The sequence below is a fragment of the Streptomyces sp. NBC_00009 genome (assembly GCF_045040855.1).
Classification (GTDB): domain Bacteria; phylum Actinomycetota; class Actinomycetes; order Streptomycetales; family Streptomycetaceae; genus Streptomyces; species Streptomyces aureus.
Genome location: NZ_CP108312.1, coordinates 3,549,808 through 3,604,723, shown reverse-complemented (window position 1 = coordinate 3,604,723; position 54,916 = coordinate 3,549,808). Strand labels below are relative to the sequence as shown.

The 54,916-nt window shown below is 69.8% G+C and carries 55 protein-coding genes and 1 tRNA gene (1 of these 56 cut by a window edge); 30 read left to right on the top strand and 26 right to left on the bottom strand.

The window, feature by feature from the left end; all coding sequences use genetic code 11:
* From OHA58_RS16170 to OHA58_RS16160, 3 genes are all read right to left on the bottom strand, one after another.
* Positions 1 to 807, bottom strand: a complete 807-nt coding sequence (locus tag OHA58_RS16170) for a chaplin (RefSeq protein WP_405479393.1) — start codon at positions 805 to 807, stop codon at positions 1 to 3.
* A gap of 102 nt (positions 808 to 909) precedes the next feature.
* Positions 910 to 1,098, bottom strand: coding sequence for a chaplin (locus OHA58_RS16165; RefSeq protein WP_405485000.1), 189 nt, complete (start codon positions 1,096 to 1,098; stop codon positions 910 to 912).
* Positions 1,099 to 1,325: 227 nt separating this feature from the next.
* Positions 1,326 to 1,736: a rodlin gene (locus tag OHA58_RS16160; RefSeq protein ID WP_405479391.1), complete on the bottom strand. Its 411-nt coding sequence runs from the start codon at positions 1,734 to 1,736 to the stop codon at positions 1,326 to 1,328.
* Between the two features lie 235 nt (positions 1,737 to 1,971).
* Here OHA58_RS16160 and OHA58_RS16155 point away from each other — a divergent pair, with 235 nt between their 5' ends.
* Positions 1,972 to 2,382, top strand: a complete 411-nt coding sequence (locus OHA58_RS16155) for a rodlin (RefSeq protein ID WP_405479390.1) — start codon at positions 1,972 to 1,974, stop codon at positions 2,380 to 2,382.
* Positions 2,383 to 2,391: 9 nt separating this feature from the next.
* Here OHA58_RS16155 and OHA58_RS16150 read toward each other — a convergent pair whose 3' ends face one another.
* Complete coding sequence (locus OHA58_RS16150) at positions 2,392 to 2,631, bottom strand: hypothetical protein (RefSeq protein ID WP_405479389.1); 240 nt, start codon at positions 2,629 to 2,631, stop codon at positions 2,392 to 2,394.
* Between the two features lie 377 nt (positions 2,632 to 3,008).
* Between OHA58_RS16150 and OHA58_RS16145 the strand changes: the two genes are divergently transcribed.
* Both OHA58_RS16145 and OHA58_RS16140 read left to right on the top strand, forming a co-directional pair.
* A complete protein-coding gene (locus OHA58_RS16145; RefSeq protein ID WP_405479387.1) occupies positions 3,009 to 3,908 on the top strand; it encodes an LCP family protein in 900 nt (299 codons plus the stop codon).
* 109 nt (positions 3,909 to 4,017) lie between these two features.
* Entirely contained in the window at positions 4,018 to 4,425 is a 408-nt protein-coding gene (locus tag OHA58_RS16140) for a rodlin (protein WP_405479386.1), read from the top strand.
* An 85-nt stretch (positions 4,426 to 4,510) separates the two neighbouring features.
* Here OHA58_RS16140 and OHA58_RS16135 read toward each other — a convergent pair whose 3' ends face one another.
* Positions 4,511 to 4,786, bottom strand: a complete 276-nt coding sequence (locus OHA58_RS16135) for a hypothetical protein (protein ID WP_405479384.1) — start codon at positions 4,784 to 4,786, stop codon at positions 4,511 to 4,513.
* A 182-nt stretch (positions 4,787 to 4,968) separates the two neighbouring features.
* Between OHA58_RS16135 and OHA58_RS16130 the strand changes: the two genes are divergently transcribed.
* The gene (locus OHA58_RS16130; RefSeq protein ID WP_405479382.1) at positions 4,969 to 8,148 is read left to right on the top strand and encodes a BTAD domain-containing putative transcriptional regulator; all 3,180 of its coding nucleotides are present in this window, start codon (positions 4,969 to 4,971) and stop codon (positions 8,146 to 8,148) included.
* A 102-nt stretch (positions 8,149 to 8,250) separates the two neighbouring features.
* On the opposite strand, the gene OHA58_RS16125 is transcribed toward OHA58_RS16130, so the two are convergent.
* Together OHA58_RS16125 and OHA58_RS16120 are read right to left on the bottom strand one after the other, a co-directional pair.
* Positions 8,251 to 9,096, bottom strand: a complete 846-nt coding sequence (locus OHA58_RS16125; RefSeq protein WP_405479380.1) for an ABC transporter permease — start codon at positions 9,094 to 9,096, stop codon at positions 8,251 to 8,253.
* Positions 9,093 to 10,088, bottom strand: coding sequence for an ATP-binding cassette domain-containing protein (locus OHA58_RS16120; protein WP_405479378.1), 996 nt, complete (start codon positions 10,086 to 10,088; stop codon positions 9,093 to 9,095). Before OHA58_RS16120 ends, OHA58_RS16125 begins: the two co-directional genes overlap by 4 nt.
* Before the next feature lie 281 nt (positions 10,089 to 10,369).
* Between OHA58_RS16120 and OHA58_RS16115 the strand changes: the two genes are divergently transcribed.
* Entirely contained in the window at positions 10,370 to 10,801 is a 432-nt protein-coding gene (locus tag OHA58_RS16115) for a hypothetical protein (protein ID WP_405479376.1), read from the top strand.
* A 119-nt stretch (positions 10,802 to 10,920) separates the two neighbouring features.
* Positions 10,921 to 11,487 (top strand): flavoprotein, encoded by a 567-nt coding sequence (locus OHA58_RS16110; protein ID WP_405479375.1) that lies wholly within the window; start codon positions 10,921 to 10,923, stop codon positions 11,485 to 11,487.
* A 40-nt stretch (positions 11,488 to 11,527) separates the two neighbouring features.
* Here the strand turns inward: OHA58_RS16110 and OHA58_RS16105 are convergent, their stop codons facing one another.
* Both OHA58_RS16105 and OHA58_RS16100 read right to left on the bottom strand, forming a co-directional pair.
* Positions 11,528 to 11,668 (bottom strand): hypothetical protein, encoded by a 141-nt coding sequence (locus OHA58_RS16105; RefSeq protein WP_405479374.1) that lies wholly within the window; start codon positions 11,666 to 11,668, stop codon positions 11,528 to 11,530.
* Positions 11,653 to 11,853 (bottom strand): hypothetical protein, encoded by a 201-nt coding sequence (locus OHA58_RS16100; RefSeq protein WP_405479373.1) that lies wholly within the window; start codon positions 11,851 to 11,853, stop codon positions 11,653 to 11,655. Before OHA58_RS16100 ends, OHA58_RS16105 begins: the two co-directional genes overlap by 16 nt.
* A gap of 1,001 nt (positions 11,854 to 12,854) precedes the next feature.
* Between OHA58_RS16100 and OHA58_RS16095 the strand changes: the two genes are divergently transcribed.
* The 5 genes from OHA58_RS16095 to OHA58_RS16075 all read left to right on the top strand — a co-directional run bounded on the left by OHA58_RS16095 (position 12,855) and on the right by OHA58_RS16075 (position 17,048).
* A complete protein-coding gene (locus tag OHA58_RS16095) occupies positions 12,855 to 13,397 on the top strand; it encodes a hypothetical protein (protein ID WP_405479372.1) in 543 nt (180 codons plus the stop codon).
* Positions 13,398 to 14,143: 746 nt separating this feature from the next.
* Complete coding sequence (locus OHA58_RS16090) at positions 14,144 to 15,217, top strand: cell surface protein (RefSeq protein ID WP_405479371.1); 1,074 nt, start codon at positions 14,144 to 14,146, stop codon at positions 15,215 to 15,217.
* A gap of 375 nt (positions 15,218 to 15,592) precedes the next feature.
* Positions 15,593 to 16,156, top strand: coding sequence for a hypothetical protein (locus OHA58_RS16085; protein ID WP_405479369.1), 564 nt, complete (start codon positions 15,593 to 15,595; stop codon positions 16,154 to 16,156).
* The gene (locus OHA58_RS16080) at positions 16,134 to 16,511 is read left to right on the top strand and encodes a hypothetical protein (protein WP_405479367.1); all 378 of its coding nucleotides are present in this window, start codon (positions 16,134 to 16,136) and stop codon (positions 16,509 to 16,511) included. The genes OHA58_RS16085 and OHA58_RS16080 overlap by 23 nt, the downstream gene beginning before the upstream one ends.
* A gap of 348 nt (positions 16,512 to 16,859) precedes the next feature.
* Entirely contained in the window at positions 16,860 to 17,048 is a 189-nt protein-coding gene (locus tag OHA58_RS16075; protein WP_405479366.1) for a hypothetical protein, read from the top strand.
* A 118-nt stretch (positions 17,049 to 17,166) separates the two neighbouring features.
* Here OHA58_RS16075 and OHA58_RS16070 read toward each other — a convergent pair.
* Together OHA58_RS16070 and OHA58_RS16065 are read right to left on the bottom strand one after the other, a co-directional pair.
* Positions 17,167 to 17,240 (bottom strand) — tRNA-Pro (locus tag OHA58_RS16070).
* 91 nt (positions 17,241 to 17,331) lie between these two features.
* Entirely contained in the window at positions 17,332 to 18,270 is a 939-nt protein-coding gene (locus tag OHA58_RS16065; RefSeq protein WP_405479365.1) for a metallophosphoesterase, read from the bottom strand.
* Positions 18,271 to 18,346: 76 nt separating this feature from the next.
* Between OHA58_RS16065 and OHA58_RS16060 the strand changes: the two genes are divergently transcribed.
* Complete coding sequence (locus OHA58_RS16060) at positions 18,347 to 18,811, top strand: GatB/YqeY domain-containing protein (protein WP_405479363.1); 465 nt, start codon at positions 18,347 to 18,349, stop codon at positions 18,809 to 18,811.
* Positions 18,812 to 18,942: 131 nt separating this feature from the next.
* Here OHA58_RS16060 and OHA58_RS16055 read toward each other — a convergent pair whose 3' ends face one another.
* Positions 18,943 to 21,165 carry a transglycosylase domain-containing protein gene (locus OHA58_RS16055; protein WP_405479361.1) on the bottom strand — a complete coding sequence of 741 codons (2,223 nt, stop codon included), beginning with the start codon at positions 21,163 to 21,165 and terminating at the stop codon, positions 18,943 to 18,945.
* 428 nt (positions 21,166 to 21,593) lie between these two features.
* Between OHA58_RS16055 and OHA58_RS16050 the strand changes: the two genes are divergently transcribed.
* Positions 21,594 to 21,938 (top strand): WhiB family transcriptional regulator, encoded by a 345-nt coding sequence (locus tag OHA58_RS16050; RefSeq protein ID WP_206302096.1) that lies wholly within the window; start codon positions 21,594 to 21,596, stop codon positions 21,936 to 21,938.
* 78 nt (positions 21,939 to 22,016) lie between these two features.
* Here OHA58_RS16050 and OHA58_RS16045 read toward each other — a convergent pair whose 3' ends face one another.
* Complete coding sequence (locus OHA58_RS16045) at positions 22,017 to 23,429, bottom strand: ArsA-related P-loop ATPase (protein ID WP_405479359.1); 1,413 nt, start codon at positions 23,427 to 23,429, stop codon at positions 22,017 to 22,019.
* A gap of 6 nt (positions 23,430 to 23,435) precedes the next feature.
* Positions 23,436 to 24,413, bottom strand: a complete 978-nt coding sequence (locus tag OHA58_RS16040) for an ArsA family ATPase (protein ID WP_405479357.1) — start codon at positions 24,411 to 24,413, stop codon at positions 23,436 to 23,438.
* Between the two features lie 81 nt (positions 24,414 to 24,494).
* On the opposite strand from OHA58_RS16040, the gene OHA58_RS16035 reads away from it, so the two are divergent.
* The 4 genes from OHA58_RS16035 to OHA58_RS16020 all read left to right on the top strand — a co-directional run bounded on the left by OHA58_RS16035 (position 24,495) and on the right by OHA58_RS16020 (position 27,265).
* Positions 24,495 to 24,653: a DUF4177 domain-containing protein gene (locus OHA58_RS16035; RefSeq protein ID WP_003967454.1), complete on the top strand. Its 159-nt coding sequence runs from the start codon at positions 24,495 to 24,497 to the stop codon at positions 24,651 to 24,653.
* Positions 24,650 to 25,120, top strand: coding sequence for a RidA family protein (locus OHA58_RS16030; RefSeq protein ID WP_266561831.1), 471 nt, complete (start codon positions 24,650 to 24,652; stop codon positions 25,118 to 25,120). Before OHA58_RS16035 ends, OHA58_RS16030 begins: the two co-directional genes overlap by 4 nt.
* A gap of 442 nt (positions 25,121 to 25,562) precedes the next feature.
* Positions 25,563 to 26,438, top strand: a complete 876-nt coding sequence (locus OHA58_RS16025; RefSeq protein ID WP_405479355.1) for an NUDIX hydrolase — start codon at positions 25,563 to 25,565, stop codon at positions 26,436 to 26,438.
* Positions 26,435 to 27,265, top strand: a complete 831-nt coding sequence (locus OHA58_RS16020) for an MBL fold metallo-hydrolase (RefSeq protein WP_405479354.1) — start codon at positions 26,435 to 26,437, stop codon at positions 27,263 to 27,265. Before OHA58_RS16025 ends, OHA58_RS16020 begins: the two co-directional genes overlap by 4 nt.
* Here the strand turns inward: OHA58_RS16020 and OHA58_RS16015 are convergent.
* The 3 genes from OHA58_RS16015 to OHA58_RS16005 form a co-directional block, all read right to left on the bottom strand.
* On the bottom strand, positions 27,262 to 28,137 hold the full coding sequence (locus OHA58_RS16015) for a sigma-70 family RNA polymerase sigma factor (protein ID WP_405479353.1): 876 nt from the start codon (positions 28,135 to 28,137) through the stop codon (positions 27,262 to 27,264). The two genes, OHA58_RS16020 and OHA58_RS16015, sit on opposite strands and share 4 nt — an antisense overlap.
* A gap of 19 nt (positions 28,138 to 28,156) precedes the next feature.
* Positions 28,157 to 28,957 carry a nucleotidyltransferase domain-containing protein gene (locus OHA58_RS16010; protein WP_405479352.1) on the bottom strand — a complete coding sequence of 267 codons (801 nt, stop codon included), beginning with the start codon at positions 28,955 to 28,957 and terminating at the stop codon, positions 28,157 to 28,159.
* Between the two features lie 106 nt (positions 28,958 to 29,063).
* Positions 29,064 to 29,738, bottom strand: a complete 675-nt coding sequence (locus OHA58_RS16005; RefSeq protein WP_100596519.1) for a Crp/Fnr family transcriptional regulator — start codon at positions 29,736 to 29,738, stop codon at positions 29,064 to 29,066.
* A 483-nt stretch (positions 29,739 to 30,221) separates the two neighbouring features.
* On the opposite strand from OHA58_RS16005, the gene nth reads away from it, so the two are divergent.
* From nth to OHA58_RS15990, 3 genes are read left to right on the top strand one after another with little or no spacing between them, the layout of a single operon-like run.
* The gene (gene nth, locus OHA58_RS16000) at positions 30,222 to 31,136 is read left to right on the top strand and encodes an endonuclease III (RefSeq protein WP_405484998.1); all 915 of its coding nucleotides are present in this window, start codon (positions 30,222 to 30,224) and stop codon (positions 31,134 to 31,136) included.
* Positions 31,137 to 31,195: 59 nt separating this feature from the next.
* Positions 31,196 to 31,912 (top strand): NUDIX hydrolase, encoded by a 717-nt coding sequence (locus OHA58_RS15995; protein WP_405479351.1) that lies wholly within the window; start codon positions 31,196 to 31,198, stop codon positions 31,910 to 31,912.
* 13 nt (positions 31,913 to 31,925) lie between these two features.
* Complete coding sequence (locus tag OHA58_RS15990; RefSeq protein WP_405479349.1) at positions 31,926 to 33,125, top strand: MarP family serine protease; 1,200 nt, start codon at positions 31,926 to 31,928, stop codon at positions 33,123 to 33,125.
* 36 nt (positions 33,126 to 33,161) lie between these two features.
* On the opposite strand, the gene OHA58_RS15985 is transcribed toward OHA58_RS15990, so the two are convergent.
* The 6 genes from OHA58_RS15985 to OHA58_RS15960 form a co-directional block, all read right to left on the bottom strand.
* Positions 33,162 to 33,350 (bottom strand): hypothetical protein, encoded by a 189-nt coding sequence (locus OHA58_RS15985; protein WP_100596324.1) that lies wholly within the window; start codon positions 33,348 to 33,350, stop codon positions 33,162 to 33,164.
* A 287-nt stretch (positions 33,351 to 33,637) separates the two neighbouring features.
* Positions 33,638 to 34,588: an alpha/beta fold hydrolase gene (locus OHA58_RS15980; protein WP_116511637.1), complete on the bottom strand. Its 951-nt coding sequence runs from the start codon at positions 34,586 to 34,588 to the stop codon at positions 33,638 to 33,640.
* Positions 34,585 to 35,094 (bottom strand): phage holin family protein, encoded by a 510-nt coding sequence (locus OHA58_RS15975; RefSeq protein ID WP_405479348.1) that lies wholly within the window; start codon positions 35,092 to 35,094, stop codon positions 34,585 to 34,587. Before OHA58_RS15975 ends, OHA58_RS15980 begins: the two co-directional genes overlap by 4 nt.
* A 99-nt stretch (positions 35,095 to 35,193) precedes the next feature.
* Positions 35,194 to 36,597 (bottom strand): Na+/H+ antiporter NhaA, encoded by a 1,404-nt coding sequence (gene nhaA / locus OHA58_RS15970; protein ID WP_405479347.1) that lies wholly within the window; start codon positions 36,595 to 36,597, stop codon positions 35,194 to 35,196.
* A 209-nt stretch (positions 36,598 to 36,806) separates the two neighbouring features.
* Positions 36,807 to 38,825 (bottom strand): acetate--CoA ligase, encoded by a 2,019-nt coding sequence (acs, locus tag OHA58_RS15965; RefSeq protein ID WP_405479345.1) that lies wholly within the window; start codon positions 38,823 to 38,825, stop codon positions 36,807 to 36,809.
* 114 nt (positions 38,826 to 38,939) lie between these two features.
* On the bottom strand, positions 38,940 to 41,297 hold the full coding sequence (locus OHA58_RS15960; protein WP_405479344.1) for a bifunctional SulP family inorganic anion transporter/carbonic anhydrase: 2,358 nt from the start codon (positions 41,295 to 41,297) through the stop codon (positions 38,940 to 38,942).
* Positions 41,298 to 41,643: 346 nt separating this feature from the next.
* Between OHA58_RS15960 and OHA58_RS15955 the strand changes: the two genes are divergently transcribed.
* Positions 41,644 to 42,930, top strand: a complete 1,287-nt coding sequence (locus OHA58_RS15955) for a hypothetical protein (protein ID WP_405479343.1) — start codon at positions 41,644 to 41,646, stop codon at positions 42,928 to 42,930.
* Between the two features lie 28 nt (positions 42,931 to 42,958).
* Here OHA58_RS15955 and OHA58_RS15950 read toward each other — a convergent pair whose 3' ends face one another.
* On the bottom strand, positions 42,959 to 43,939 hold the full coding sequence (locus tag OHA58_RS15950) for an ATP-binding protein (RefSeq protein ID WP_405479342.1): 981 nt from the start codon (positions 43,937 to 43,939) through the stop codon (positions 42,959 to 42,961).
* Between the two features lie 101 nt (positions 43,940 to 44,040).
* Here OHA58_RS15950 and OHA58_RS15945 point away from each other — a divergent pair, with 101 nt between their 5' ends.
* Positions 44,041 to 44,865 (top strand): oxidoreductase, encoded by an 825-nt coding sequence (locus tag OHA58_RS15945; RefSeq protein ID WP_405479341.1) that lies wholly within the window; start codon positions 44,041 to 44,043, stop codon positions 44,863 to 44,865.
* A 403-nt stretch (positions 44,866 to 45,268) separates the two neighbouring features.
* Here the strand turns inward: OHA58_RS15945 and OHA58_RS15940 are convergent, their stop codons facing one another.
* Positions 45,269 to 46,114, bottom strand: a complete 846-nt coding sequence (locus OHA58_RS15940) for an HAD family hydrolase (protein WP_405479340.1) — start codon at positions 46,112 to 46,114, stop codon at positions 45,269 to 45,271.
* A gap of 594 nt (positions 46,115 to 46,708) precedes the next feature.
* On the opposite strand from OHA58_RS15940, the gene ssd reads away from it, so the two are divergent.
* From ssd to OHA58_RS15905, 7 genes are all read left to right on the top strand, one after another.
* Entirely contained in the window at positions 46,709 to 47,830 is a 1,122-nt protein-coding gene (gene ssd / locus OHA58_RS15935) for a septum site-determining protein Ssd (RefSeq protein WP_405479339.1), read from the top strand.
* Positions 47,831 to 47,978: 148 nt separating this feature from the next.
* The gene (locus OHA58_RS15930) at positions 47,979 to 49,124 is read left to right on the top strand and encodes a TadA family conjugal transfer-associated ATPase (RefSeq protein ID WP_405484996.1); all 1,146 of its coding nucleotides are present in this window, start codon (positions 47,979 to 47,981) and stop codon (positions 49,122 to 49,124) included.
* A 106-nt stretch (positions 49,125 to 49,230) separates the two neighbouring features.
* Complete coding sequence (locus OHA58_RS15925; protein ID WP_405479338.1) at positions 49,231 to 50,163, top strand: type II secretion system F family protein; 933 nt, start codon at positions 49,231 to 49,233, stop codon at positions 50,161 to 50,163.
* Positions 50,160 to 50,945 (top strand): type II secretion system F family protein, encoded by a 786-nt coding sequence (locus OHA58_RS15920; RefSeq protein WP_405479337.1) that lies wholly within the window; start codon positions 50,160 to 50,162, stop codon positions 50,943 to 50,945. Before OHA58_RS15925 ends, OHA58_RS15920 begins: the two co-directional genes overlap by 4 nt.
* Before the next feature lie 118 nt (positions 50,946 to 51,063).
* Positions 51,064 to 51,267, top strand: coding sequence for a DUF4244 domain-containing protein (locus OHA58_RS15915; protein ID WP_100597770.1), 204 nt, complete (start codon positions 51,064 to 51,066; stop codon positions 51,265 to 51,267).
* The gene (locus OHA58_RS15910; protein WP_405479336.1) at positions 51,260 to 51,715 is read left to right on the top strand and encodes a TadE family type IV pilus minor pilin; all 456 of its coding nucleotides are present in this window, start codon (positions 51,260 to 51,262) and stop codon (positions 51,713 to 51,715) included. Before OHA58_RS15915 ends, OHA58_RS15910 begins: the two co-directional genes overlap by 8 nt.
* A complete protein-coding gene (locus OHA58_RS15905) occupies positions 51,712 to 52,125 on the top strand; it encodes an Rv3654c family TadE-like protein (RefSeq protein ID WP_405479334.1) in 414 nt (137 codons plus the stop codon). Before OHA58_RS15910 ends, OHA58_RS15905 begins: the two co-directional genes overlap by 4 nt.
* Before the next feature lie 34 nt (positions 52,126 to 52,159).
* Here the strand turns inward: OHA58_RS15905 and OHA58_RS15900 are convergent, their stop codons facing one another.
* The gene (locus tag OHA58_RS15900; RefSeq protein WP_405479333.1) at positions 52,160 to 54,709 is read right to left on the bottom strand and encodes a DEAD/DEAH box helicase; all 2,550 of its coding nucleotides are present in this window, start codon (positions 54,707 to 54,709) and stop codon (positions 52,160 to 52,162) included.
* 80 nt (positions 54,710 to 54,789) lie between these two features.
* On the opposite strand from OHA58_RS15900, the gene bldG reads away from it, so the two are divergent.
* A protein-coding gene (bldG, locus tag OHA58_RS15895) for an anti-sigma factor antagonist BldG (RefSeq protein WP_003975386.1) crosses the window boundary here: on the top strand, positions 54,790 to 54,916 show its 5' portion. The gene runs 215 nt beyond the window's last position; only the first 127 of its 342 coding nucleotides appear in the window; its start codon is at positions 54,790 to 54,792; the stop codon falls past the right edge of the window.

Below are 54,916 nucleotides of genomic sequence, written 5' to 3'. Positions count from 1 at the left end.
TCACCGGGCGGCGGTACGTCCCCGCCGGTAGAGGATCCCGCCACCGATCAGCAGCCCTGCACTCGCCGCCGCGGCGGCCAGCAGATTCTGCTCCGCCCCGGTCTGCGCCAACTGCGTGCGCCTGCCCGCGACATGGACGTGCTGTACGGGGACCTTCGCGTGCGGGGGAGTCAGCCTCTGCACCGCCGGCGGCTGGACCGTGACAGGGGGCTCGACGGCACGGACGGTGGGCGGAGGCACCTCGGAGATCTCCTCCGGGGTGGCCACTCCGGAGGAGATCTCCTCCGGGGTGGCCACCCCGGAGGAACAGTGGTTCCCCGTGGCCGGGTTGACCGCACCGACCACGTTCCCGGAGTTCCCGCACACGTTGACGGGGGCGTCCACCGGAGCCTGTACGGAGTTGCCCGACAGGATGCCGGGCGACTGCTGTACGTCACTCCCGGCGTGGGCACCGCCCCCGGACATGTCGTCACCGCCGCGGTATCCGTCGTCCCCGGTCCCGTGGGCCGTACCGCCGGCGGCGCGGTCGGAGCCGCCGCCGTGAGTGGACGACGGGTGCGAACCCCCGTCGTTCTCACAGGAGTTGCCGAAAGCCGGATTGAGTCCGGCGACGACGTCGACCGTGTTTCCGCACGCGTTCACCGGCACATCCAGGGGTGCCTGGACCGTGTTGCCCGACAGAATGCCGGGGGAGCCCGCCGCCTGCCCGTCTGCGCCCGACGCGGCGAACGCACTGGAGCCCGGCAGGGACAGAATGCTCGTCGCGGCCGCAGCCGCGACCATTCCCAAGTTCAGGGCCTGTCGCATCTAGTTGTCTTCCTGCTCGCAGATGAAAGCCGGCCTTGGAGTGCTGGACGCGTCCAAGGCCGGCGGAGCCGCGGCCCGACGGCCGGGGCGTTGAATCAGTAATCAGTCGTCGTTGGCGCAGCCGTCGCCGAGCGTCGGGTTCAGCGCGCCGATCACGTCGACGGTGTTGCCGCACAGGTTGACCGGGATGTTGACCGGGACCTGCACCACGTTGCCGGAGATGACACCCGGCGAAGTGAGGGCGGCACCCTCGGCACTGGCACCGGTATCGGCGAACGCCGGAGCGGCCATGCCCAGGGCCAGCACAACGCCGGCGAGGATCGTCGCGCTCTTCTTGAGATTCACTCTCTTACCCTTCTCTCGTCGTTCATGACTGAGGTCATTACCTCGGTGTGAAAACGAGCCGTGAGGCGGAAGGGAACTGAGCCGTCCGCGTTAAAGAAAGGGCTCTCAAGGCAAAGAAAACCGGGCCGCCGCGCCGGAGAAGGCGGGCGGCCCGGGTTCCCGGGGCTGGTGGATCAGCCGTTGGCCGTGCCGTTCGCGGACAGGACCGGGACGTCGTCCACGATGTGCGAGAGCGGCTCGTCACCCTTGGCCTGCGTGGAGTTCTCCGCGCACTGCTGGTTCTGCGGTGCCGACAGGACCGAGATGTCCTGAACGGTGATCGGCACGACGCCGATCAGCGAACCGACGTCGCCCTTGGCCGGCAGACCGATGCAGGGCTTGTTCAGCGAGCCCTGGACCGCGCCGAGCTGCGGGCTCTGGTCACCGTCGGTCGTGGAGTTGCCGTACGCCTGCTGGGCGCCGACGCCGCTCGTGGACGTCGTGCTGCCGTCGTCACCGAGGGCCAGCGCCTGAGGGGCGGCCACAGCCGAGACGCCTACGACCGAAACGGCGACCGCAGCCGCTGCCATTGCCTTCTTAAGCATTTCCAGTTCCTTTTCGCACAGACGCCAGTTAACGCTGCCCGGACAACAGGGCCTCGGCTGAAATGGTTGCGGCACTTCACTCGGTCGGGCTGCACGTGCAGAGAGCGATCGGCTGATAGTCATTTATTCGGCAATGCCCGGGCGAACCCGTCAGAGTGAACCCGGACAACCATGTGCGTAAATCGGAGTTGGGCAGGGGGCTCCCGGGTCGGGGGCAACGAGAAGGGAATTCATCATGATGAAGAAGGTCATGGCGGCTGCCGCAGTCGCCGCCTCGGTCGCCGGTATCTCGGCGGTCGCAGCCCCCCAGGCCATGGCGATCGACAACGACGGTGGCACCACGTCCTTCAGCGGCAACGGCGCCGAGCAGGCCTACGGCAACTCCTACACGACCGGTGACATGAGCCCGCAGATGGCGCTCATCCAGGGCTCGCTGAACAAGCCCTGCATCGGCCTGCCGGCCAAGGCCGACGTCGGTTCGCTGGTCGGCGTCGTGCCGATCTCCGTGCAGGACATCCCGGTTCTGTCCGCCCCGCAGAACCAGCAGTGTGTCGAGAACTCCACGCAGGCCAAGGGCGACGAGCCGCTCTCGCACATCCTGGACGACATCCCGGTCCTGTCGGCCAACGGCACGGCCAACGACTGAGCCGCGGCGTCATTCCGTTGGGCCGTCCGCCTGTCCGGCGGCCCAACGGCCTCGGCCGTCGCGGGGCCAGATGTCCCGGGCGACGATCTCGTCCCACTCCCGGTCGGGCAGCCCGGGAAGCGTTCTCCCCCGCTGCCTCCAGTTGTCGAGCAGCGCCCCGTAAAGGGGTTCGTCGATTCGGTATTCGGGCGACTCCCGGCTCTGCGGAATAAATGCCTTGGACGGTCGGCGGTTCTTGTTCTCCGGCACAGCACTTCGCCTTCCTCGTGGCGATCTCTGGCTTCTGTTCCATCTTCTCGGGAAGCCGAAACAGTTCCCTTTAGGGCGAAAGAGTTACTTCCCGGCGGCACGCGGGGCGGTCACTGTTCAAGCTATTCGGCTGGCATACGGTGCCGTCAGATCTGTCCCTCTGCTGTGGAGTGAATCCGGTGACGAAACGCCCTTCACGAACGAGCCGTCGGAGAAACGTCCGCCTGGGCGCGGCAGCCCTGGGTGTACTTATCGCGACGGCGGTTTCCGTTGTGGGTAATTCCGTATCCGCGCTGCCGTACAGGATTCAGCGGGTCGATGCGTTCAGCGGCGCCGTGAACCGCCCTGCCGCGGGCCACGGCACGAATATTCTGCTCATGGGGACGGATGGCCGGGACACCATCTCGAGCCGGGAGAAGAAGAAGTTCCACGCCGGTGGCGTCGCCTGCGACTGCACCGATTCGCTGATGCTGATCCATCTCTCGCAGAGGCGTGACCAGGTCAGCGTGGTCAGCCTCCCCAGGGACTCGTTGGCGCAGATCCCCGCGCACCGTGACCCGGGCACCGGGGAGCAGTTCCCCGCCCACCCCGCGAAGATCAACGCGGCCTTCGCGGAGGGTGGTCCCGCGCTCTCGGTCCGCACGGTGGAGGCCATGACGAACGTCAGGGTCGACCACTATCTGCAGATCGACTTCAGACGGTTCATGGACAGCGTGAACGCGGTCGAGGGGGTGGACGTCTGCACTTCCAGGCGGCTGTCCGACTCGGCCACCAAGCTCGACCTCCGGCCCGGCCGGCACCGCCTCGGGGGCGGTAAGGCCTTGCAGTACGTCCGCTCGCGCCATGTGGACGCAAGCGCCGACCTGGGGCGGATCCAGCGCCAGCACCGTTTCCTGATCAGCGTCATGCACCGACTCGTCACCGGCGGGATCCTCGCCGATCCGGGCAGGGCGATCGACCTGGCGCGGACGGTGCTCGGTGCGACGAAGGTAGACCAGGGGTTCACGCCGAAGGATCTCGTCTCCTTCGGCACCGATCTGAGCCGGCTGTCCCCTTCGCGGGCCGAGTTCACCACCGTGCCCATCGCCGGGTTCAACCCGGTCATCGAAGGCGTCGGAGAGACGCTGAAGTGGGACAAGGCGGCGGCGAAGAAGCTGTTCGCCACGCTCAACAAGGACCGGACCCTCACCCCGCGCAACTCGACCGTGAAGCCCTCCGACCCCCCGCGCATCGGGGGCGAGAAGGCGGTGCGCGGGAACACGCTGGCCTGTTCCTGACCGTAAGTGCGCTGGGCCAATCGGGTTGCACCGCGAAACCGCATCAGCCCGGCTCAGTTGATGACCATGCGGCTCCGTGACCGGAGCCCGCCGATTGAAGGGATTCACCATGAAGAAGCTGTGGGCAACCGCGGCCATCGCTGCCTCCGTCGCTGGTATGTCGGCAGTCGCCGCCCCCCAGGCCCTCGCCTTCGGGGACGACACGGGCACCACGTCGAACAGCGGCAACAACGCCCAGCAGGCGTTCGGCAACTCCTCGACGGAAGGTGACATGAGCCCGCAGCTCGGGCTCGTCCAGGGCTCGCTGAACAAGCCCTGCGTCGGCCTGCCGGTCAAGGGCGACGTCGGTTCGCTGGTCGGCGTCGTGCCGATCTCCGTGCAGGACATCCCGGTCCTGTCGGCTCCGCAGAACCAGCAGTGTGTCGAGAACTCCACGCAGGCCAAGGGCGACGAGCCGCTCTCGCACATCCTGAACGACATCCCGGTCCTCGCGGGCAACGGCACCAGCAACAGCTAGTAGCCGCGAAAGCGGGGGCAACCGGTGTCCGGTTGCCCCCGCTTTTCCGTGCCCGTTCTTCGCTGTCCGGCAGCCGTCCGGTTCCCTAGCTGACCGAGGGGAGGAGTCCCGTCACCGGGGCCACCAGGTCGGTGACCTGGTGCAGTTCGTTCAGCCGGTTCAGGCCGCCGAGCTGCTCGTTCACCGTGGGGATCTCGGCCTTGTGCTCGGCCGGAACGGCGCTGGTGGCGATGTCGTCGAGGCTGATCGGCTTCATGCCGCCGAGGGGACCGACGGGAGCGGCCTCGGCCGCGGGCATGGCGAGAGCGGAGGCGCCGGCGGCCAGAGCGACCGCGGCGAGAACACGTCGTGTGGAGATCATGCCTACAGCAACGGCCGACGGACGCCGGGGGAAACGGGCGCGACGGCCCGCCCACCCGAGAGGCGTACCGAAGTCGTACGGAATCGCCCGTCCTGGGGCGGGCGCGGGGCGCGTGGTAGATCTGTACGCCACCGGCCTCTCCGCACGCGGGCCAGGGGCGGGACATGGGGGAGGCGGGACTTGTGCGAGTCGCTCTGCTGGGTTCGGTGCAGGCCTGCGCGGCCGAAGGCGCGGCGCCGGTCGACATAGGGGGAGCCAGGCTGCGGATGCTGCTCGCCCGGCTGGCCGTCGAGGCCGGGCGTCCGGTGTCCGTCGACGCGCTCGTGGACGGCCTGTGGGGCGAGCGGCCCCCGGCGGACGCGGCCAACGCCCTTCAGGCGCTGGTGTCCCGGCTGCGCAAGGCGCTGCGCGGGGCCGGGACCGTGGACTCCGTGCCCGGGGGATACCGGCTGGCCGTCGAGGCCGGGGACGTGGACGCGTACCGGTTCGAGCAGCTAGCCGGGCGGGGCAGGCGGGAACTGGCCGCCGGGCGGGCCGAGGAGGCGGCGTCGGTGCTCGGGACCGCGCTGGCGCTGTGGCGGGGCGCCGCCCTGGCGGACGTACTGGAGGCGCCGTTCGCGCGGGGGTTCGCCTCGCGGATGGACGAGGTGCGGGCCGCGGCCACCGAGGACCGGTTCGACGCGGAGCTGCGGCTCGGGCGGCATGCCGATGTGCTCGCCGACCTCGAAGTGGCGGGCGGGGAACGGCCGTTGAGCGAACGGCTGGCCGGGCTGCGGATGCGGGCGCTGGCCGCTGCGGGCCGCCAGTCCGACGCGCTCGCTGTGTACGAGGAGACACGCGGCAGGCTCGGCGAGGAACTCGGCGTCGATCCGTCGGCGGAGCTGCGCGAGATCCATCTGGCGTTGTTGCGGGGCGAGTTGGAGCCGCCCGTTGCCCGGCCCGAGGCCGCGCCGAGCAGGATTCCCGCGCCGCTCACCAGTTTCGTGGGCCGGGACGGCGAGCTCGAAGGGCTGGCCGCGCAGCTCACCGGGTCCCGTCTCGTCACGCTCGTCGGACCCGGCGGCGCCGGGAAGACCAGGCTGGCCGTGGAGGCGGTGACCCGGCAGGAGGCGTACCGGCGCGGGCGGGCCTGGTTCGTGCCGCTCGCCGGCGTCGGCACACCCGACCAGCTCGGCGACGCCGTACTCGGCGCGCTCGGCTCCTGGGACCTCCATGTGTCCGACGTAGTGTCCGACGTACGGCAGGCGCAGAAGAGCACACCGGCGGGCCGGGTGGCCGAGCTGATCGGGGCCGGTGAGGCGCTGCTCGTCCTCGACAACTGCGAGCATCTCGTCGAGGCCGCCGCCGAGTTCGCGTACGCGCTCCTCGAGGAGCTGCCGCAGCTGCGGATCCTCGCCACCAGCAGGGAAGCCCTCGCCGTCACGGGCGAGGCGCTGTGCCACCTCGGGCCGCTCGACGTGCCCGCGGGGACACCGGATCCCGCCGAGGCGGCGGGCGCCGCCGCGGTGCGCCTCTTCGTCGACAGGGCCACCGGGATCCGGCCCGGATTCACCCTCGACGGCTCCACCGTGGACGCCGTCGTGGAGATCTGCCGCCGGCTCGACGGGATGCCGCTCGCACTGGAGCTGGCCGCCGCCAAGCTCCGCTCGATGGGCGTCGACCAGATCGCGCGGCGCCTCGACGACCGGTTCCGGCTGCTGACGTCCGGGAGCAGGGCCGCACTGCCGCGCCAGCGCACGCTGCTCGCGCTGGTCGAGTGGAGCTGGGACCTTCTGGAGGAGCCCGAACGCGTACTGGCCCGCAGGCTGTCCGTGTTCCCCGGCGGTGCGACGCTCGCCGCGCTGGAGGCCGTGTGCGCGGACGAGGTCCTGCCCGTGGACGACGTCCTCTACGTGGTCGGCTCGCTCGTCGAGAAGTCCCTCGTCGAGGCGTCGGGCGATGACGAGCCGCGCTACCGGATGCTGGAGACCGTACGGGCGTATGCGGCCACGCGGCTCGATGAGGGCGGGGACGGCTGTGGTGTGCGGGAGCGGTTCGGCGACTGCTTTCTGGCGCTCGCCGAGGAGCATGAACCCGCGCTGCGTACGCGTGAACAGCTGCGTTCCATCGCGGTGTTCGACGCCGAGCACGACAACCTGACCGCGGCGCTGCGGGTGGCCGTCGAGCGGGGCGACGCGGCCACGGCGGCCCGCTTCGTCGGCGCCCTGTTCTGGTACTGGGGGATCAGGGGGATGAGCAGCCAGTTCGAGACGGCCGTCGCCGACGTCCTCCGGTTCGGCGACGAGCTGCCCGGCCAGACGCGGGCCGCACTCGGCGTCGTACAGCTCATGGCGGGCAGCTCCCTCGCCCCGGACGTCCCCGTACGGCCCCTCATCGAGGCGTGCGAACCGGTCGGAGCACTCGACTTCCATCCCTCGCTGCTGCTGTGGATCCCGCTCCTCGCGTTCTCGTCGGGCAACGACGACCTGGGGGAACGCCTGCTGCGGCAGTCGCTCGACCGGCCGGATCCCTGGGTGCGGGCCAGCGCGCACTGGGCGCGGGACTTCGTCCACACCGAGCGCGGTGACCTGCGGGCGGGGGCGGACTCGCGGGCGGAGGCGCTGCGTGGCTTCGAGGCGGTGGGCGACCGGTGGGGCCTCGGGCTCGCGCTGCTCGCCGTGGGCCGGGACCACTCGCTGCGAGGCGAACACGCGGCGGCCATCGCGGCGTTCGAGCGCGGGGTCGCGATCTCCTCCGAACTCGGCTCGGAGGACGACCTCTTCCACAGCCGCGCCCGCCTCACCGCGGAACGGATGCGCAGCGGCGACCTGGACGGTGCCCTGCGCGACCTCCACGCCGCGCGCCGGCAGGCCAAGGACCGGGGCTACCGGCGCATGGAGGCCGAGCTCCTGTTCGGCCTCGCCGAATGGCACCGCCGCTCGGGCGACGTACCGGAGGCCGGCCGTACCCTCGACCAGCTCGAAGCTCTCGTCCACCGGTTGCCGCTCCCCGAGGAGACGGCCCTCGACCTGATCGCGGCCTCCCGGATGGCGAACGCGCTCGCGGAGGGCGCGGCCACGCGGGCGCGCGAGCTGCTGCCGAGGGCGGTGGGCGGCCTGCTCGCCCGGTTCGAGGTCGCGGAGATCGCCCGCGCGGCCGAACTTCTGTCCCAGCTCCTGCTGTTGGAGGACGAACCGGTGGGCGCGGCCACCGCGCTCGGTATGAGTGCGGCGATCCGGGGTGCCTTCGACGAGGGCGAGCCGGAGCTGCGGGATCTAACGGCCCGGCTCGTGGGGCGGCTGGGGGAGGGGGCGTTCCGGGAGGCGTATGAGGTGGGGGCCGGCCTGTCTCGGGAGGAGGCGCTGGGGCGGCTCGGGGGGTGACGGGGGTCGGGGCGCGTGAAAGCGGCCGACCGGGGAGTCCGGTCGGCCGCTGTCGGTGTGGCTGGGGGCTGCGGGTGTTCCTCTTCCGGTACGTGGCCGGGTTCAGGCGGCGTGCCTGCGGTAGGCGCGAAGGGCCAGCGGGAAGAACACCGCGACCACGCCGGCCATCCAGCCGAGGCTGCCGAGGAGCGGGCCCGCGACCTCTCCGCCGTTCAGCAGGCCGCGCAGCGCACCCGCCATCAGGCTCACCGGGTTGATGTCCGACCAGGCCCGCAGCCAGCCCGGCATCGTGCCCGACGGTACGAACACGTTGCTGGCGAAGGTGAGCGGGATGACCAGCACCGTCATCAGGCCCTGCACCGAACCCGGCGTCTTGACCAGCATGCCGACGTACACCGACATCCAGCAGAAGCACAGTCCGAACGCGATCAGCAGGGCGAACGCGGCGAGCGCCGCGGCCGGGCCGGTCTCCACCCGGTAGCCCATCACCGTAGCCAGGGCGAAGAGGGTGACGAGGCAGACGACGTAGCGCACGACATCGGCGAGCACGGCGCCGACGAGCGGTGCGGAGCGGGCGATCGGCATGCTGCGGAAGCGGTCGAAGACGCCCGTACTCGCGTCGGCGTTGAGGGAGACACCCACGACGACGCAGGCCTGGAAGATCGTCATCACCATGATGCCGGGCGTGATCGTGCGGAGGTATCCGTCGACGTCACCGCCGCCGATGGCACCGCCGAAGAGGTAGACGAACATCAGCAGGAAGACGATCGGCGTCAGGATCACGTCCACGAGCTGTGCCGGGGCCTTGCGGATTTTCACGATGCCGCGCCAGGCGAGGGAGAGGCCGTGCCGGGCGGCCAGGGCGGGGCCGATGCGGAGGGGGGACACGTCGGCCGGGGGCGCCGCGCAGGTGGTGGTGCCGGGGCGGGTGCTCACGCTCGTGCTCATGCCGCGTTCCTCTCGGGAAGGGTGTTCTGAGTGCTCTCGTCTGAGGGGGTGATCGGTGTCGTGCCCTGGCCGGTCAGGGCGAGGAAGACCTCGTCCAGGCTGGGCAGGCGCAGGCCCAGTTCGTCGGCCGCGATCCCGGCACCGTCGAGCCGGCGGACGAGCGCGGACACGAGCATCGGATCGGCGACCGGCACGGTGAGCAGGCCGGTGTTCGCGTCGTGCACGGGGGCGGTGCCGGTCAACTCGGCCAGGATCCGGCCGACTTGGCCGAGATCGGCGAGCACGGTCGGGCGGACCTGGAGCGTCTGGCCGCCGACCCGCCGCTTCAGCTCGTCCGGCCGGCCCTCGGCGACGACGCGGCCGTGGTCGAACACGGTGATGCCGTCGGCGAGTTGATCGGCCTCCTCCAGGTACTGCGTGGTGAGCAGCACGGTGGCGCCGTCCGCGACGAGCCGCCGCACCACGCCCCAGACCTCCTGGCGGGCGTGCGGGTCGAGGCCGGTGGTCGGCTCGTCCAGATACAGCACCTGCGGCCGGCCGGCGAGGCTCGCCGCGAGGTCCAGCCTGCGGCGCATGCCTCCCGAGAAGGTGCTGATGGGGCGGGTGGCGGCGTCGGTGAGCTCGAACTGCTCCAGCAACTCGGCGGCCCGCGCCCTGGCGTCCCGCCGCGAAAGACCGAGCAGCCGCCCGAGCAGTACGAGGTTCTCGACGCCGGACAGACCCTCGTCCACAGAGGCGTACTGGCCTGTGAGCCCGATCAGCCCCCGCACCCGTACGGGGTCCTTCACCACGTCGAACCCGCCGACCGTGGCGCGCCCGGCGTCGGGCCGCATCAGCGTGGACAGGATCCGCACGGTGGTGGTCTTGCCGGCGCCGTTCGGCCCGAGGACGCCGATCACCTTCCCGGCGGGCACCTCCAGGTCGACCCCGTCCAGCGCGACCATGTCCCCGTACCGCTTGACGAGCCCTTCGGCCCGGATGGCGTATGACATCGCTTCTCCCTTTCCCGTCCGTCTTGCTGTCGGTTTCGCTGTCTGTTTCGCTGTGGGTTTCGCTGTGGTTCCGCGTCGTCGTTCTCGGTGACTACGACGATGCCGAGAGCCGCTGACAGACGGCGGACGGGAGGCTGACGGCCCCTGACAGCACCTGACAGGGGCCGATGGGGAGGGACTTCAGGGGGACGGGCGGGTGCCGGTCGTACTCGGCCTGTACTCGGCCACAGCTGAGTACCAGCGCTCTGGTCGGTCATGGAGTGAGCCGGAACCCTGGACCCATGGACACGAATGAGCGACTGCCGAAGCGAACGTTCCACCTGCTGGCGACCATCGCACTGGCCGGGGTGGCACTGGCGGCGTGGGCCGGCTGGCTGGGCTGGGACCAGCAGCGTGACGTGCACCCCGACGGCTCGACGACCGGCCCGTACGAGGCGTGGCAGGTGATCGGCCTCGTACTGACCCTGCTGCCACCGGTGTACTGGGCGGCATCCCGGCGCTACGCCACAGCCGCGGTGCTCGGCCCGACGGCCGGTCTCACGGTGGCCGCCTACGTGGACTGGTCGGACGACGCGAGCGGCCTCTTCGTGATCGGCGTGGGCCTCGTCATGGTGGGGAGCCTGGTCGTGACCTCGGCGCTCTCCGCGGTGATCACTGCGCTGACGGGACATGGCCCGGGGCGGCCGGGCGGTCGCCGCTGGTCAGCGTGCTGATCTCGTCCCGACCCGCGCCGTAGCCGACGGCATGCACGCAGCAATGGTCCAAGCCACCAGGCCCACCCCCGTACGCTGCCCGAACGGCACCGCTTCAGCTGCGAACGGGGAGGCCCCAAGTGAGTGACCATGCAAACCAGCCGGCCCAGCAGCCCAAGAACCCTTTCCTGTACGTCGTTGTCTGCGCGTCCGGCATAGCGGGCGAGGTCGGCAAGCTGATCACGGCGGCCCAGGAGGCGAACTGGGACGTGGGCGTCGTCGCCACCCCGCAGGGCCTCGGCTTCATGGACGCCGAGGCGGTCGAGGCCCAGACCGGCTACCCCATACGTTCGGCCTGGCGCGCACCCGGTGACCCGCGCCCGCTGCCGCCCGCCGACGCGATCGCGGTCGCGCCGGCCACCTTCAACACGATCAACAAGTGGGCGGCCGGCATCTCCGACACCCTGGCGCTGGGCATCCTGTGCGAGGCGTACGGCTTCGGCATTCCCACCGCCGTCCTGCCGTACCTCAACGCCGCCCAGGCCGCCCACCCCGCGTACCGCCAGAGCCTGGACCGGTTGCGCGACATGGGCATCCTGATCGGCACGCAGGAACCTCACCGGCAGAAAGCCGACGGAGGGGCCGCCCTCTTCCGCTGGGAGGAGGCGCTGGAACTGCTCACCCCCAGACGACCCGCCGGGCAGTGACCGGCGCAGCCGCGCAACGACGGGGGCGGGACCGCGAACTTCACCGGGAGGCGCCGAGCTCGGCCCGTAGCCGAGCGCACACCGCTTCGACGGCTGCCTCGCTCGGCACCCGATCGGCCTCGAACATGGCCAACTGCAGGACCGGCCCATAGGCGTTGTACCTGGTCATGTCGATCGGCACGCGGGCTGCACCACGAAGTGAAGGTGGCCGGGAACAGCGTCGGCGTGTGACCACAGGCAGACATAGACCTGTTCAGGGTTCATGGCGGCGGTCACCGCTGCGCTCGTTCGCTGGAGCAGGGGGCCCAGCTCTGCGGATTCACTGACGGTCAGGTCGGACACATGCAGGACGTGCCTGATCGGCATGACCGCCAGCGTGCCCAGGCCCAGAGGGCCCTTCGAATGCTGCACGACCCAGTTCGCCGTCCTGAGAAGCGTCCCACCCGGAAGCGGCTCGTCCCCGTGGACGCACCTGCATGCCGTGCACGCGATACCTGTCATCTGCCCGCCTCCCCGCGGCCGTTGGGGCCCGCACTGTACCCAGAGGCCGGCCGGCTACGGCGGGCCGCGGAACTGCGCTTGGCCGTCTTCGCCGGTTGCCGTGGTCGCCCGTGTGTTCCCCGGCCTGTCGACCACGTGAGGGGCGTGGCTTTTCCACGCCCCCGCAGGCAGACCAGCCCTACCCTGCTAGGGCATCGACAAGTTCGGGGTACCTGTACGCCGGATCGTCTCCACAACGAGCACCGCATGCTCCCTGCGGGCCCAAAGCCGTATGGGTCCTGCAGGCGATTCACACTCGATCGCCTGCACGCCGATCCCGACCCGGAACAGGACCGCTTCCCCGGCCTCGGCCCGAGCAGCGGTCCGCCGCGCTCGCCGTGCCGCGAGCAGCGCCCCGATCACCATGCCGACGAAGACGCAGACCGCCGTATTCATGCGCGAAGCAAAACAGGCGGCCGACTGATCGCCATAGGGGTTGGGCGCGCCTCTGCCCTGGTGTTTCAGCTGTCGGGGTGGCGGGATTTGAACCCACGACCTCTTCGTCCCGAACGCGGTAGATCTACCAGAGGCTGACGGGTTGAGCGCCCGCTCAAGATGACGTGGAGCGGATAGGGAGTAGCGTTTACTACTGAGACCGCAACCCGGACGCGCCACATTGGCGAAGTCTTCTCGCGGTGGGCAGCGCGACTGCTGCTGCGGGGTTCGCGCGTGGAGCCGTACACGGCCGGCACGGCCGGTGGATGGCCACGGCGTGTCTCTCAATTTCCAAAGCGGTGACATTTCGACCGCGCGCCCTGTCCTACTGGTGTGCGCGGCCATCCATCTTGCGCTCGGGTGCGCGAGATGATGGAAAGGAGAAAGATCTCATGCGGGCACTTCGCGTGAAGCGCATCTTCGCGGTGACAGCCACCGGAATTCTGATGGCTGGTGGCGCCGCGATCGGCTCAGCCGGGACAGCCTCGGCCTCGGGCTCGAACCACCACGACTCCCGCTACTGGGATTGCTACAACCGTGGCTGGAACTGGCACTGGGACTGGAACGACGGCGTCTGCTGGTACAGCGGTCACAAGTACAGGCACTACGACTACGGCCGCGGCTACTACAACTACAACAACTACGGTCGCGGCTACTACAACAACTACAACTACAACGACTACGGTCGCGGTGGTTACGGTGGCGGTGGCTACGGCGGCGGTGACCACGGCGGTGGCTACGGTGGCGGTGACCACGGCGGTGGCTACGGCGGCGGCGGTGGCGGCTACGGCGGTGGCGGTGGCGGCTACGGCGGCGGGGGCGACGGCGGCGGTGGCGGCGGCTACGGCGGCGGCGGGGGTGGCGACGGCGGCGGTGGCGGCGGCTACGGCGGCGGCGGGGGTGGCGGCGGCGGTGGCGGTGGCGGCGGACGTTGACTGTCTGCCTGCCGCCCGGTCATCACACAGGGGGCAAGCCATGGACGAGATCTCTGCCCAGCGACGCGAGGCGACCGCTCGCGAGGCTTGATCAGAATCCCTTGGCCCCCTGTTTGGCCCCCGAGCACGTCAGAGGCCCATTCGCGATCAAGCGAATGGGCCTCTGGCCTGTGTCGGGGTGGCGGGATTTGAACCCACGACCTCTTCGTCCCGAATAAGGTCAGGGCAAGATCCAGCCCTCATCGTTGTGATATCTGTGCAGGTCAGGGCGTTGATATGAGTTGCTCTGCTGAAGTGCTCGGGAGGCGCTGGGAGAAGATCTTCTCCCAGATTTCTCCCAGCCGCCCGATCACCGGTTGATCGTCAAATTCCGATCATCGTGTCGGAATCGATCAGACTCCGCCGACCTTGCTTCGGCTGAGAACTTGCGGCTCGGCGCCGCTCGACGAGCGCTGGAGGCGTAGGCACGCGGTCATGCGCGCCTAGGAGCAGCGTTATCGGTCGTCTTTGGCGATCGCGTGGCGGAAGTGGTTCATGACCAGTGACCCACTGCGGCCTACTCACAGCGCCGAGGACTGGGCCGTCTGCAGAGTGGGCAACCCGTTCGGCCGGGCCTGCCTACTAGGTCATCGAAGCCGGCTCAAGCACGCTGCTACGAGCTGATCAATTGCAGCCGAGCACAGCTCAGCGGCCGTATCCGATCTCAGGCCTCTTGAATCACGAGACGTAGCAGCCAGGAGATGCCGATGCACATCACTCCGGACGAGTGCGCCACTCGCGCCCCGGAAAGACGCACGAACAGGAGTGCGAAGCAGACCCGTCACGGGCGACGCGTATGGCTGGTTGGGGCCCTGGCCGCACTGTGTACCGCACTGCTGCCCGGCGTCACCCCGCACGCCTCGGCAGCAGACGAGCACGCAGACCGGCACTGCTCCAACACCGCCTATGTGACCAACGCCGGCGACGACACCGTGTCGGTGATCGACTCCACCACCAACGCGGTCACGGCCACCATTCCCGTCGGCAACGACCCGTTCGGGGTGGCAGTGGACCCGCCCCGTGCCCGTGCCTACGTGACCAACACCAGCGACGGCACTGTGTCGGTGATCAACACCAGAAACAACCGGGTCGTCGGACGGCCCATTACCGTCGGCGGCGGACCGTTCGGGGTGGCGGTGGACTCGCCCCGTGCCCGCGCCTATGTGGTCAACTTCAACGTCGGCACTGTGTCGGTGATCAACACCAGAAACAACCGGGTGATCGCCACCATTACCGTCGGCACCAACCCCGAGCAGGTGGCGGTGGACCCGTCCCGTGCCCGCGCCTACGTGACCCACCCGAACGGCAACAACGTGTCGGTGATCGACACCAGCAACAACACGCTGCTCACCACCATTACCGTCGGCACCGGTCCGACCGGGGTGGCGGTGGAACCGTCCACTGCCCGTGCCTACGTGGCCAACGGCGTCGACAACAACGTGTCGGTGATCGACATCAACAACGATGCCAACACGGTCATCGCCACCATCCCCGTCGGCACCGGTCCGACCGGGGTGGCGGTGGACCCGTCCACTGACCGCGCCTACGTGACCAACTTCACCGACAACAACGTGTCGGTGATCGACACCAGCAACAACACGGAGATCCTGCCCCGCATCACCGTCGGCGACGGCCCGATCAGGGTGGCGGTAGATCCGCCCCGCGACCGCGCCTACGTGACCAACTTCAACGTCAACACCGTGTCGATGATCGACACCACCAACAACGCGGTCACCCCCATCACCGTCGGCAACAACCCGCTCGGGGTCGCTGCCTTCTGACACCGCAGCAAAATCCAGTACGAATCGCGCCCAGCAGAGCCCGAAGGCTCTGCTGGGCGCGCATTGGTGCGTCGTGATAACGGCAACGACGGCACATCCGCAGGCGAGCAGAGTTGACAGCAACGCCTGACACCAACAGCGCCATCTGCTGTCACAAAGACGCCGCGGTGGGGCGTACTCCAGCCGCTACAACCGCGCAGCCGACGACCAACGGGCACCGCAGGCACCGCAGGCACCGCGGACGCTCCGGCGGTCGGCCTCCGACCTTCGACAAGGCCGCCCAGTACCACAGCAATGCCCCATGTCCGACGACTCGCCAGATAGTGCAGTGTGCAAGCAAGGTCTCAACTTGGCCACAACACCTGACATTTGACAGTGATCTTTCTGGTGGCCTTGCTTAAATCACCTGACAGCTTATCTGCCCGCGGCCGTAACCCGCACGTATTCCCTCGGGGCGAAACATTGATTTCCGCAGAGAGCTATATTGGGTCCAGCGACTTCTGGAACACGGTAATTACGGTATTCGTTACCGTTGTTGCGGCACTTCTGGCCGCTTGGGCGACGTTGCGTAGCGTGAACCCGAGGCGTCGTCTAGTGTGGCGTCAACATGTTAACAGTAATCTATTTCGGGATGCTGGTGCGGCGACGGCAATCGGTGTGAGCTACGGCCAAAGTGTTGTGAGTGAACCGAGGCTTGTGGAGCTGCTCGTCAAGAATGCGGGGCGCCGGGACTTGCAGAGTTCCGATTTTGTAAACGCCGATAATTCGCTGGTATTTGATTTTGGCGTTCCCGTGGTCGCTGTATTGAATTCCGCAGTTCAGCCGCCTACTGCTGCTCCTTCCGTAACGTCGCACACTGGAAGCGAGCTGCGAATCCATCCTGGGCTGATCGCAAAAAGGCCAGATGATAACGTTCTTGGTATTGGTGGAGGGGCCTGAGCAGGACGTCAAGCCTAAAGTTGCTTCGATCCTTGAAACTCCTGTGAAGGAAGGTAGTCAGGCGGATTTTGAAACAACCACAAGGCGTCTGTTTCGCGTGGGGCAAGTGGTTCTGCCGATAGTGGCTGCCATATTGGTAGGTTACGTTACAATTTCTGTCAGCAATGCGCTTGATGAGGCCGGTGACTTGCTTCGAGACAATTCGAAGAGTTTTCAGGATGCGTCAGATGCGGTGAAGGAGGCGAGTCATGAATTGACCCACTTGAGGAATTGCCGTTATTGGTATTTGCACGACCCGAAGCGTGCGAAGAGAGAGTGCCCGGAAATTACGGCTCCTGCGCCGGATAATAAGTGACTCCCAGCCTTCCGGACTGGGAGTTTATTCCGTACTCGACTTTATCGCGTGGAAAGCTGATTGCTGTTCTTGGTTATCCTCATCGAGGCATGAAACCGGGCTTCTGTTCTGCCAGCGAGTGAAGCCGAGCGAGGTAGTCTTGTGCTGCTGGCTCGGAGTTGTACAGGCGCCTCATTTCGGCAGCGAGTTCACGGTTGGTCATGATGAGTGATGGCACCGATTGACGGTCGCCTTCGAGAGCGCGGGCCCCATCGTGAGCGCCTGCTCCAAGTCGCCCTCCCGCGCTGCCGTCACTCCCAGCGTGACGCGGGCCTCAGCGTTACGCATCGGCGAGCGCTCGCGCCCAGCATGGGACACATCGACGGATCGGTGCAGGCGCGCTACTCGCACATCACTCGGGAGATGCGCGACGACCTGGTGGCCAACCTCACCGGGGAGTGGGAGGCGGCGCTCGATGCGCGACTAGCGATGTGCCCCACGTCTCCGGTGGCCGTGCTCAACGACCTCTTGCGGGAGCGTCTGAGAGCGCGTCGGTAGGCCCTGTCGGGGAGTGGAATTCCAAGATCTTCTCCCAGATTTCTCCCAAGAGGCCCCGGAAACCACTCAGAGGCCCGACCCGCTAAGCGGATCAGGCCCCTGACCTGGTACTTCACTGTCGGGGTGGCGGGATTTGAACCCACGACCTCTTCGTCCCGAACGAAGCGCGCTGCCAAGCTGCGCTACACCCCGATGTCGTTGCTCCACTGTCCTGCGGTTCCGCAGGTCGTGGCGACATCGATTACTTTAGCGGACCGGCGGCCGTAGACGAAATCCGGTTTTCTCAGGGCCTGGGGGTCAGGGTCAGGAGGGTCGCCTCCGGAGGGCAGGCGAAGCGGACCGGGGTGTACCGGTTGGCGCCGCAGCCGGCTGAGACGTGCAGGTAGGAGCGGTGGCCTTCGGCCTCGTGGGTCGACAGGCCCTTCACACGGTCCGTGTCCAGGTCGCAGTTGGTGACCAGCGCCCCGTAGAAGGGGATGCAGAGCTGGCCGCCGTGGGTGTGCCCCGCCAGTACCAGCGGGTAGCCGTCCGCGGTGAACGCGTCCAGGGCCCGCAGGTACGGCGCGTGCACGATGCCCATCGAGAAGTCGGCGCCCGAGTCCGGGCCGCCCGCCACGTGCGCGTACCGGTCGCGCTTGATGTGCGGGTCGTCCAGGCCCGTGAACCCGATCTCCAGGCCCTCGATCTTGAGGGCGCCCCGCGTATTGGTGAGGTTCAGCCAGCCCGCCCCGTCGAAGCCGTCGCGCAGGTCTTCCCACGGGTTGTGGACGACGCCGACCGCGGGGGCGTTGCCGTTGAGGCCGTGGGCGCCGCGGGCCTTCTCGAAGAGATAGCGGGCCGGGTTTTTGAGCTTGGGGCCGTAGTAGTCGTTCGAGCCGAAGACGTACGCCCCCGGGAAGTCCATCAGCGGGCCCAGCGCGTCCAGGACCTCCGGCACGCCCTCCGGGTCGGACAGGTTGTCGCCCGTGTTGATCACGAAGTCGGGGCGCAGACCGGCCAGGGAGCGCAGCCAGCGCTGCTTCTTGCGCTGGCCGCCGACCATGTGGATGTCGGACACCTGGAGGACGCGCAGCGGGCGCATCCCCGCGGGAAGCACCGGGACCGTGACCCGTCGGAGGCGGAACGAACGGGCTTCGAACCCCGCCGCGTAGATCAGTCCGGCGGCGCCCGCCGCCGTGATGCCTGCTGTCACTTTCAGGGGAATCCCGTATCGCGCGCGCATACGCCCATCGTGTCAGACCCGGCAGGTCCCGGAAATCAAGGGGCGTAGGGCATTGCGTACCTGCGACAATCGCGGCATGACCACGCTCAAGTCGAAGCTGCAGGAAGACCTCACCGCCGCGATCCGGGGGCGTAACGAGCTGCGCTCCTCGACGCTCCGGCTCACCCTCTCCGCCATCACGAAGGAGGAGGTCGCGGGCAAGACGGCGCGCGAGCTCTCCGACGACGAGGTGCAGAAGGTGATCACCCGCGAGGCGAAGAAGCGCCGCGAGGCCGCCGAGGCGTTCGCGCAGGGCGGCCGCACCGAGCAGGCCGAGCGGGAGAAGGCGGAGGGTGAGGTGCTCGCCGAGTACCTGCCCAAGCAGCTCTCCGACGACGAGCTGCACCAGATCGTCGCCCAGGCGGTCGGGGAGGCGAAGGCGGCCGGCGCCGAGGGGCCGCGCGCCATGGGCCAGGTCATGAAGATCGTGAACCCGAAGGTCGCGGGCCTCGCGGAGGGCGGCCGTGTGGCCGCCGTCGTGAAGCAGCTGCTCGCCGGCTGAGCGGGCCGGCCCTGCGGGGCGTCGCCGCGCTCACCCCTCACCACACATACGCCGATGGGGCGCCCCCAGCAAAGGGGGCGCCCCATCGGCGTACCGTCACCGTCCGAGCGGCACTCGCCTCAGCGGAGGACTCAGCGGCGTCCGCCCCCGTGCCCGTTGCCGCCGCCGAGGATGTCCGGCGGGAGGGAGATGCCCGGCCAGGGGCTCTTGCCCTTGCTGCCCGGGCTTCCGTCGCCCTGGTCCGGGTCCTCGTCCGGGTCCCCGTCCCGGCCCTTGTCCCTCTTGTCCTTCTCGGGGTCGGGGATGTCGATCAGGTTGAAGCCGGGGGACGGCTTGCCGGAGAGGGCGCCGACCATGGCGTCCTTCCAGATCGGTCCGGGGACCTGGCCGCCGAAGACCTTCGGCTGGTACTGGCCGCCGATGGTGATGTTCTCCATCTCGACGTTCTGCAGGGCGCTGCCGACCCAGACCGCGCCGGACAGGTTCGGCGTGTACCCCACGAACCAGGCGTTCTTACGGCTGTCGGTCGTACCGGTCTTGCCCGCGTTGGCCCGGTCGGTCAGACCGGCCTCCCTGCCCGTACCGGAGTCGATCACGCCGCTCAGCAGGGTGTTGATGCTGTCGGCGGTCTTCGTGGTCATCGCGCGCGAGCACGACGACTTCGGCACCGGCAGCGACTTGTCGCCGGGGGCCGTGATCGACTCGATGGCGACCGGCGTGCAGTACGTGCCGCGGTTGGCGAAGGCGGCGTACGCGCTCGCCATGGTCAGCGGCGAGATGCCCTTGGAGCCGAGGACGATGGCCGGGACCTCGGGGAGCTTGTCGCCGTTGCCCTGGACGACACCCAGCTTGTCGGCCATGTCCATCACCGGGCACATCCCGGTGTCGCCGATCATCTGCACGAAGTAGGTGTTGATGGACTTGGCCATCGCCTCCTTCAGCGCGTACGGACCGACCTCGGACTCGTTCTCGTTCTCCACGGTGAAGCCGCCGTTGTTCACCCACGGCTTGCCGCTGCACGTCTGGACCGACTTCGGATACGGCATCTGGTACGGCGCCGGATACGACTTGGTCACCGGGGTGCCCTGCTCCAGGGCGGCCGCGGCGAGGAACGGCTTGAACGTGGAACCCGTCGGGAAGCCGTAGTTCGACCCGCTCATCTTGCGGTCGACCGAGTAGTTGATCTGCGTCTCGTTCTTGCCGAAGCCGTACGGCTTCGACTGGCCCATGCCGAGGATCTTGCCGGTGCCCGGCTCGACGAACGTGGCCGCCGACGCGACCTTGTCCGTCTGGTAGACGTGATTCTTTATCGACGCCTGCACCGATTCCTGCGTCTGCGGGTCGAGGGTGGTCTGCACCCTCAGACCGCCGCGGTTCCAGAGCTTCGCCCGCGCTTCCTTCGTCTTGCCGAAGACGGGGTCGGTGAGGAACACCTCGCGCACGTAGTCGCAGAAGAAGCCCGCGCCCTTGACCGCCGTGATGCAGCCGTTCTGCGGCCTGCTGATCTTCAGGCCGAGCGGCTTCTCCTTGGCGCGGTCCGCCTCGGCCTGGGAGATGTCGTGCGTCTCGGCCATCCGCTGGAGCACGACGTTCCGTCGCTTGGTGGCCTCCGCCTCGTCGTTGACGGGGTCGTAGCGGCTCGGGGACTGGACGATGCCGGCCAGCATCGCCGACTCCTCCATCGTCAGGTCCTTCGCCGACTTGGAGAAGTACCGCTGCGAGGCCGCCTCGACGCCGTACGCCTGCTCACCGAAGTACGTGATGTTCAGGTAGTTGGCGAGGATGCGCTTCTTGCCGAGCTTGTCCTCGAGCTGGATCGCGTACTTCAGTTCGCGGATCTTGCGGCCGATCGTCTGCTGGGTGGCCTGGGCGAGCTTCGTCGGGTCGTCGCCGGCCTCCTCCATGAAGACGTTCTTCACGTACTGCTGGGTGAGCGTGGACGCGCCCTGCGCGACACCGCCGCTCTGCGCGTTCTCGTTGATCGCGCGCAGGATGCCCTTCATGTCGACGGCGCCGTGCTCGTAGAACCGCGAGTCCTCGATCGCGACGAGCGCCTTCTGCATGTACGGCGAGATGTCCTTGAGGGGCACCACTGTGCGGTCGCGCGAGTAGACCGTCGCGATCGCGCCGCCCTTGTTGTCCAGGATCGTGGTGCGCTGACTGAGCGGCGGCTGCTTGAGGTTGGCCGGGATCTCGTCGAATCCCTCGACCGAGCCCTTCGCCGCGAGGCCGAGCGCACCCACTGCGGGCAGCGCGATTCCGGCGAGGACGGCTCCCGCCAGGACACTGACACCAAGGAACTTGGCGGCCTGCTGAGTCGGTGACAGTCCACCGCCCGAGCGCTTCTTTCCCATGAGGGCAGCCTACGTTCTGATTCTCCGGACAGGCGTATATGCCTTGGCCTAAGCTGCACTCAACTGTCACAGCAGTGCGGTCACGTATCAAGACGTCCGGCGAACCCGAATCGTTCCGGTAGTCATCTCACCACTCCGCCGCGGTCATTCCGTGGCCGGTGTGGGCGTGTCCGAAACCGCCTTGAGTGTCACCCGGTGTCCGCTGTGACTCAACTGAAACCCCCCGGTTTGCCGGGTTTGTCGCGCATGCCCTCGGCTCACTCCGTCGGGTGATCTGCCGCTTACGCATAGTCCGTTCGGGCCATTCAAGATTGGGCCCGAAGGGGGTGTTGCGCTGTGCCCACCTTCCGTAACGTCCTCAACTGGCGGCGGTGAATATGCCGCTGCCGCCGTGGGGGAGCCTCGATTCGGGAGAGGACGGCGCCGGTATGGGCTGGGTAACCGACTGGAGTGCGCAGGCGGCCTGCCGCACTACCGATCCAGATGAACTGTTCGTTCAAGGAGCAGCGCAGAACCGGGCGAAGGCGGTGTGCACCGGATGTCCGGTGCGGACCGAGTGCCTGGCCGACGCGCTGGACAACCGCGTCGAGTTCGGCGTGTGGGGTGGCATGACTGAGCGGGAACGCCGCGCACTTCTGCGCAGGCGTCCCACCGTCACCTCGTGGCGCCGGCTGCTCGAGACGGCTCGTACGGAGTACGAGCGCGGTGCGGGCCTGCTGCCTGTGGACATCGATGACGACGAGACGTACGAGAGGTACGCCGCCGTGGGGTGAGAGGGCTGAGCTCCCTCAAGGGCGCCCGAGGGGTGCGAGCCGTGTGGTGGCCCGCGCCTCGGGAGACGCCCGTACGGCTCACGCAGCTCCGGCCGGGTTTGCACCGGCCGCGAGCCGGTCCCCGATGGTCCTGAGGCCTGCCAGGTCGTGCACATCGCCGGGCAGGGCGCCGACTTCGGTGACCGCCACCTCCGGGTGGAGCGCCGCGAAGCGGTCGCGTGTGCGTTGTTCGCGTGCCAGCAGTTGCATGCGTTCCGCGTGCAATCGCAGTAGACCTGCCGTGAGTTGGTCTGTGGCCGTGCGATCCGTGGTTGCGTGGTCTGCGGGTGCGTCGTCAGTGGTCGCGTCGGCGGGCGTGCTTGTGGCCGGCGAGTTGGGCGCGGGTGTCGTTGCGGGTGCGCTATGTGGGGTTTTGTCCAGCGTCTGGGCGTGCCCGTCGGGCGTGTCCCTTGCTGGGGCGGGGGAGCCTGCTTCGGGAGAGGTACGCAGCTCTACATTCCCGCCCCCCTGATCCACAATGCCGCGCTCGTCAAGATTTTCTGCGGCGGCCAGCGCACGCTCGGCCGACAGCTGCGCGGCACCGCTGCCGTGCACCCGGTTCAGCACGAGCCCGGCCAGCGGCATGTCCTCCGCGGCGAGGCGCTCCACGAAGTACGCCGCCTCGCGCAGCGCGTCCCGCTCCGGCGCCGCCACCACCAGGAACGCCGTACCGGGGGCTTGGAGCAGCTTGTACGTCGCGTCGGCGCGCGTGCGGAAGCCGCCGAACATCGTGTCCATCGCCGCCACGAACGTCTGGACGTCGCGCAGGAGTTGGCCACCCAGCAGCTTCCCCAGTGCGCCCGTCATCATCGACATCCCGACGTTCAGGAACTTCATGCCGGCCCGGCCGCCGACCTTCGCCGGCGCCATCAGGACCCGGATCAGCTTGCCGTCCAGGAACGAGCCGAGACGTTTCGGCGCGTCCAGGAAGTCGAGCGCCGAGCGGGACGGAGGCGTGTCGACGACGATCAGGTCCCACTCGTCCTGGGCCCGCAGCTGGCCCAGCTTCTCCATCGCCATGTACTCCTGCGTGCCCGCGAAGCCCGCCGAGAGCGACTGGTAGAAGGGGTTGCCCAGAATCGCCTCGGCCCGCTGGCCGTCCGCGTGCGCCTCGACGATCTCGTCGAACGTCCGCTTCATGTCGAGCATCATCGCGTGCAGTTCGCCGCCCTCTGCTCCTTCGATGGTGGCGATGCCCTTCACGCGGCGCGGTGTGTTGTCCAGCGAGTCGATGCCCATCGACTGGGCCAGCCTGCGGGCCGGGTCGATCGTCAGCACGACGACCTTGCGGCCGCGCTCCGCGGCGCGCAGGCCGAGCGCCGCCGCCGTCGTCGTCTTGCCGACGCCGCCGGAGCCGCAGCACACCACGATGCGCGTCCTGGGGTCGTCGATGAGTGGGTCCACGTCGAGTACGTGGGTGTCTGTCGCGTTCAGGCTCAGGGACGACGTCATGTGTCTCTAGATCCCTTGCTTCCGCAGTTCCGTGGCCAGCCGGTACAGGCCCGCCAGGTCCATCCCCTCGGTCAGCAGCGGCAGTTCGTGCAGGGGCAGGCCCGAATCGGCCAGCACCGCGCGCTGGCTGTGTTCCAGCTCGTGCCGTTCCGCGTACTCCGCCGCCTGGTCGAGGAGCGGGGTCACCAGGCGTTCGGCGTTGCCGCCTCTGCGGGCGCCGCCCAGGCCCGCCGCGGACAGGGACTTGGCGATGGCCGTCCGGGGCACGCCGCCCTGCGCCAGCGCCAGTTCGGCCTCGTCGAGGACTGCCGGGCGCACCATGTTCACGATGAGCCGGCCCACGGGGAGGCTCGCGGCCTGCAGCTCCGCGATGCCGTCCGACGTCTCCTGGACCGGCATCTCCTCCAGCAGCGTCACCAAGTGCACTGCCGTCTCCGACGACTTGAGGACCCGCATGACCGCCTGCGCCTGGTTGTGTATCGGGCCGATCTTGGCCAGGCCCGCGACCTCGTCGTTCACGTTCAGGAACCGCGTGATGCGGCCCGTCGGCGGGGCGTCCATCACCACGTAGTCGTAGGTGTATTTGTTCTGTTTCGTCTTGCGGCGCACCGCCTCGCAGGCCTTGCCCGTCAGGAGTACGTCCCTCAGGCCCGGCGCCACCGTTGTCGCGAAGTCGATCGCGCCCAGCTTTTTGAGCGCCCTGCCCGCGCCGCCCAGCTTGTAGAACATCTGGAGGTAGTCCAGCAGCGCCAGCTCTGGGTCGATGGCGAGTGCGAACACCTCGCCGCCCCCCGGGGCTACCGCGATCTTCCGTTCCTCGTACGGCAGCGCTTCCGTCTCGAAGAGCTGTGCGATGCCCTGGCGTCCTTCCACCTCCACCAGGAGAGTGCGCTTGCCCTCGGTCGCGAGGGCGAGCGCCAGTGCGGCGGCGACCGTGGTCTTTCCGGTACCGCCCTTGCCGCTGACGACCTGGAGCCTGCTCACGTCTTCGAGCCTAACCAGTCCGCGCGCGGGCTACGCAGGAGGCTGTCGGTCATCGCCGGTCCAGCGGCTACAGTCGGCCGTATGACCAAGTGGGAATACGCGACCGTGCCCCTTCTCGTGCACGCGACCAAGCAGATTCTGGACACCTGGGGCGAGGACGGCTGGGAGCTCGTCCAGGTCGTGCCCGGGCCGAACAACCCCGAGCAGCTCGTGGCCTACCTGAAGCGGGAGAAGGCATGAGCGGGGTCGTCGACGCGCGCCTCGCCGAGCTCGGGCTGACTCTGCCCGAGGTCGTGCCGCCGCTCGCCTCTTACCAGCCGGCCGTGCAGTCCGGTGTGTACGTGTACACGGCCGGTCAGCTGCCGATGGTGGACGGGAAGCTTCCGCTCACCGGGAAGGTGGGGGCCGAGGTCACCGCCGAGCAGGCCAAGGAGCTGGCCCGTACGTGTGCGCTGAACGCGCTCGCCGCGGTGAAGTCCGTTGCCGGCGATCTCGATCGGGTCGCCCGTGTTGTGAAGGTCGTCGGGTTTGTCGCCTCCGCGCCCGACTTCACCGGGCAACCGGGTGTGGTGAACGGGGCCAGTGAGCTCTTCGCCGAGGTTCTCGGCGAGAAGGGTGTGCACGCTCGGTCCGCCGTGGGTGTGGCCGTTCTGCCGCTGGACGCGCCTGTTGAGGTCGAGGTTCAGGTCGAGCTCGTTTCGGCTTGAGTGATTCGCTCCGGTGAGGGTCGGGGTTCGGGGTCGGGTTCGTGGTTCGGCCGAGGTCGGTTGAGGTCGGGGTCGGTTGAGGTCCTGGGGCCGGTCCGGGGCTGTTCTGGTGCGCTCCGTCCAGTAGGGGCGGGGCCGCGCCGGGATGTACGTGCTCGCTGTTCTACGGGGCCTCGTTGCCGGCCCAGTTACCCGCATATGGTGCTGGTGGCTCCGCGCGCACATCCCGCCACGGCCCCTCTCGTTTCGTACGCGGCTGCCGGTCGGCGGGTGGTCTTGTTTCCGGTTCGGCTCTCTCGTGCGCGGCTGCCGGGCGGTGGGTGATCTGCCGGTTCGGCTGTCTCGTGTGCGGCTGCCGGGCGGTGGGGGTTCTTCGGGGCTCTGTCGTACTTGATCGTCTGTGGCTCTCGAACATCCGCTTGGTAGCGGATAGCCTCCGGCCATGGCGAATGGGCAGTGGTATCCCCCGGAGTGGCCCGAGCGGATTCGTGCGCTCGCGGCGGGTGAGCTGGCGGCCGCCGTGCCGCGGCGGGCCGCGACCGTCATGCTTCTGCGGGACGCGGTCGCCGGTCCCGAAGTGCATATGTTGCGTCGACGCGCCTCCATGGCTTTCGCCGGGGGCGCGTACGCGTATCCGGGCGGGGGTGTGGATCCCCGTGACGACGAGTCGGTCGTGCGGTGGGGCGGGCCCTCGCGTGCGGCGTGGGCGGCGCGGCTCGGCGTGGACGAGAAGTCGGCGCAGGCGATCGTGTGTGCCGCCGTGCGGGAGACGTACGAGGAGGCGGGCGTGCTGCTCGCCGGGCCCGATGCGGCGTCCGTGGTGGGGGATACGACCGGGGAGTCGTGGGAGGCCGACCGGGAGGCGCTCGTCCAGCGGGAGTTGTCGTTCGGGGAGTTTCTCGGGCGGCGCGGGCTGGTTCTGCGGTCCGATCTGCTGGGGGCCTGGGCGCGGTGGATCACGCCCGAGTTCGAGCCCCGGCGGTACGACACCTGGTTCTTCGTCGCCGCCCTGCCTGAGGGGCAGCGCACCCGTAACGCCTCCACCGAAGCTGATCGGACCGTGTGGATCCGGCCCGAGCAGGCTGCCGAGGGGTACGACAAGGGCGAGCTCATGATGATGCCGCCCACGATCGCGACGCTGCGGGCGCTGGCCGGTTTCGACAGCGCCGAGGGGGCCCTTGCGGGGGCCGCGGCGCAGGACCTCTCCCCTGTGCTCGCTCAGGCCCGGCTGGAGGGTGGGGAGATTGTTCTGTCCTGGCCCGGTCATGATGAGTTCACCAAGCACATTCCGACCGCGTCCGGGGGAGCCTCCGCATGACCGAAGCCGCAGCCCTTCCCGGACAGCCCCGCGGCGGGGTGCTGTCGGGGCCCGCCACCGCGCGCGCGGTCAACGTGCTGGCTCCGAACGCCTCCGCGATGACCCTGGACGGGACCAATACGTGGATTGTTTCCGAGCCTGATTCCGAGCTTGCCGTTGTGATCGATCCCGGGCCGCTCGACGACGTGCATCTGGAGCATGTCGTCGCGGTCGCCGAGGCTGCCGGCAAGCGCGTTGCCCTGACGCTTCTCACTCATGGGCATCCCGATCACGCGGAGGGTGCCGGCCGGTTCGCCGAGCTGACCCGGACCGACGTGCGGGCTCTCGATCCTGATCTGCGGCTTGGGGACGAGGGGATGGCGGGTGGGGACGTGGTGACTGTCGGCGGGCTTGAGTTGCGTGTTGTGGCAGCTCCTGGGCATACCGCTGATTCGCTCTGTTTCCATCTGCCTGCCGATCGGGCCGTGCTGACCGGTGACACCGTGCTCGGGCGCGGGACCACCGTCGTCGCTCATCCCGACGGGCGGCTCGGGGACTATCTCGACTCGCTGCGGCGGCTGCGGTCCCTCACCGTCGACGACGGGGTCGACACCGTGCTGCCAGGGCACGGGCCCGTACTCGAAGACGCCCAGGGCGCCGTCGAGTTCTACCTCGCCCACCGCGCCAACCGGCTCGCCCAGGTCGAGACCGCCGTCGAGAGCGGTTATGTCTCGGCGTCAGAGATCGTCGCCCATGTGTACGCGGCTGTGGACCGGTCTCTGTGGCCAGCCGCCGAGTTGTCGGTTCTGGCTCAGCTCGACTACTTGAAGGAGCATGGGCTGATCTAGAGGGCCGCCCGGGTCAGGGTTTTCAGGCGGTCCTCGTCCGAGAGGATGTTCAGTTCTGTGATTTTGGCGCCTGTGATCGTGAACGACATCAGCGATGCCGGGCGGCCCTCCGGCAGGGCGAGCAGGCCGATCGCGCCGTTCACCAGTACGACGCGTACGTGCGGTGCCATGCGCTGGAACGTGATCGCCCCGGACGCCACCGTGTGAGCGCCTCGGACCAGGCGCGAGAGCCCCGTCGCGCCGGCGTCCGCCCGTAGCAGTACGTCCGGGTCCAGGACCGCGACCAGGCGTTCGAAGTCGCCTTCGCGGGCCGCCGAGAGGAACGCCTCCACGATCTCGCGCTGCCGTACGGGATCCGTCTCCGGCGGCGGCGCTCCCTGGACGCGGCGGCGCGCGCGGCTCGCCAGCTGCCGGGTCGCCGCCGGCGTGCGCTCCACGATCGGCGCGATGTCGTCGAACGGCACCGCGAACAGGTCGTGCAGCACGAACGCCAGCCGCTCCACCGGCGCCAGCGAGTCGAGGACCACGAGCAGCGCCAGGCCCACCGAGTCGGCCTGGAGCGCCTGTTGTTCGGGATCCGGGGTGTCCAGGCTCGTGACCAAGGGGTCGGGTACGTGCGTCTCCAGGGGCTCTTCGCCCCTCGCCTTGCGCGAGCGCAGCAGGTCCAGGCAGATCCGGCCGGTGACGGTGGTGAGCCAGCCGCCCAGGTTCTCGACGGCCGATATGTCGGACCGCTGGAGCCGCAGCCACGTCTCCTGTACGGCGTCCTCCGCCTCGCTGAGCGAACCGAGCATCCGGTAGGCCACGGCGCGCAGGTGACCCCGTGACTCCTCGAACCGCTCGGCCAGGGAGTCCGTCGACGCTGAGCTCATCGGTGTCCTGCTTCCCGGGTCATGGGCGGGGGGCCTTCACTCCGTGCACGGCTTCGTATTCTGCCGCCAGCCACGGGCCCAGGTCTTCGGTGTACGCCCTGAGGGTGTGCGGTGCGCCCATCGGTTCGTACGCCGCCTGCGCCGCCTGTCGCATCGCGTCCGCCCACTGCGGGTAGTACGTGCCGAACACCTCGGCCATCTGCGTCAGATCACTGGTCCAGCCGTTCCAGCGGGGCATGACGAGCGTGAAGCCGGTGCGGACGAGGTGACGGGAGATCTGGCGGTCCAGGGTGCGCGGGTCGTCGCCTCGCGCGATGCGTTCGCGCCAGCGCGTCAGGAACAGGCGCAGGTCTCCGTTGGTCTCCCGGGCCAGGAGGGAGTCGGGGCGGTAGCGCGGCAGGTACTCGGCCAGGTCCTCGCCCAGGAGCGGCGTGCAGAGGCAGGCCACGAACCAGCCGAGGTCGTGCCGTTCGAGGTCGCTGAGGACCTGGGTTCGGCTGAGGATGATCAGGCCTACGCCGTCGATCTGGGCGAAGTCCTTGTCCAGGACGTCGGCCAGGGCTTTGGCTTCCGCCCTGTTCTCGTCCGTCGGCTCGTCGCGCAGTGCGAGGAGGAGGTCGAGGTCGCTGCGGCCGGGGCGGGCCGTGCCGCGCGGCACGGAGCCGTAGAGATACGCGCTCGTCATCCGCGGCCCGAAGGCGGCGAGCAGACTGTCGCGCGCCGCGGACACCACGGGGCGGAAGTCCGGCTGGATCCGGCTCAGGGAGCCTTCGCGCTCGATGAATCCGCGGTCGTCGAGGCCGCGGGTGATGGTCGCCATGGGTCCACTGTGCCGGGTCGGGCGGGTGCGGTCCCGGTATTTTCCGCGGCGGTGAACGGGTGATCCCGCCTCCCCGGAGGGAGACGGGACCCGGTGTACGAAGGTGTCAGCGCGAGCGCTTCGCGAGGCGCTCCACGTCGAGCAGGATCACGGCGCGGGCCTCCAGGCGGAGCCAGCCGCGGCCCGCGAAGTCCGCGAGCGCCTTGTTCACCGTCTCGCGGGAGGCGCCGACCAGCTGGGCCAGCTCCTCCTGCGTCAGGTCGTGCACGACGTGGATGCCCTCCTCCGACTGCACGCCGAAGCGGCGGGAGAGGTCCAGGAGCGCGCGGGCCACGCGGCCCGGCACGTCCGAGAAGACCAGGTCGGACATCTGGTCGTTGGTCTTGCGCAGGCGCCGGGCGACGGCGCGCAGCAGGGCGGAGGCCACCTCGGGGCGCGCGTTCAGCCAGGGCAGGAGGTCGCCGTGGCCGAGGCCGAGGAGCTTGACCTCGGTGAGCGCGGAGGCGGTCGCCGTGCGCGGGCCCGGGTCGAACAGCGAGAGCTCGCCGATCAGCTCGCCGGGGCCGAGCACCGCGAGCATGTTCTCGCGGCCGTCGGGGGAGGTGCGGTGGAGCTTCACCTTGCCCTCGGTGACCACGTACAGGCGGTCTCCGGGGTCGCCCTCGTGGAAGAGGGCGTCGCCGCGTGCGAGGGTCACCTCACTCATGGAGGCGCGGAGCTCCGCGGCCTGCTCATCATCGAGCGCCGCGAAAAGCGGGGCGCGCCGCAGAACGTCGTCCACGAGTTTCTCTCCTATGTCGACCTGCATCCGGGGACCGTGTTCCCGCTCCCCATTTTGCCGGACGGTCCAAACGGTGTGATCAGTCACTCAGGCACAAGTCTGCCGCACCGGCGTCGCAAGCTGTGGGGGAGGGGGCCAATCGAGGACTGATCTGCGGGGTCCACGGCGGATGTCAGCGGCTGCCTTTAGGCTGGCCGAGTGTCCAAAACGCCGGTGAGAGCACAGGCCAAGGGGGCTGGGACGGTGACCGCAGGACGTAATTCCGCTGTGGGCGAACAGGCCTCGGCCGCGCCCGAGAAAGCGGCAAAAGGGGCAAAAGGGACTCGGGGTGCCGGCGATGGTGCGGCTTCCGAGGGGAAGGGTGCTGGTGGTGCCGGGGGTGCTGCGGGTTCCAGTGGTGCCGCAGGTTCCGGAGGGAAGCGTGCTGCCGCGAAGAAGTCCGGCGCCGCGAAGCCGGTGAAGAAGGCCGTCGCAGCCAAGCCCGTGAAGAAAGCCGTCGCAGCCAAGCCCGTGACGAAGGCCGCTGCCGCGAAGCCGGCCAAGCCGGTGAAGAAGGCCGCTGCCGCGAAGTCGGCCAAGTCCGTGACGAAGGCCGCCGCCAAGCCCGAGTCCCGTACCGCCCTCGTCCGGCGTGCCCGGCGCATCAACCGTGAGCTCGCCGAGGTGTATCCGTACGCCCACCCCGAGCTGGACTTCGAGAACCCCTTTCAGCTGCTCGTCGCCACGGTGCTGTCCGCCCAGACCACCGACCTGCGGGTCAATCAGACGACGCCCGCTCTCTTCGCCAAGTACCCGACCCCGGAGGACCTCGCGGCCGCGAATCCCGAGGACGTCGAGGAGTTGATCCGGCCCACCGGGTTCTTCCGCGCCAAGACGAAGTCGATCATGGGGCTCGCGGCGGCCCTGCGGGACGAGTTCGGGGGCGAGGTCCCGGGGCGTCTCGAAGACCTCGTCAAGCTGCCCGGCGTCGGCCGCAAGACCGCCTTCGTCGTGATGGGCAACGCCTTCGGGCGGCCCGGGATCACCGTGGACACGCACTTCGGGCGGCTCGTGCGGCGCTGGAAGTGGACGGAGGAGACCGATCCGGACAAGGTCGAGAAGGCCGTCGGCGAGCTCTTCCCGAAGAGCGACTGGACGATGCTCTCGCACCGCGTGATCTTCCACGGCCGCCGGATCTGCCACGCCCGCAAGCCCGCCTGCGGCGCCTGCCCGATCGCCCCGCTCTGCCCGGCGTACGGGGAGGGCGAGACCGACCCGGAGAAGGCGAAGAAGCTCCTGAAGTACGAGAAGGGCGGCTTCCCCGGCCAGCGCCTGAAGCCCCCGCAGTCATACCTGGACGCCGGCGGTATCCCGGCGCCCCCGCTCGGCGCCACCGCGCCGCCCGCCACGGGGGAGTGACGCATCGCGGAACGAACGGCGGGGACGCAGGCGTTGTGTTCAGTTGGACGGGGGTGCCTATGACACATGCACACAGTGAGGCGCACGAGGAGCGCGTCACGAAGGACGAGCCGGTGCGGCTGAGCCGGGAGGGGCTGCCCGATTGGCTCGACCCGGTCGTGAAGGCCGCGGACTCGGTCGAGCCGCTCCAGATGAGCCGCTTCCTGCCGCCAGAGAGCGGCGCCGGGCGGCAGTCCGCCGTCCTGATCCTCTTCGGCGAGGGCGAGCGCGGCCCGGAGCTGCTGCTCATGGAGCGGGCCACATCGCTGCGCTCGCACGCGGGCCAGCCGTCCTTCCCGGGCGGCGCCCTCGACCCGGAGGACGGCGATCCGCGTACGGACGGGCCGCTGCGCGCCGCCCTGCGCGAGGCGGAGGAGGAGACCGGGCTCGATCCGCGCGGCGTCCAGCTCTTCGGCGTCCTGCCGAAGCTGTACATCCCGGTGAGCAGCTTCGTGGTGACGCCGGTCCTCGGCTGGTGGCGCACACCGACGCCGGTGCAGGCGGTCGACCCGGCGGAGACGGCCCGCGTCTTCACGGTGCCCGTGGCGGATCTCACGGATCCGCGCCACCGTGCGACGGCGGTCCACCCGAGAGGCCACCAGGGCCCGGCGTTCCTCGTCGAATCGGCTCTGGTCTGGGGCTTTACGGCCGGAGTGATCGACCGGATCCTGCACTACTCGGGATGGGAGCGCCCCTGGGACCGCAGTAAGCAGGTCCCACTCGACTGGCGCTCATGACAGGGTGGCCCACGTGAATGTGCTGGACATCCTGCTGCTCGTAGCCGCCGTGTGGTTCGCGATCGTGGGCTACCGCCAGGGCTTCGTCGTCGGCATCCTGTCGGTGATCGGCTTCCTGGGAGGCGGCCTCGTCGCGGTCTACGTCCTGCCCGCCATCTGGAGCGCGGTGACGGACGGGGCCAAGGTGAGTACGACGGCGGCCGTGGTCGCCGTCATTGTGGTCATCGTCTGTGCCTCCGTGGGACAGGCGTTCACCACGCACCTGGGGAACAAGCTGCGCCGCTACATCACCTGGTCCCCGGCCCGAGCCCTGGACGCCACGGGCGGCGCCGTGGTGAACGTGGTGGCGATGCTCCTGGTCGCCTGGCTCATCGGCTCGGCCCTGGCCGGCACGACGCTGCCCACGCTCGGCAAGGAAGTGCGCAACTCCAAGGTCCTGCTCGGCGTGTCCAGAGCCCTGCCCGCGCAGGCCAACACCTGGTTCGCGGACTTCTCCTCGGCGCTCGCGCAGAACGGCTTCCCGCAGGTCTTCAGCCCGTTCTCGAACGAGCCGATCACCGAGGTCCAGCCCCCCGACCCGAAGCTGGCGAACAGTTCGGTCGTGACGACGGCCAAGCGCTCCATCGTCAAGGTGACCGGCCAGGCCCCCAGTTGCGGCAAGGTCCTCGAAGGCTCCGGCTTCGTCTTCGCCGACCGCCGCGTCATGACGAACGCGCACGTGGTCGGCGGCGTGGACGAGCCGAACGTGCAGATCGGCGGCGAGGGCCGGATGTACGCGGCGAAGGTCGTCCTCTACGACTGGAAGCGCGACATCGCCGTACTCGACGTGCCGACGCTGAAGGCGCCCCCGCTCCAGTTCACGTCCACGGACGCCGAGCGCGGCGACAGCGCGATCGTCGCCGGCTTCCCGGAGAACGGCGCGTACGACGTCCGCCCCGCGCGCGTGCGCGGCCGCATCACGGCCAACGGCCCGGACATCTACCACCGCGGCACCGTGCGACGCGATGTGTACTCGCTCTACGCGACCGTCCGCCAGGGCAACTCCGGCGGCCCGCTGCTCACGCCCGAAGGCAAGGTGTACGGCGTGGTCTTCGCGAAGTCACTCGACAGCGCTCAGACCGGGTACGCGCTCACCCGCGACGAGATCAGCCCGGACATCGCCCGCGGCCGCACGGCCAACCAGCAGGTGGACAGCGACAGCTGCGCCCTGTGAGGTTCAGGAGGCGGCGCAGGCCCGGCCGGTGACGCGTCAGTCGCGCGTGTGCCGCAGCCGGGCCGAGACCCAGCGGGCCCGGCGGCGCAGGATGCGGGGAATGTTGATCCCCGGAGGGGTTTGGTCATGGCCCGGTTCCTGCGGGCCACCCCCCGGGTGACGGCTCAGCACCGTGGCTGAGCGGCGGTTGCGTGCTGCGTCACTGTAGTCGTGCGTCCAGCCCATACCCCGACGTGTGCCCGTGCCCCAAGGTCGGTAATCGCGCGCACGCCCCCCAATTGGCCTATGCGCCAGGCAATTGGCAGTTCGAAGGACAGTTGTTCCCGGACATGGCTCGAACGCGTCACCCGATCGTGCGAGGGCGGCCGCGCGGCCGTCACCGGTCGGGCTCGGGGTCCTTCAGCCAGCTGACCAGTTCGTTGGAGAACGCGACCGGGTCCTCCTCGTGCGGGCTGTGTCTTCCCGGGGGATGGCCCCCGGACCCCCAGCCGGGGGCGGCGGCGGGGGCGCGCCTAGCGGTCCGGTTCCGGGTCCTTCAGCCAGCTGACCAGTTCGTTGGAGAACGCGACCGGGTCCTCCTCGTGCGGGAAGTGACCCAGACCGTCGAACAGCCTCCAGCGGTACGGCGCTTCGACGTACTCGCCGGAGCCCGCCGCGCTGCGCGTACGCATCACGGGGTCGAGCGAGCCGTGCAGATGCAGCGTCGGCACCCGCACCGGACGCTTCATGCGCCGGTTGAACTGGATGCCGTCCGGGCGGGCCATCGACCGCACCATCCAGCGGTACGGCTCGACCGAGCAGTGCGCCGTGGACGGGATGCACATGGCGCGCCGGTACACGTCCACGACCTCGTCGTCGGGGAGGCGCGGCCCGGACCAGTCCCGGATCAGCCGACCGACCAAGGCGCCGTCGTCCGCGACGAGCTGACGCTCCGGCACCCACGGCCGCTGGAAGCCCCAGACGTACGAGCCCGCGGCGGTCTGCTTGACGTCGGACAGCATCGCCGAGCGCCAGCGCCGGGGGTGCGGCATCGAGGAGACCACGAGCCGGCGCACCAGCTTGGGCCGCATGACGGCCGCGGTCCACGCGAGATAGCCGCCCAGGTCGTGCCCCACGAGTGCCGCGTCGGGCTCGCCGAGGGACCGTACGACGCCCGTGATGTCGAGGGCGAGGTTCGCCGGGTCGTAGCCGCGGGGGGTCCGGTCGCTGCCGCCGACGCCGCGCAGGTCCATGGCCACGGCCCGGAACCCGGCGTCGGCGAGCGCCACCATCTGGTGCCGCCATGTCCACCAGAACTGGGGGAAGCCGTGCAGGAGCAGGACCAGTGGCCCGTCGCCCATCTCGGCGATGTGGAAGCGCGCGCCGTTGGCGGCGACGTCCCGGTGGGTCAGCTCGCCGCCGCCCGGGACGCCGATGCGTACGACCGAGGCGGGCTGGGCCGAAGGGGTGGCGGGGTCCGTCATGAAGACGAGCGTGCCACAGCCTCGACCGTGTCACCGACTCGGTTCGCCGGGGCCACCTGACGGGGGTGCGGTTTGGCGTTCCCCAGTACGCCTGCCGTCTCCTTGACCGAGGCGGCGACCTTCTGCGGGCCCTTGCCCTTTTTGGCCTTCTTGAAGAAGACGAGGCCGATCAGGACGAGCAGCAGGAACACCAGCACGTTCGCCGCGAACGAGAGCAGGAAGCACCACGCGAGGTTCCAGCCGCCCTCGCCGTTGTGCCCGCCGGTCCATGCGTTGATCCCGTACGCGAGCGCGAAGCTCAGCATCGGCAGCGAGAAGAGCAGGATCACGCCGGCCGCCGCCAGGGCACCGCCGCTGATCGCGCCGCGCTTCACGTCCTGCTTGAGCTGGGCCTTCGCCAGGGCGATCTCGTCGTGCACCAGCGCGGACATCTCGGTCGTGGCCGTGGCGACCAGCTGGCCGATGCTGCGCTCGGCGCCGACCGGTGTGCCGTCGGGTGCGCTCATCGCGTACTCCCTCGTCTCTTCGCGGGCTTGTGAAGCGGGCTGTGTATCGGGCGTGGCGTCTGCCGCGGGCCCGCGCTCGTGAGCGGACCCGCTGTCAGATCATGCCGGACGACTGCTCCCGTCGCTTGCCCCGCCCGTCACTTCGGCAAGCCTGCGGTGTTCGGCGGCCTTCTTCTCGTAGATCTCCGCCATCCGCAAGTGGTACTCCGGCTTGTCCTCCTCGTAGATGTCGGGGATGCCGTCGAGGTCTTCGTCGCGCTCCTCTTCGGCGCACATCGCGCGGTACTTGGCGTTACGGATCTTGAGCAGGACGCTCGACAGGACCGCCGCGATGAGGGAGCCCATCAGGACGGCGGCCTTGATCTCGTCGGTCAGCAGGGGGTTCTCGGTGAAGGCGAGTTCGCCGATGAGGAGCGAGACGGTGAAGCCGATGCCGGCGAGGGACGCGACCGCGAACACGTCGGGCCAGGCCAGTTCGTCGGAGAGCGAGGCTCTGGTGAAGCGGGCCGTGAGCCAGGTCCCGCCGAAGATGCCGACCGCCTTGCCGACGACGAGCCCGAGCACCACACCGAGGGTCTCGGGCTTGGTGAATACGTCGGTCAGGGCGCCGCCCGACACCGCCACACCCGCGCTGAACAGGGCGAACAGCGGCACGGCGAGCCCCGCCGAGAACGGGCGCACCAGGTGCTCGATGTGCTCGCCGGGCGAGTGCTCCTCGCCGTCCCGCCGGGTGCAGCGCAGCATGAGCCCCATGGCGACACCGGCGATGGTGGCGTGGATGCCGCTGTTGTACATCAGGCCCCAGATGACGAGGGCGATCGGCACGTAGATGTACCAGCCGCGTACGCCCTTCCGCAGGAGCAGCCAGAAGACGCCGAGGCCGACGACGGCGCCCGCGAGCGCCGCGAAGTTGATGTCGCTGGTGAAGAAGACGGCGATGATCAGGATCGCGAAGAGGTCGTCGACGACGGCGAGCGTGAGCAGGAACGCGCGCAGCGAGGACGGCAGCGAGGTGCCGATGACGGCGAGGACGGCGAGCGCGAAGGCGATGTCGGTGGCGGTCGGCACGGCCCAGCCGTCGAGCGAGCCGCCGCCCGTGACGTTGACGAGGAAGTAGACGAGCGCGGGGACCGCCATGCCGCAGAGCGCGGCGGCGACGGGCAGCATGGCCGCCTTGGGGTCGCGCAGGTCGCCCGCGACGAGTTCCCGCTTGAGCTCGATACCGGCGACGAAGAAGAACACGGCGAGCAGTCCGTCGGCGGCCCAGTGCTCGAGGGACAGGTTGAGGCCGAGTGCCGCCGGTCCGATGTGGAAGTCGCTCACGGACTCGTAACTGTGGCTGAGCGGGGTGTTGGCCCAGATCAGGGCGGCGATCGCGGCGACGAGGAGCAGGACTCCGCCGACGGTCTCGGCACGCAGGGCGTCCGCCACGAACGTACGCTCGGGAAGGGAGAGGCGGCCGAGTGCCTTAAGGCTGTTCTTGCTGGGGGCGGGCGCGGCCACGGGTGAAGACCTCCGGTCGGGTTCGGCTTTCGCGAACGCGCCGACGAGGGGTCGCCGACGGCGTTGCCGACCAGACTTCCCGGCACACCATTTGAGGTATTCACCCTACCGGGTGTACGCGGGCCGTACCTGGTGATCGTCACCTTACGCACGAAACGGGCACCCGGCGCGTTCGGCGCCGGGTGCCCATTTCGTGGTGTGCGGTGCGGTCAGTCCTCGCTCGACGCGGCCGGGAGCTTGGTCTGGATGAGGTCCATGACGGACGAGTCCGTCAGGGTCGTGACGTCTCCCAGCTCCCTGTTCTCCGCGACGTCACGCAGCAGGCGCCGCATGATCTTCCCGGAGCGGGTCTTGGGCAGCTCGGCCACGGGCAGGACCCGCTTCGGCTTGGCGATCGGGCCGAGTGTCGCGCCCACGTGGTTGCGCAGGTCGGCGACGAGACCCTCGTCGTCGGCGGACGCCGTGCCGCGCAGGATCACGAAGGCCACGATGGCCTGGCCCGTCGTCTCGTCGGCCGCGCCCACGACCGCCGCCTCGGCGACCGAGGGGTGCGAGACGAGCGCCGACTCGACCTCGGTGGTCGAGATGTTGTGGCCGGAGACCAGCATCACGTCATCCACCCGGCCGAGCAGCCAGATGTCGCCGTCGTCGTCCTTCTTGGCACCGTCACCGGCGAAGTACTTGCCCTCGAAGCGGGCCCAGTACGTGTCGATGAACCGCTGGTCGTCGCCCCAGATGGTGCGCAGCATCGACGGCCACGGCTCGGTCAGGACGAGGTAACCGCCGCCCCCGTCGGGGACTTCCCGCGCCTCGTCGTCCACGACCGTCGCCGAGATGCCGGGCAGGGCGCGCTGGGCGGAGCCCGGCTTGGTCTCGGTGACACCGGGCAGCGGCGAGATCATCATCGCGCCGGTCTCGGTCTGCCACCAGGTGTCCACGATGGGGCACTTGTCGGCACCGATGTTCTTCCGGTACCACATCCAGGCCTCGGGGTTGATCGGCTCACCGACCGAACCGAGGACCCGCAGACTGCTCAGGTCGAACTTGGCGGGGATGTCGTCCCCCCACTTCATGAACGTGCGGATCGCCGTCGGCGCCGTGTACAGGATCGTCACCCCGTACTTCTGCACGATCTCCCAGAAGCGGCCCTGGTGCGGAGTGTCCGGGGTGCCCTCGTAGATGACCTGCGTCGCACCGTTCGAGAGCGGGCCGTAGGTGATGTACGAGTGTCCGGTGACCCAGCCGATGTCGGCCGTGCACCAGTAGACGTCGGTCTCCGGCTTGAGGTCGAACACCGCGTGGTGGGTGTACGAGGCCTGCGTGAGGTAGCCGCCGGAGGTGTGCAGGATGCCCTTGGGCTTACCCGTCGTGCCGGACGTGTAGAGGATGAACAGCGGCTGCTCGGCGTCGAACGCCTCGGGCGTGTGCTCCGCCGACTGCTTCTGTGTGATCTCGTGCCACCACACGTCGCGGCCCTCGGTCCAGGCGACGTCCTGCTTGGTGCGCTGGACGACAAGGACCTTTTCGACCCCGTCGACGCGGCTGACGGCGTCGTCGACGGCGGGCTTGAGCGCGGACGGCTTGCCGCGCCGGTAGCCGCCGTCGGCCGTGATGACGACCTTGGCGTCGGCGTCCTGGATGCGGGCCGCGATGGCGTCGGCCGAGAATCCGCCGAAGACGACCGAGTGCGCGGCGCCGATGCGCGCGCACGCCAGCATCGCGACGACGGCCTCGGGGATCATCGGCAGGTAGACGGCGACGCGGTCGCCCTTACGCACGCCCAGCTCGGTCAGCGCGTTGGCCGCGCGGCTGACCTCGTCCTTGAGCTCCGCGTAGGTGATGGCCCGGCTGTCGCCCGGCTCACCCTCGAAGTGGATGGCGACCCGGTCGCCGTTCCCGGCCTCGACGTGGCGGTCCACGCAGTTGTACGCGACGTTCAGCTTCCCGTCCGCGAACCACTTGGCGAACGGCGGGTTCGACCAGTCGAGGGTCTCGGTCGGGTCGGTGGCCCAGGTCAGCCGACGGGCCTGCTCGGCCCAGAAGCCGAGCCTGTCAGCCTTGGCCTGTTCGTACGCCTCCGCGGTGACGTTGGCGGCGGCCGCCAGGTCGGCCGGCGGCGCAAACCTTCGCTCTTCCTTAAGAAGGTTGGCCAGGCTTTCGTTGCTCACGACATCTCCCTTACGGTGCTTTGCCGGGGCGCGACCGTTGTGTCCCAGGCCACAGCTCATCAGACGGCCCCCCTCGGTGACAAGGGGGGTCCGAATAATGGTTTAGACCTGTTGGGCTTTACGCGTGCGTGCCGATGGCGTCACTCACCGGCACGCACGCTCTCACGGACGGGTTCAGGCCGGGCGCAGTTCGCCCTCCGGTTCCACCTGGTCGAACACCTCGTCGGGCTGCTCGGTGAGCAGATAGGCCTGCGCCTCGCCCACGTGGAAGTACATCCCGTGGAGCTCGAGCGAGCCCTCCTGGAGGCGGCGGGCCACCGACTCGTGGGCCCGCAGATGCTCCAACTGCTGGACGACATTGGTCAGGCAGAGCTGCTCGACCGCGTCGGCGGGGGCGCGCCCGGCGAGCCGCACCCATGGCTGGTTCGCGACCGCCATGCGGGCGAGGCTCGGCAGGCCGTGCCGCAGCCACCGCTTCAGGGGTGTCTGCGCGCCGCCCTCGGGCGGACTGTTGAGCAGCGCCTGCATCGCGCCGCAGCCGGAGTGCCCGCACACGGTGATCGACTGGACCTTCAGTACGTCGACGGCGTACTCGATGGCCGCGGCGACCGAGTCGTCACCGCTCTCGGCGCCCGGTAGCGGCACCAGATTCCCCACGTTCCTGACGACGAAGAGGTCGCCGGGGCCGCTGGAGGTGATCATCGACGTCACGAGCCGGGAGTCGGCGCAGGTCAGGAACAGCTGGGTGGGACGCTGCCCCTCACGGGCGAGCCGGGCCAGTTCGTCCCGCACATGCGGCGCCGTGTTCCGCTGGAACGCGCTGATTCCGCTGGCCAGTTGATACCCGCCACCACCCGCGGAGGGCTCGGTGGTCTCGGTCTGCGGGCGGTCGCAGTGGTGGTTGCGCCAGGCTGTCCAGGGCCGGCAGCAGGAGTTCGACGTCGACGCGGGCTCGGCGATACGGGTACCCGCCCGCCCGGTCACCTCGACCTTGCCGCCCTGCGCGACATGCGACTTCTGCCAGTCCTGCAGGGACTCGAAAGCGGCGTGGTCCATGAAGGACCCGTCCAACTCCACGACGCAGCCGGCTCCTTGGGGCACTTGGTGCAGAACGCGACTGAGGCGGGGCACGGCGAGGAACGTCAGCTGCCCGCGCACCCGTACGTGATGCGTGCCGCCTTGGCCTGCGGTGCCCGTCTCGTCCACGGAGTGGGTGATCCGGGTGCGGGTGAGCCGGTGCAGGGCGACCCCGACGGCGACCGCGATGCCGAGGGCCACGCCCTCGAGTACGCCGAGGACGACCACGCCGAGTGTCGTCACGGCGTAGACGAGGACCTCGCGGTGGCGCGTGACCGTACGGATGTGGTGCAGGGACACCATCTGGATGCCGACGGCCATCACCAGGGCGGCGAGTGAGGCGAGGGGGATCTGCTCAAGCACCGGGACCATCAGGAGCGCGGCCACTACTACCCAAACGCCGTGCAGCATCGTGGAGTTCCTGCTCTCGCCGCCCGCGTTCACATTCGCGGCGCTGCGGACGGCGACCCCGGCGACGGGGAGTCCGCCGAGGGTGCCGGAGACGATGTTGGCCGCTCCCTGACCGAGCAGTTCCCGGTCGAGGTCGGAGCGGCGTGCCGCCGGCCGCAGGGCGGGCTTCGAGGACGCGAGCTTGTCCACGGCGACGGCGCCGAGCAGTGACTGCACGCTGCATACGAGCGTCACGGTCAGGACGGCCGCCACGAGGCCCATTACGGGCCCTTCGGGCAGGCCGGCCAGGGCGTGGCTGCTCCAGGACGGCAGGTCGACCTTGGTCACGGTGATCCCGGCGAACGCGGCGGTCGCGGTGGCACAGGCGACGGCGACGAGCGCAGCGGGCACTCTTCGCAGGGCCCGCCCGGCGCGTCCGGGGATCCGGGGCCAGGCGAACAGGACCGCGAGCGTCAGCATGCTCAGGAGCAGCGCGGCCGGGTCCACGTGGGTCAACTCGGCGGGCAGCGCACGGAGATTGTCGAGAACGGCGCTCTGGGGGGTGCCGCCGAGCACGATGTGCACCTGTGCGACCGCGATGGTGACGCCGATTCCGGCGAGCATGCCGTGGACGACGGCGGGGGACACGGCGAGCGCGGTGCGGGCCACGCGGAGGCAGCCGAGGCCGAGTTGGGCGATTCCGGCGATGACGGTGATCGCGCAGGTCGTCCGCCAGCCGTAACGGTGGATGAGGTCGGCGGTGACGACGGTGAGGCCGGCGGCGGGGCCGCTGACCTGGAGGGGTGAGCCGCCGAGGCGGCCGGCCACGAGTCCGCCGACGGCGGCGGCGACGAGTCCCGCCTGGAGCGGGGCCCCGGTGGCCAGGGCGATTCCGAGGGACAGCGGCAGGGCGATCAGGAAGACCGCCCCGGACGCGGACAGGTCGGCGCCCGAGATGCGGAAGCGGCGGGGCGGCTTCGGCGGCGGGCTGTGGGGTGGATGGGTGCGGCTGGTTTCGTCGGTCCGTGTCGGATCGGCGGGGCGTGTGGGGACGCAGGCTGACATGTTTCCCGTCTCCTCCGGGGCAGCGCGGTCGCGGAACGAGGGGCCCCGTCTGTGGCGGGGCAGGGTCGCGGCCGTGGATCACGGCGTGCAGCGGCGGGATGAATCAACGTTCGGTAAATGGATCGTAATGCAGAGTAAAGGTTGTGGACGTATTTTCGGGTCAAATGGGGCAATTGTTCACCCTGATGGGTGAATGGGGCCTTTCTTCGGCTTGTCGTATTAATTCTTCCTCGGGCCTCGTGTGACGTTGGCGGCGCCGTCGGCAAATGCGGCATTTCACCGCATTACATCTGTCCTGGCGCGGTGAGATCCAAGCCGAAGAGACCAAGGAAGAAGGTGGGCGGACATGGCCGCCACCAAGAAGCTCGCCGCGAGCTTCACCGCCGTCGCGGCGTGTGCCGCGGCCCTGTCCGGTTGCGCGACCGGTGACCACCAGGCGACCGGACCCCAGAAGGGCGCTTCCGGCCCGAAGGAGGCGGCCCCCGCCCCCGCCCCCGCGCCGGGAAGCGTGATGCGGCTGATCGGGGACGGCTCGACCGCGTTCACCGGAAGCCAGCCGCATCTGCCCAGGCCCGAGCGCCTGAAGGCCGGCCAGAAGCCGCCGCAGTTCGTGGTGTTCTCCTGGGACGGTGCGGGGGAGGACGGCCAGAAGCTGTTCTCGCACTTCCGCAAGGTCGCCAAGCGGAACAACGCGACGATGACGTACTTCCTCAGCGGCGTGTACATGCTCCCGGAGGAGAAGCGCGGCCTCTACCGGCCGCCGCAGCACTCACCGGGCAGCTCGGACATCGGCTTCAATGACGAGCAGGGAATCAAGGACACCGTGGACCAGCTCCGCGGCGCCTGGCTCGAGGGCAACGAGATCGGCACGCACTTCAACGGCCACTTCTGCGGCAAGGGCGGCGGCGTCGGCGAGTGGTCGGTGGCCGACTGGGAGGACGAGATCGGCCAGGCCAGGTCCTTCGTGAAGTCCTGGAAGACGAACACGGGCATGAAGAACGCCGCCCCGCTCCCCTTCGACTACGACAAGGAGCTCATCGGCGCCCGCACTCCGTGCCTGGAGGGTCAGAAGAACTTCCGGCGAGCGGCCCACGACCTCGGTTTCCGCTACGACACCAGCGGTGTCAACGACCAGATCTGGCCCAACAAGAACGACGGGCTGTGGGATCTGTCGATGCAGCTCGTGCCCTTCCCCGGGCACAAGGACGAGCAGCTCACCATGGACTACAACTTCATGGTCAACCAGTCGGGCACCGCGACCCAGGGCGACCCCGACAAGCAGGAGTTCTGGGGTGACGAGATGCGCGACAGCCTCGTCCAGGGCTTCGACCGCGCCTACAACGGCAACCGCGCGCCGCTGGTCATCGGCAACCACTTCGAGTCCTGGAACGGCGGCAACTACATGCGCGCCGTCGACGAGACCGTCCACACCGTGTGCAACAAGCCCGAGGTGCGCTGCGTCTCCTTCCGCCAGCTCGCCGACTGGCTGGACGCCCAGGACCCGCAGACCCTGAAACGGCTCACCACACTGGGCGTCGGAGAGGCCCCCGCGCAGGGCTGGGCATCCTTCATGTCGACCAGCCCCGCCCCGGCACCCAAGGGGGTACCGGGAGCGCCGGCGGTCAAGCAGTAGCCGAGCCGGTCGGGCGTGGCCGCGCCGGTCAGGCGGTGGCGGCCACACTCTCCTGGAGGACGAAGGTGGGGTCGACCTGGGCCGCCAGGTCGGCGCCCGTCTTCGCGTTGCCCCAACTCTGCGCGTTCTTCAGGTGGAAGTGGATCATCTGGCGTGTGTAGCGCTCCCAGTCGCGGCCCGCGTAGGCGGCGTCCGCGGCGGACCTGAGCGTGCGCAGGGCGGCCGCGTTGGGCTCCTCCAGGAGATCGAACCGGGGCGGGCGGCCCTTCTCCATGGCGCGTACCCAGTCGGAGTGCCCGACGGTGACGAGCAGGTCGTCCCCCACCTGTGCGCGGAGGAAGTCGAGGTCGTCCTGGCCCTGCACCTTGTTCCCCACGACCTTCAGCGTGATGCCGAAGTCCCGTGCGTACTCCTTGTACTGGCGGTAGACCGAGACCCCCTTACGAGTCGGCTCGGCGACGAGGAACGTCATGTCGAAGCGGGTGAACATGCCGGAGGCGAAGGAGTCCGAACCCGCGGTCATGTCGACGACCACGTACTCGTCGCGGCCGTCGACGAGATGGTTCAGACACAGCTCCACCGCTCCGGTCTTGGAGTGGTAGCAGGAGACACCGAGGTCGGCTTCGGTGAAGGGGCCCGTGACCATCAAACGCACGGCCCCGCCGTCGAGTTCCACGGGTCGGGCACACGCGTCGTACACCGGGTTGTTCTCGCGTACCCGCAGAAGGCGCGAGCCCTCGCCGGGCGGGGTCGTCTTGATCATCGTGTCCGCGGAGGCGATCCGTGGATTCGAGCCGCGCAGGTAGTCCTTGATGAGGGGGAGGCGTGCGCCCATGGCGGGCAGTTCGGCCGCCTGGTCGTCGTCGAGACCGAGCGCGGGCCCCAGGTGCTGGTTGATGTCGGCGTCCACCGCGATGACCGGGGCGCCCATGGCGGCGAGGTGACGGATGAAGAGCGAGGACAGCGTGGTCTTCCCGCTGCCGCCCTTCCCCACGAAAGCGATCTTCATGTTCACCAAGGGTAGTGGGGTAGTCGCTGTTCGTGTCCGTGCAGCGTGAAGAAGACCACTCCTTCGTGGGGCGGGGCCCTGAACTGCGTAGGGTCGTACCCATGAGTACGACAGCCGACCCCCTTGCCGCCCTCGGGGCCCTTCCGGGCGTGGCCGACTCCGTGGACTCCGTGCGCAAGGCCGTGGACCGGGTCTACGGCCATCGGGTCATGCGGCGTCGCAGCACTGCGGTCACCTCCGAGGCCGCGCTGCGCGGCGCGCGGGGCAGCGCGGCGCTGTCCGGCGCCGACTGGCCGCTCGAAGAGGTGCGCAGGCGCTCCGACTTCAGTGGCGCGGGCGGGGACGAGGAGGCGCGCACCGTCGGCGCTGCCCTGCGGCTGACGGCGGAGGCGGGCCAGCTCCTGTCGATCTGGCGGCAGTCCCCGCTGCGGGTGCTCGCACGCCTGCACCTCGTGGCGGCGGCCGACAGCGGCGATACGGTGGGGCGCCCCCGTCAGGGAGGCGAGCCGGTCGACGAGCCGCTGGTCGAGCTGCCGCTGCCGGACGCGCAGGAAGTGGCGGGCCGGCTGGAAGGGCTCTCCGGCTTGATCATTGCGGGCGGCTCGGCTCCGGCCCTGGTCACCGCGGCTGTCGTGCACGGCGAACTGCTCGCGCTGCGGCCCTTCGGGTCGTACAACGGCCTGGTCGCGCGCACGGCCGAGCGCATCGTCCTGGTGGGCAGCGGTCTCGACCCCAAGTCGATCTGTCCCGCCGAGGTGGGACACGCGGAGCAGGGGCGCGCGGAGTATCTGGCCGCGCTCGAAGGCTATGTGTCGGGCACTCCGGAAGGGGTTGCCGCGTGGATCGCGCACTGCGGGCGGTCCGTGGAGTTCGGCGCCAGGGAGTCGACGGCGGTGTGCGAGGCGCTCCAGCGCGGCGCGGCGTAGACGCCGTAACGGGTTCCTGGGCAGTCCCTGAAAAGGGTTGCGGCGGTACGAGTCCTCGTACCGCCGCTGGCATGTTCACCTGGTTACCAAGCGTCCTCGAAAATTGCCCATCAGGTCGGGAACTTAGCCCGTGGCCTGGTGCGGCTGGCCCGTAATCGACGGGTCGACGTCGCGTGGGTAGCTGGCGTTCATGCTCGGTCCGTGGGGCCTTGGTTGCGTTTAAAGGTGATCCTCTCGGATGTCCCTTGGTCTCGCGGGCCGTTGCTTTATTTGTACTCCAGGTGTGGAGGAAGCGAAACCCCTGGCCGTACTTCTTTACTTTTAGGTTCAATTAGGGGCGAAACGGGCGCCCGGGGGTGACCCTGTTCGGCGGCCGTGTGGCGGGCCTGCTCAAAGGGGCCGGTCAGCTGGCCGTGGCGCGCCGGCGGCTCGCGTACCAGACCAGGCCCGCGGTGGCCGCCGCGGCGCCGACGGCGGCGGCCGCGACGAGGGCGGGCCGCGACGGAGCGGACAGAGTGGGCAGCCGCTGCTTGAGTCGGACGGGCCGGTTGAAGTCGAGAATCGGCCATTCGCGCGCGAGCGCCTCACGGCGGAGCGCCCGGTCCGGATTGACCGCGAAGGGGTGGCCGACTGCCTTCAGCATCGGCACATCGGTCGCCGAGTCGCTGTACGCGTAGCAGCGCGAGAGGTCGTACCCCTCGGACCGGGCGAGCTCCTCGATCGCCTCCGCCTTCGTCGGCCCGTACGCGTAGTACTCCACCTCACCCGTGAAGCAGCCGTCGTCGCCCACCACCATGCGCGTGGCCACCACGCGGTCCGCGCCGAGGAGTTCACCGATCGGCTCGACGACCTCCGCGCCGGATGTGGAGACGATCACTACGTCGCGCCCCGCGGTGTGGTGCTCCTCGATGAGCGACGCGGCCTCGTCGTAGATGATCGGGTCGATCAGGTCGTGGAGCGTCTCGGCGACGATCTCTTTCACCTGCTGCACGTTCCATCCGCGGCACAGCGCCGAGAGGTACTCGCGCATCCGCTCCATCTGGTCGTGGTCGGCGCCGCCGGCGAGGAAGACGAACTGCGCGTACGCGGTCCGCAGTACCGCCCTGCGGTTGATCAGCCCGCCTTGGTAGAACGACTTGCTGAAGGTGAGCGTGCTCGACTTCGCAATGACCGTCTTGTCCAGGTCAAAGAACGCGGCAGTGCGGGGCATCGAGTGGGTCAAGGAGTGGTTTTCCACGAGCCCGAGCATAGGCGCCCACCATTCGGCGTAAGCTGTGGCGCGTGGGTTTGCCTGAGAAGGCTCTCGGGTACACCATGGAAGTCACGGATCGTTCGCGACCGTGCTAACCCGGTCTGGCTCCTCCCCCCCCGAGTCGGACCGTGGGGACGACCCCCGCTCTCCCCCCCGGCGGGGGTCGTCGCATGTCCGGACCCACTTTGGGTCCGGACTTTTGCGTTCTCCAGCCTTGTGTCGCCCCGCGCCGTGCTTCCGGCGGACGCCGCCTCGCACCCAATCTACGTCACCGTGTGTAGTCGAGGGGCTGCTCTGTGGAAGGTGTGGACGGGGTAGTTGAGGGGCCGCCCTAGATGGCACAAGTGATGTCACCGGTATGGGTGATGGGGATATTCACAAGCACTCTCTTGTCCACAGTAATTGACCAAGATCCACACGATTTCCGGGATCGCTGCACGGTGATTCCACTCGCGAAGTCGGGACCGGTGTTCATTACCGGTTCCGTTTGCCGGTCGGGCAGTCGGTAGGGATGTCGGCCGGGTCAGGCTGCGCGAGGGGAGTGGCCGGCTCGCAGGTGCGAGCGGGACAGCGAGCGAGGGGGCGGAAATCGTGGCGGGAGCCATCACATGCGACCGGGCGCCGGTCGCCGACGGGCGGCGGCGCACACCGCTGATCGTGACCGAGGACGTGGATCTGCTGGACGACCTGCTGCGGCTGTGTGCCGCGGCCGGCGCGCGGCCCGAGGTCCATCACGGGGTGCCGGAGCGCAGAGGGAGCTGGGAATCGGCGCCGCTGGTGCTCGTCGGGGACGACGCGGTCGAGCGGGTACGGGGTGTGGCGCGGCGGCGTGGCGTCGTGCTGGTGGGGCGTGACCAGGACGATTCGGGGGTGTGGCGGCGGGCCGTCGAGATCGGCGCCGACCATGTGCTGATGCTGCCGGACGGCGAGCAGTGGCTGATGGACCGGATCGCCGACGTGGCCGAAGGCGTGGGGAGGCCCGCGCTCACCGTCGGGGTGATCGGCGGGCGAGGCGGTGCCGGGGCGTCCACGCTGGCGTGCGCGCTCGCCGTGACGTCGGCGGGAACCGGGCGGCGCACACTCCTCGTCGACGCGGATCCCCTGGGCGGCGGGCTCGACGTGCTGCTCGGCGGGGAGGCCGCGGAAGGGATGAGGTGGCCCGCGTTCGCGGAGTCGCGGGGGCGGGTCGCGGGGGGCGCGCTGGAGGAGTCGCTGCCCGAGCTGCATGCCCTGCGGGTGCTGAGCTGGGACCGGGGCGACACGGTGGCGGTCCCGCCCGAAGCCGTACGGGCGGTGCTGGCCGCGGCGCGGCGGCGGGGCGGCGCGGTGGTGGTGGATCTGCCGCGCCGGGTCGACGAAGGGGCGGCCGAGGCGCTGGCCCAGCTGGATCTGGGGCTGCTCGTGGTGCCGCCGGAGCTGAGGGCCGTCGCTGCGGCGAAACGGGTCGCCTCCGGCGTGGGGATGGTGCTGCGTGACCTGCGCGTGGTCGTGGGGCCTTCGCGCGGGGGTGCGGCCGGCCTGCTCGATCCGGAGGAGGTCGCACGGCTTCTCGGGCTTCCCCTCGTCGGTGAACTTCCGGCGGAGGGCGCGCTGTTGGCGGCCGATGGCGGCGGACTGCCGCCGGGTGGTGCGGCGCGGGGGCCGCTCGCGCGGTTCTGCACGGCCTTTTGGGAGCGGGTGCCGGTTGTGGCGGCTGAGGGGGGTGGGGCGTGAGAGCGGGGCGTGGGAGCGGGGGTGTGGGGGTTGGCATGTGGGCGTGGGTGCGGGTGCGGGTGTGGCGGGTCGACGGGGGTGGGCTGTGAGTACGGGTGTGGTCGGTGATGACGGTGGGCGGCGCGTGAGCGGGGTCGTGGGCGCGCGCATGTTGGACGGGGTGCGGCAGTGGCTCGCGGAGAACGGTGCGGAGGCGACCCCGGCGCGGGTGGCGGAGGCGCTCAGGGCCCAAGGGAAGCTCCTCGGGGACGCCGAAGTGCTGGGCGCGGCCGGTCAGTTGCGCTCCGAACTCGTGGGCACGGGACCGCTTGAACCTCTGCTCGCCGACGCCTCGGTGACCGACGTGCTGGTGTCCGCACCCGACCGGGTGTGGGTGGACCGGGGCGGTGGCCTGGAGCTGACGGGCGTGGCGTTCGAGAGCACCTCATCCGTGCGCAGGCTCGCGCAACGGCTCGCGGCGGTCGCCGGGCGGCGCCTGGACGACGCGAGGCCGTGGGTCGATGCCCGGCTGCCGGACGGGACCCGGCTGCACGCTGTCCTGCCGCCCGTCGCCGTCGGCTGTGCGTGCCTGTCGCTGCGGGTGGTGCGGCCACGTGCCTTCACGCTGGAGGAGCTCGTGACGGCGGGGACGGTGCCGCCCGGCGGGGACCGGGTGCTTCGGGCTCTTCTCGACGCCCGGCTGTCCTTCCTGATCAGCGGCGGTACGGGGTCTGGGAAGACGACGCTCCTGAGCGCGTTGCTCGGCCTGGTGGGGCCGGGGGAGCGCGTGGTGCTCGCCGAGGACTCCGCCGAGCTGCGGCCCGACCATCCGCATGTCGTGCGGCTCGAGGCACGGCCGGCCAACCAGGAAGGGGCGGGGCTCGTGGCCCTGGACGACCTGGTGCGTCAGGCACTGCGCATGCGGCCGGACCGCCTTGTGGTGGGCGAGGTGCGGGGCCCGGAGGTGGTGGCGCTCCTCGCCGCGCTGAACACGGGACACGAAGGTGGCTGCGGCACGGTCCATGCGAACGCCGCCCATGATGTGCCCGCCCGCCTCGAGGCCCTGGGGACGGCGGCCGGCCTCGATCGCGGCGCGCTGCACAGCCAGTTGGCGGCGGCCCTGTCGGTGGTTCTTCACCTCGTACGGGACCGGAGGGGCCGCCGTCGCATCGCCGAGGTCCATGTTCTGGAACGTGACGCAGCCGGCTGGGTGGTCACAGTGCCGGCGCTGCGGTGGGGCGAGGGGGAGTTCGTACGGGAGCGGGGGTGGGGGCGGTTGCGAGGGTTGCTCGGGGAGTTCGCGGAGGGGAGTTAGGCGTGTTGGGGCTGGCGTGGGGTGGGGCTGGGGCTGGTGTGTGGGGGGCGGTCGGGGTGGTTGGGCGGCGCGGCTCTTTGGACGGGGCGTGGGTTGGTGAGAGGTGATGTCCGTGGAGGGGGCGGTTGTTGTGGCTGGAATTGGCACTGGGGTTGGGGCGGTGGGAGTCGGGGTGGGGCCCGGTGGTTGTGCGGCTCTGGTCTGTGTGGGGGCCGCGGCCTGGGTTGCCGGTGGTGGGCACGGGCGTGAGGTGCGGCGGGCGAGAGAGCTGCTGGGTTCCGGCGGTGGTGTGCCGTGGGGTGCGCAGGCGTGGCGTGAGGGTTGGGCGCGGTTGCGGGAGCGGTGGGAGTGGTGGGTGCTGGTCGTAGGGGCCGTGCTCGCGGCCCTCGGGGCTTCCGTGGTGCCGCTGGTGGTGGGCGCGGCGGGGGTGCCTCTGGCGGCGCGGGTGCGGCGGGACCGGGAGGCGCGACGGGTGCGGGAGCGTCGGGCGGACGCGGTGATCTCGCTGTGCGGGGTGTTGGCGGGGGAGGTGCGCGCGGGGCGGCAGCCGGGAGAGGCGCTGATCGTGGCGGTTCGTGAGGAGGGGGAGATGACAGCGGGCGTGGGCGGCTCGGGCGCCGGTGATGGGGCGGTGGTGGCTGCTGCCCGGTTCGGTGGGGACGTGCCGGGGGCCCTCCGGGAGGCGGCGCGGGAGCCGGGGGCCGAGGGGCTGTTGGGGCTCGCGGCGTGCTGGCGGGTGGCGGTGGACCGGGGTGCAGGGCTCGCGGCTGGGCTGGAGCGTCTCGCGGGCGCCCTGCGGGCCGAACGGGACCAAAGGGCGGATCTGCGCGCCCAGTTGGCCGGGTCGCGGTCGACGGCGGTGATGCTCGCGGGGCTTCCCGTTCTGGGGCTGCTGCTGGGGAGTGTGCTCGGAGCCCGGCCGTTGAGGGTGCTGTTGCACACGGGTGCGGGGTTCGGGTGCCTGCTGGTGGGTGGGGTGTTGGAGGGAGTGGGGCTGTGGTGGGCGCTGCGGATCGTACGGGGAGCGGAGGAGCGATGAACGTTGTCCACAGGCTGGGGCTCGTGCTGTGCGTCGTGGCGGCCCTGGGGTGGGTCATGCACGAGGTGGCGGTACGTCGCAGGGAACGGGCGCTGCTGCGGAGGTTGAATGCCCTGCTGGAGGCCGTGGCTGAGAAGCCCGCGGGGCGGAGTGTGGATGTGCGGGGCGCCGTCGGCCGGTGGGGGCCGTCAATGGGGGCGGTGTGTGCCGGATACGTGCTGGTGGGCGGGGCTGCCGGGCTGGGTCTGGGGCTGGTCGCGGCGTTCGGGGTGTGGCGGTGGAGGCGAAGGGCCCGTGCGGCGGCCGACGTGGCGTCGTCCTCGGAGGCCGCGCACGCACAGGCGCGTCGGCAGCTGCCCTTGGCCGCGGATCTGCTGGCCGCGTGCATCGCAGCCGGCGCCGATCCCGTGAGGGCGGCGAGGGCTGTGGGGGAGTCGCTGGGCGGGCCGGTCGGGGAGGTTCTGGCGCGGGGCGCGGCCCAGGTGCGGCTTGGCGGTGAACCGCGCGCTGCGTGGCGGCAGTTGGCGTCGATACCGGGGGCCGGTGCGCTGGCCGGGCTTCTTGAGCGGGCCGGTGATTCGGGCGCCCCGGCCGCGGAGCCGGTGGCGCGGCTGGCCGCGGAGGCCCGGGCCGAGCGAGGGCGAGCGACCGCCGCGGTGGCGCGCCGGGCGGCCGTGCTGATCACGGCGCCAGTGGGCCTGTGCTTCCTGCCCGCGTTCGTGGCCATCGGAGTGCTGCCCGTGGTGATCGGGGTGGCCGGCGGGCTGTTGGGAGGTCGGTGAGAGGCCGCGGGGGCGGCCCGGGCCGGTGCGTGGCGCGGCCCGAGTTCGGTGGACGTCATGTGGGCGTCAGCCGGTGGGGAACGTCAGAGGAACTTCGAGGAATTTCATGGGGGTTGGGATGTACGGAGTGATGCGGGCGCGTGCCGGGATGTGGGTGCGTCGGATGCGTGCGGCGAGGCGGGACGCGGGGATGGTCACGTCGGAGTACGCGATGGGGCTGATCGCGGCGGTCGGGTTCGCCGGGCTGCTGCTGAAGGTGCTGACCAGCGGACAGGTGCAGGCCGCGCTTCAGGGGATCGTCGAGAGGGCGCTCCATGGGTAGGGCGGGCCCGCGCAGGCGACGGGCCGGTGAGCGGCGCGCCGGTGACCGGGGATTCGTGACGGCGGAGGCGGCCGTGGTGCTGCCGGTGCTCGTGACCTTCACGCTGGCGCTGGTCTGGGCGCTGATGGCCGCGTCCGCGCAGATCCAGTGCGTGGACGCAGCCAGGGCGGGCGCCAGGGCGCTCGCCCGCCAGGACCCGCAGGGGTCGGCCGTGGAGTCGGCGAAGAGGGTCGCGCCGCGTGGCGCGAAGGTCGCCGTGAGCCGGGAGGGCGACCTGGTCCGCGTCGCCGTCGAGGCCGCCGCGCCCGGACCGGGGGTGCTGAACGTCCATCTGCGGGCCGACGCGGTGGCGTTGGCGGAGGAGACGGTGGGGACGGCTGAGGAGACGGTGGGGAGGGCTGAGGCAGACGAGGTAGCCGGGACAGCGGAGGTGGTGAGTGAGTCATGAAGAGGCGGAGGGAGTCTGAGGACCGGGGTTCCGCGACCGTGTGGGCCGTGATGGCGATGGCCGCGCTCGGGCTGGTCTTCGGGTGTGTACTGACCCTGGGGCAGGCCGTCGTCGTACGCCACCAGGCAGGCGGGGCAGCCGACTTGGCGGCTCTCGCGGCCGCCGATCACTGGATGGAGGGCCGGAAGGAGGCCTGCGCCCACGCGGCGAGGGTGGCGGCCGCCCAGGACACGCGGCTCGTGCGGTGTGCGGTGTACGGAGAGGTCTCCGATGTCACCGCGGCGGCCGGCGTGGCGCCACTGACGACGGAGGTCAGGGCCCGGGCGGGGCCTGCGGGTCCGGTGTCACCTGAGGCCGCGACCGACCCAGCAGGCCCGGCTGATCCGGTCGGCCACGCTGATCCCGGGTGAGGGGCCTCGATCCAGGGTGAGGGACCTCGCAAGATCAGCAGTCAGCGTCCTGACCGGGTTCCCGATGCTGCGATGTCGGCCGCCCCTTGGGCGAGGCCTGCGCCGCAGGTGCCGCCGTAGCCGACGGCGCCCCTGCCGGTGGCGCGTCCCTCAGGAGGACCTTCAGCAGCCGTACCGCGCCACGCTTGTGGAGAGGGTCGTTGCCGTTGCCGCACTTGGGGGACTGGATGCAGGACGGGCAGCCCGCCTCGCACTCGCAGGAGGCGATCGCTTCGAGGGTGGCCGTGAGCCACTCGCGGGCCGTGTGGAACGCGCGCTCCGCGAATCCCGCCCCGCCGGGATGGCCGTCGTACACGAAGACCGTGGGCAGCAGGGTGTCCGGGTGGAGCGGGATGGAGACGCCGCCGATGTCCCAGCGGTCGCAGGTGGCGAACAGCGGCAGCATGCCGATGGAGGCGTGTTCGGCGGCATGGAGCGCGCCGCCGAGGATCTCCGGGTTCACGCGGGCCGCGTCGAGTTGGTCCTCCGTCACCGTCCACCACACGGCGCGGGTGCGGAGGGTGCGGGGAGGGAGGTCGAGTTTGGTCTCGCCGAGGACTTCGCCGGTGATGAGGCGACGGCGCAGGAAGGAGACGACCTGGTTGGTGACTTCGACGGAGCCGTAGCACAACCGGCCGTCACCCCAAGGGACTTCGATGTCCGTCTCCAGGACGGAGATGGCGGTGGTGTCGCGGGCGGTGGTCGAGTAGGTCGGGTTGGCCTCCTCGACGAGGGCGACCGAGTCCTCCAGGTCCAGGTGCTTCACGAGGTAGGTGCGGCCCTGGTGGAGGTGGACCGCGCCGTCGTGGACGGTCGTGTGCGCCGAGCCGGCGTCCACGGTGCCCAGGAGGCGCCCCGTACCCGCCTCGACGATCTGTACGGGGCTGCCGCCGTCGCCTCGGATGTCCGTCAGATCGGCGGCGCGTTCGCGGCGGGTCCAGTGCCAGGCCTTGGTGCGGCGGCGCAACAGCTTGGCGTCCTCCAGCTGGGGGAGCAGCTCGGCGGTGGTCGGGCCGAAGAGAGGCAAGTCGTCGTCAGTGAGCGGGAGTTCAGCGGCGGCCGCGCACAGGTGGGGGGCGAGGACGTACGGGTTGTCGGGGTCCAGGACCGTGGACTCCACCGGCTGGTCGAAGAGGGCTTCGGGGTGGTGGACGAGGTATGTGTCCAGTGGGTCGTCGCGGGCGACGAGAACGGCGAGCGCACCCTGCCCCGACCGTCCCGCGCGGCCTGCCTGCTGCCACAGCGATGCCCTGGTGCCCGGATAGCCGGCGATGACGACAGCGTCCAACCCTGAGACGTCGATACCGAGTTCGAGGGCGGTGGTGGCGGCGAGGCCGAGGAGTTCGCCGGAGTGCAGGGCGCGTTCGAGGGCGCGGCGTTCCTCGGGCAGGTAGCCGCCGCGGTAGGCGGCGACGCGGCGGGCGAGGGAGCGGTCGATCTCGGCGAGGCGTTCCTGGGCGATCACCGAGATCAGCTCGGCGCCGCGCCGGGAGCGTACGAAGGCCACGGAGTGGACGCCCTGCACGGTCAGGTCGGTCAGCAGGTCCGCCGTCTCGGCGGTGGCGGTGCGGCGGACGGGGGCGCCCTTCTCGCCGTGGAGATCGGTGAGAGGGGGCTCCCAGAGGGCGAAGACGAGCTCTCCGCGGGGCGAGGCGTCGTCGGCGATCTCGAGGACCGGGAGACCCGTCAGGCGCTCTGCAGCGACGGCCGGGTCGGCGGCGGTGGCGGACGCCAGCAGGAACACGGGTTCCGAGCCGTAGCGGGCGCACAGGCGGCGCAGACGGCGCAGGACCTGGGCGACGTGGGACCCGAAGACGCCGCGATAGGTGTGGCACTCGTCGATGACGACGTACTTGAGCGACTTGAGGAAGGAGGACCAGCGGGGGTGTGAGGGCAATATCCCGCGGTGCAGCATGTCGGGGTTGGTCAGGACGTAGTTGGCGTACTGCCGCACCCACTCGCGTTCCTCGACGGGGGTGTCGCCGTCGTAGACCGCGGGGCGGATCGCCGTGCCGAGCGGTTGTGAAAGTTCCTTCACCGATCGGCACTGGTCCGCGGCGAGGGCTTTCGTCGGCGCGAGGTAGAGCGCGGTCGCGCCACGCCCGTTCGGTGCCTCGGAGCCGTCGAGGAGCCGGGAGAGCACCGGGACGAGGTACGCCAGGGACTTTCCGGAGGCCGTTCCGGTGGAGACGACGACCGACTCGCCGTCCATCGCGTGCTCGGCGGCGAGCGCCTGGTGGGCCCAGGGGTGCTCGATTCCGGCCGACTGGACGGCGGCGATGACCTCGGATCGGATGCGGTCGGGCCATACGGCATGACGACCCGGTCGCGGGGGCAAGTGCTCCGTATGAGTGATGCGCGAAGCCCGGCTCGGACCCGAGGCGAGCCGGTCGAGAATCGCCCCTGGAGAGGGGCGGGAAGCGGTGTCCGCCGCGGGTTGTCCGCGACGGTGATTCTTGGCCATCGGCACCGAGTGTGTCACTGGCGTGACGGACAATGCTCCTAAGGCGTCGTGCACGCCTGCCGGTAAGTGATTGAATGCCATCGCGGCTGGCGATCCGTCCCGGGGGCTCTGCCGAGGTGTCCCGAGGGACGACCGCTCGATAGCAAGGTGCTGGAGGATCCGTGGACCTGTCCCTGTCGACCCGTACCGTCGGCGATCGTACGGTCGTCGAGGTCGGTGGCGAAATCGATGTATATACCGCGCCCAAGCTGCGAGAGCAGCTGGTCGAGCTGGTGAACGACGGCAGCT

Coding starts and splice junctions, on each gene's coding strand:
- OHA58_RS16060 (WP_405479363.1), top strand. CDS start 18,347: ATGACCACGCTCAAGTCGAAGCTGCAGGAAGACCTCACCGCCGCGATC.
- OHA58_RS16170 (WP_405479393.1), bottom strand. CDS start 807: ATGCGACAGGCCCTGAACTTGGGAATGGTCGCGGCTGCGGCCGCGACG.
- OHA58_RS16045 (WP_405479359.1), bottom strand. CDS start 23,429: ATGACGTCGTCCCTGAGCCTGAACGCGACAGACACCCACGTACTCGAC.
- OHA58_RS16015 (WP_405479353.1), bottom strand. CDS start 28,137: ATGAGCTCAGCGTCGACGGACTCCCTGGCCGAGCGGTTCGAGGAGTCA.
- OHA58_RS15955 (WP_405479343.1), top strand. CDS start 41,644: ATGGCCGCCACCAAGAAGCTCGCCGCGAGCTTCACCGCCGTCGCGGCG.
- OHA58_RS16020 (WP_405479354.1), top strand. CDS start 26,435: ATGACCGAAGCCGCAGCCCTTCCCGGACAGCCCCGCGGCGGGGTGCTG.
- OHA58_RS15960 (WP_405479344.1), bottom strand. CDS start 41,297: ATGTCAGCCTGCGTCCCCACACGCCCCGCCGATCCGACACGGACCGAC.
- OHA58_RS16030 (WP_266561831.1), top strand. CDS start 24,650: ATGAGCGGGGTCGTCGACGCGCGCCTCGCCGAGCTCGGGCTGACTCTG.
- OHA58_RS16075 (WP_405479366.1), top strand. CDS start 16,860: ATGGGACACATCGACGGATCGGTGCAGGCGCGCTACTCGCACATCACT.
- OHA58_RS15945 (WP_405479341.1), top strand. CDS start 44,041: ATGAGTACGACAGCCGACCCCCTTGCCGCCCTCGGGGCCCTTCCGGGC.
- OHA58_RS16155 (WP_405479390.1), top strand. CDS start 1,972: ATGATGAAGAAGGTCATGGCGGCTGCCGCAGTCGCCGCCTCGGTCGCC.
- OHA58_RS16095 (WP_405479372.1), top strand. CDS start 12,855: ATGCGGGCACTTCGCGTGAAGCGCATCTTCGCGGTGACAGCCACCGGA.
- OHA58_RS16125 (WP_405479380.1), bottom strand. CDS start 9,096: ATGAGCACGAGCGTGAGCACCCGCCCCGGCACCACCACCTGCGCGGCG.
- OHA58_RS15905 (WP_405479334.1), top strand. CDS start 51,712: ATGAAGAGGCGGAGGGAGTCTGAGGACCGGGGTTCCGCGACCGTGTGG.
- OHA58_RS16065 (WP_405479365.1), bottom strand. CDS start 18,270: ATGCGCGCGCGATACGGGATTCCCCTGAAAGTGACAGCAGGCATCACG.
- OHA58_RS16090 (WP_405479371.1), top strand. CDS start 14,144: ATGCACATCACTCCGGACGAGTGCGCCACTCGCGCCCCGGAAAGACGC.
- OHA58_RS16165 (WP_405485000.1), bottom strand. CDS start 1,098: ATGGCCGCTCCGGCGTTCGCCGATACCGGTGCCAGTGCCGAGGGTGCC.
- OHA58_RS15950 (WP_405479342.1), bottom strand. CDS start 43,939: ATGAAGATCGCTTTCGTGGGGAAGGGCGGCAGCGGGAAGACCACGCTG.
- OHA58_RS15940 (WP_405479340.1), bottom strand. CDS start 46,114: ATGCTCGGGCTCGTGGAAAACCACTCCTTGACCCACTCGATGCCCCGC.
- acs (WP_405479345.1), bottom strand. CDS start 38,825: ATGAGCTGTGGCCTGGGACACAACGGTCGCGCCCCGGCAAAGCACCGT.
- OHA58_RS16010 (WP_405479352.1), bottom strand. CDS start 28,957: ATGGCGACCATCACCCGCGGCCTCGACGACCGCGGATTCATCGAGCGC.
- OHA58_RS16120 (WP_405479378.1), bottom strand. CDS start 10,088: ATGTCATACGCCATCCGGGCCGAAGGGCTCGTCAAGCGGTACGGGGAC.
- OHA58_RS15985 (WP_100596324.1), bottom strand. CDS start 33,350: ATGGGCTGGACGCACGACTACAGTGACGCAGCACGCAACCGCCGCTCA.
- OHA58_RS16050 (WP_206302096.1), top strand. CDS start 21,594: ATGGGCTGGGTAACCGACTGGAGTGCGCAGGCGGCCTGCCGCACTACC.
- OHA58_RS16135 (WP_405479384.1), bottom strand. CDS start 4,786: ATGATCTCCACACGACGTGTTCTCGCCGCGGTCGCTCTGGCCGCCGGC.
- OHA58_RS15925 (WP_405479338.1), top strand. CDS start 49,231: ATGTCCGTGGAGGGGGCGGTTGTTGTGGCTGGAATTGGCACTGGGGTT.
- OHA58_RS15930 (WP_405484996.1), top strand. CDS start 47,979: ATGTTGGACGGGGTGCGGCAGTGGCTCGCGGAGAACGGTGCGGAGGCG.
- OHA58_RS16100 (WP_405479373.1), bottom strand. CDS start 11,853: ATGCCGATCAGGCACGTCCTGCATGTGTCCGACCTGACCGTCAGTGAA.
- OHA58_RS15900 (WP_405479333.1), bottom strand. CDS start 54,709: ATGGCATTCAATCACTTACCGGCAGGCGTGCACGACGCCTTAGGAGCA.
- OHA58_RS15980 (WP_116511637.1), bottom strand. CDS start 34,588: ATGACGGACCCCGCCACCCCTTCGGCCCAGCCCGCCTCGGTCGTACGC.
- OHA58_RS16160 (WP_405479391.1), bottom strand. CDS start 1,736: ATGCTTAAGAAGGCAATGGCAGCGGCTGCGGTCGCCGTTTCGGTCGTA.
- OHA58_RS16025 (WP_405479355.1), top strand. CDS start 25,563: ATGGCGAATGGGCAGTGGTATCCCCCGGAGTGGCCCGAGCGGATTCGT.
- OHA58_RS16055 (WP_405479361.1), bottom strand. CDS start 21,165: ATGGGAAAGAAGCGCTCGGGCGGTGGACTGTCACCGACTCAGCAGGCC.
- OHA58_RS15920 (WP_405479337.1), top strand. CDS start 50,160: ATGAACGTTGTCCACAGGCTGGGGCTCGTGCTGTGCGTCGTGGCGGCC.
- OHA58_RS15910 (WP_405479336.1), top strand. CDS start 51,260: ATGGGTAGGGCGGGCCCGCGCAGGCGACGGGCCGGTGAGCGGCGCGCC.
- OHA58_RS15915 (WP_100597770.1), top strand. CDS start 51,064: ATGTACGGAGTGATGCGGGCGCGTGCCGGGATGTGGGTGCGTCGGATG.
- OHA58_RS16115 (WP_405479376.1), top strand. CDS start 10,370: ATGGACACGAATGAGCGACTGCCGAAGCGAACGTTCCACCTGCTGGCG.
- OHA58_RS16140 (WP_405479386.1), top strand. CDS start 4,018: ATGAAGAAGCTGTGGGCAACCGCGGCCATCGCTGCCTCCGTCGCTGGT.
- OHA58_RS16145 (WP_405479387.1), top strand. CDS start 3,009: ATGGGGACGGATGGCCGGGACACCATCTCGAGCCGGGAGAAGAAGAAG.
- OHA58_RS15975 (WP_405479348.1), bottom strand. CDS start 35,094: ATGAGCGCACCCGACGGCACACCGGTCGGCGCCGAGCGCAGCATCGGC.
- OHA58_RS15995 (WP_405479351.1), top strand. CDS start 31,196: ATGACACATGCACACAGTGAGGCGCACGAGGAGCGCGTCACGAAGGAC.
- OHA58_RS16035 (WP_003967454.1), top strand. CDS start 24,495: ATGACCAAGTGGGAATACGCGACCGTGCCCCTTCTCGTGCACGCGACC.